This window comes from Streptomyces cellostaticus, from assembly GCF_001513965.1.
GTDB classification, from domain to species: domain Bacteria; phylum Actinomycetota; class Actinomycetes; order Streptomycetales; family Streptomycetaceae; genus Streptomyces; species Streptomyces cellostaticus.
Genome location: NZ_KQ948027.1, coordinates 53,709 through 109,600, shown reverse-complemented (window position 1 = coordinate 109,600; position 55,892 = coordinate 53,709). Strand labels below are relative to the sequence as shown.

The 55,892-nt window shown below is 70.2% G+C and carries 49 protein-coding genes and 1 pseudogene (1 of these 50 only partly in view); 22 read left to right on the top strand and 28 right to left on the bottom strand.

All coding sequences use genetic code 11. The features are described 5' to 3' along the window. From AQI88_RS47090 to AQI88_RS24125, 3 genes and pseudogenes are all read right to left on the bottom strand, one after another. A pseudogene (locus AQI88_RS47090) lies at positions 1 to 815 on the bottom strand (hypothetical protein); the annotation flags it as partial. Positions 816 to 975: 160 nt separating this feature from the next. Next, positions 976 to 1,308, bottom strand: coding sequence for a response regulator transcription factor (locus tag AQI88_RS49105; protein WP_425264577.1), 333 nt, complete (start codon positions 1,306 to 1,308; stop codon positions 976 to 978). 1,173 nt (positions 1,309 to 2,481) lie between these two features. After that, on the bottom strand, positions 2,482 to 3,210 hold the full coding sequence (locus AQI88_RS24125) for a hypothetical protein (protein ID WP_067002951.1): 729 nt from the start codon (positions 3,208 to 3,210) through the stop codon (positions 2,482 to 2,484). 423 nt (positions 3,211 to 3,633) lie between these two features. On the opposite strand from AQI88_RS24125, the gene AQI88_RS46040 reads away from it, so the two are divergent. After that, positions 3,634 to 4,065, top strand: coding sequence for a hypothetical protein (locus AQI88_RS46040; RefSeq protein WP_159050385.1), 432 nt, complete (start codon positions 3,634 to 3,636; stop codon positions 4,063 to 4,065). Between the two features lie 946 nt (positions 4,066 to 5,011). Here the strand turns inward: AQI88_RS46040 and AQI88_RS24120 are convergent. The 3 genes from AQI88_RS24120 to ku all read right to left on the bottom strand — a co-directional run bounded on the left by AQI88_RS24120 (position 5,012) and on the right by ku (position 8,263). Beyond that, positions 5,012 to 5,497, bottom strand: a complete 486-nt coding sequence (locus AQI88_RS24120; protein WP_067002949.1) for a hypothetical protein — start codon at positions 5,495 to 5,497, stop codon at positions 5,012 to 5,014. Between the two features lie 478 nt (positions 5,498 to 5,975). Further along, complete coding sequence (locus AQI88_RS24115; protein ID WP_067002947.1) at positions 5,976 to 7,049, bottom strand: hypothetical protein; 1,074 nt, start codon at positions 7,047 to 7,049, stop codon at positions 5,976 to 5,978. Between the two features lie 167 nt (positions 7,050 to 7,216). Continuing rightward, a complete protein-coding gene (gene ku / locus AQI88_RS24110; RefSeq protein ID WP_067002945.1) occupies positions 7,217 to 8,263 on the bottom strand; it encodes a non-homologous end joining protein Ku in 1,047 nt (348 codons plus the stop codon). Positions 8,264 to 8,325: 62 nt separating this feature from the next. Here ku and ligD point away from each other — a divergent pair, with 62 nt between their 5' ends. Then, on the top strand, positions 8,326 to 9,207 hold the full coding sequence (gene ligD / locus AQI88_RS24105; RefSeq protein ID WP_067002943.1) for a non-homologous end-joining DNA ligase: 882 nt from the start codon (positions 8,326 to 8,328) through the stop codon (positions 9,205 to 9,207). 351 nt (positions 9,208 to 9,558) lie between these two features. Here the strand turns inward: ligD and AQI88_RS24100 are convergent, their stop codons facing one another. After that, positions 9,559 to 10,362: a nuclease-related domain-containing protein gene (locus AQI88_RS24100; protein WP_067002942.1), complete on the bottom strand. Its 804-nt coding sequence runs from the start codon at positions 10,360 to 10,362 to the stop codon at positions 9,559 to 9,561. Between the two features lie 176 nt (positions 10,363 to 10,538). On the opposite strand from AQI88_RS24100, the gene AQI88_RS24095 reads away from it, so the two are divergent. From AQI88_RS24095 to AQI88_RS47870, 6 genes are all read left to right on the top strand, one after another. After that, the gene (locus AQI88_RS24095; RefSeq protein WP_107118653.1) at positions 10,539 to 10,970 is read left to right on the top strand and encodes a protein-tyrosine phosphatase family protein; all 432 of its coding nucleotides are present in this window, start codon (positions 10,539 to 10,541) and stop codon (positions 10,968 to 10,970) included. Positions 10,971 to 11,064: 94 nt separating this feature from the next. Next, positions 11,065 to 11,823 (top strand): hypothetical protein, encoded by a 759-nt coding sequence (locus AQI88_RS24090; protein ID WP_067002938.1) that lies wholly within the window; start codon positions 11,065 to 11,067, stop codon positions 11,821 to 11,823. Beyond that, positions 11,820 to 13,070 carry a sensor histidine kinase gene (locus tag AQI88_RS24085; RefSeq protein ID WP_067002936.1) on the top strand — a complete coding sequence of 417 codons (1,251 nt, stop codon included), beginning with the start codon at positions 11,820 to 11,822 and terminating at the stop codon, positions 13,068 to 13,070. The genes AQI88_RS24090 and AQI88_RS24085 overlap by 4 nt, the downstream gene beginning before the upstream one ends. Positions 13,071 to 13,225: 155 nt before the next feature. Further along, positions 13,226 to 14,587, top strand: a complete 1,362-nt coding sequence (locus AQI88_RS24080) for an FtsW/RodA/SpoVE family cell cycle protein (RefSeq protein ID WP_067002934.1) — start codon at positions 13,226 to 13,228, stop codon at positions 14,585 to 14,587. A 23-nt stretch (positions 14,588 to 14,610) separates the two neighbouring features. Next, on the top strand, positions 14,611 to 16,068 hold the full coding sequence (locus AQI88_RS24075) for a penicillin-binding transpeptidase domain-containing protein (protein ID WP_107118652.1): 1,458 nt from the start codon (positions 14,611 to 14,613) through the stop codon (positions 16,066 to 16,068). Further along, positions 16,065 to 16,178, top strand: a complete 114-nt coding sequence (locus AQI88_RS47870; protein ID WP_244184285.1) for a DUF3291 domain-containing protein — start codon at positions 16,065 to 16,067, stop codon at positions 16,176 to 16,178. Before AQI88_RS24075 ends, AQI88_RS47870 begins: the two co-directional genes overlap by 4 nt. On the opposite strand, the gene AQI88_RS24070 is transcribed toward AQI88_RS47870, so the two are convergent. Then, on the bottom strand, positions 16,162 to 16,962 hold the full coding sequence (locus tag AQI88_RS24070) for a hypothetical protein (RefSeq protein ID WP_317936537.1): 801 nt from the start codon (positions 16,960 to 16,962) through the stop codon (positions 16,162 to 16,164). The genes AQI88_RS47870 and AQI88_RS24070 overlap by 17 nt on opposite strands. Positions 16,963 to 17,021: 59 nt before the next feature. Next, complete coding sequence (locus AQI88_RS24065) at positions 17,022 to 18,131, bottom strand: ferritin-like domain-containing protein (protein ID WP_067002928.1); 1,110 nt, start codon at positions 18,129 to 18,131, stop codon at positions 17,022 to 17,024. Positions 18,132 to 18,254: 123 nt separating this feature from the next. Here AQI88_RS24065 and AQI88_RS24060 point away from each other — a divergent pair, with 123 nt between their 5' ends. After that, positions 18,255 to 19,193: an AurF N-oxygenase family protein gene (locus AQI88_RS24060; protein ID WP_067002926.1), complete on the top strand. Its 939-nt coding sequence runs from the start codon at positions 18,255 to 18,257 to the stop codon at positions 19,191 to 19,193. A 52-nt stretch (positions 19,194 to 19,245) separates the two neighbouring features. Here AQI88_RS24060 and AQI88_RS43475 read toward each other — a convergent pair whose 3' ends face one another. Both AQI88_RS43475 and AQI88_RS24050 read right to left on the bottom strand, forming a co-directional pair. Beyond that, positions 19,246 to 19,761: a peptidase inhibitor family I36 protein gene (locus AQI88_RS43475; protein WP_425264576.1), complete on the bottom strand. Its 516-nt coding sequence runs from the start codon at positions 19,759 to 19,761 to the stop codon at positions 19,246 to 19,248. 575 nt (positions 19,762 to 20,336) lie between these two features. After that, positions 20,337 to 20,816 carry a hypothetical protein gene (locus AQI88_RS24050; protein ID WP_067002922.1) on the bottom strand — a complete coding sequence of 160 codons (480 nt, stop codon included), beginning with the start codon at positions 20,814 to 20,816 and terminating at the stop codon, positions 20,337 to 20,339. Positions 20,817 to 21,089: 273 nt separating this feature from the next. Here AQI88_RS24050 and AQI88_RS24045 point away from each other — a divergent pair, with 273 nt between their 5' ends. The 3 genes from AQI88_RS24045 to AQI88_RS24035 all read left to right on the top strand — a co-directional run bounded on the left by AQI88_RS24045 (position 21,090) and on the right by AQI88_RS24035 (position 23,296). Then, on the top strand, positions 21,090 to 21,746 hold the full coding sequence (locus AQI88_RS24045; RefSeq protein WP_067002920.1) for a TetR/AcrR family transcriptional regulator: 657 nt from the start codon (positions 21,090 to 21,092) through the stop codon (positions 21,744 to 21,746). Between the two features lie 4 nt (positions 21,747 to 21,750). Further along, positions 21,751 to 22,056: a hypothetical protein gene (locus tag AQI88_RS24040; RefSeq protein WP_067002918.1), complete on the top strand. Its 306-nt coding sequence runs from the start codon at positions 21,751 to 21,753 to the stop codon at positions 22,054 to 22,056. Positions 22,057 to 22,168: 112 nt separating this feature from the next. Further along, complete coding sequence (locus tag AQI88_RS24035; RefSeq protein ID WP_079057760.1) at positions 22,169 to 23,296, top strand: C40 family peptidase; 1,128 nt, start codon at positions 22,169 to 22,171, stop codon at positions 23,294 to 23,296. Here the strand turns inward: AQI88_RS24035 and AQI88_RS24030 are convergent. The 5 genes from AQI88_RS24030 to AQI88_RS24010 are packed head-to-tail and all read right to left on the bottom strand — an operon-like array spanning position 23,275 to position 29,004. Then, positions 23,275 to 24,522, bottom strand: a complete 1,248-nt coding sequence (locus tag AQI88_RS24030) for a styrene monooxygenase/indole monooxygenase family protein (protein ID WP_067002916.1) — start codon at positions 24,520 to 24,522, stop codon at positions 23,275 to 23,277. The two genes, AQI88_RS24035 and AQI88_RS24030, sit on opposite strands and share 22 nt — an antisense overlap. Before the next feature lie 13 nt (positions 24,523 to 24,535). After that, positions 24,536 to 25,198: a GTP-binding protein gene (locus AQI88_RS24025; protein ID WP_067002915.1), complete on the bottom strand. Its 663-nt coding sequence runs from the start codon at positions 25,196 to 25,198 to the stop codon at positions 24,536 to 24,538. Then, complete coding sequence (locus AQI88_RS24020) at positions 25,179 to 25,595, bottom strand: DUF742 domain-containing protein (RefSeq protein WP_067002913.1); 417 nt, start codon at positions 25,593 to 25,595, stop codon at positions 25,179 to 25,181. Before AQI88_RS24020 ends, AQI88_RS24025 begins: the two co-directional genes overlap by 20 nt. Continuing rightward, a complete protein-coding gene (locus AQI88_RS24015; protein WP_067002911.1) occupies positions 25,592 to 26,089 on the bottom strand; it encodes a roadblock/LC7 domain-containing protein in 498 nt (165 codons plus the stop codon). Before AQI88_RS24015 ends, AQI88_RS24020 begins: the two co-directional genes overlap by 4 nt. Next, on the bottom strand, positions 26,086 to 29,004 hold the full coding sequence (locus AQI88_RS24010) for a sensor histidine kinase (RefSeq protein ID WP_244184283.1): 2,919 nt from the start codon (positions 29,002 to 29,004) through the stop codon (positions 26,086 to 26,088). Before AQI88_RS24010 ends, AQI88_RS24015 begins: the two co-directional genes overlap by 4 nt. Positions 29,005 to 29,407: 403 nt before the next feature. On the opposite strand from AQI88_RS24010, the gene AQI88_RS24005 reads away from it, so the two are divergent. Further along, positions 29,408 to 30,196 (top strand): protein phosphatase 2C domain-containing protein, encoded by a 789-nt coding sequence (locus AQI88_RS24005; RefSeq protein WP_067002909.1) that lies wholly within the window; start codon positions 29,408 to 29,410, stop codon positions 30,194 to 30,196. Positions 30,197 to 30,215: 19 nt separating this feature from the next. On the opposite strand, the gene AQI88_RS24000 is transcribed toward AQI88_RS24005, so the two are convergent. Continuing rightward, positions 30,216 to 30,707, bottom strand: a complete 492-nt coding sequence (locus tag AQI88_RS24000) for a MarR family winged helix-turn-helix transcriptional regulator (protein ID WP_067002908.1) — start codon at positions 30,705 to 30,707, stop codon at positions 30,216 to 30,218. Positions 30,708 to 30,935: 228 nt separating this feature from the next. Between AQI88_RS24000 and AQI88_RS23995 the strand changes: the two genes are divergently transcribed. Both AQI88_RS23995 and AQI88_RS23990 read left to right on the top strand, forming a co-directional pair. Next, positions 30,936 to 31,760 carry a lysozyme gene (locus AQI88_RS23995; protein ID WP_067002905.1) on the top strand — a complete coding sequence of 275 codons (825 nt, stop codon included), beginning with the start codon at positions 30,936 to 30,938 and terminating at the stop codon, positions 31,758 to 31,760. A gap of 375 nt (positions 31,761 to 32,135) precedes the next feature. Then, positions 32,136 to 34,541, top strand: a complete 2,406-nt coding sequence (locus AQI88_RS23990) for a SpoIIE family protein phosphatase (RefSeq protein ID WP_244184282.1) — start codon at positions 32,136 to 32,138, stop codon at positions 34,539 to 34,541. A 1-nt stretch (position 34,542) separates the two neighbouring features. Here AQI88_RS23990 and AQI88_RS46035 read toward each other — a convergent pair whose 3' ends face one another. The 6 genes from AQI88_RS46035 to AQI88_RS23960 all read right to left on the bottom strand — a co-directional run bounded on the left by AQI88_RS46035 (position 34,543) and on the right by AQI88_RS23960 (position 41,514). Then, on the bottom strand, positions 34,543 to 35,124 hold the full coding sequence (locus AQI88_RS46035) for a hypothetical protein (protein WP_159050383.1): 582 nt from the start codon (positions 35,122 to 35,124) through the stop codon (positions 34,543 to 34,545). 94 nt (positions 35,125 to 35,218) lie between these two features. After that, entirely contained in the window at positions 35,219 to 35,713 is a 495-nt protein-coding gene (locus AQI88_RS45165; RefSeq protein ID WP_244184281.1) for a hypothetical protein, read from the bottom strand. Positions 35,714 to 35,829: 116 nt separating this feature from the next. Further along, the gene (locus AQI88_RS46030) at positions 35,830 to 36,567 is read right to left on the bottom strand and encodes a hypothetical protein (protein WP_208615882.1); all 738 of its coding nucleotides are present in this window, start codon (positions 36,565 to 36,567) and stop codon (positions 35,830 to 35,832) included. A 223-nt stretch (positions 36,568 to 36,790) separates the two neighbouring features. Continuing rightward, on the bottom strand, positions 36,791 to 37,741 hold the full coding sequence (locus AQI88_RS23970) for a serine/threonine-protein kinase (protein WP_067002896.1): 951 nt from the start codon (positions 37,739 to 37,741) through the stop codon (positions 36,791 to 36,793). A gap of 104 nt (positions 37,742 to 37,845) precedes the next feature. Beyond that, a complete protein-coding gene (gene lon / locus AQI88_RS23965; protein WP_067002894.1) occupies positions 37,846 to 40,266 on the bottom strand; it encodes an endopeptidase La in 2,421 nt (806 codons plus the stop codon). A gap of 414 nt (positions 40,267 to 40,680) precedes the next feature. Continuing rightward, positions 40,681 to 41,514, bottom strand: a complete 834-nt coding sequence (locus AQI88_RS23960; RefSeq protein WP_067002892.1) for a rhomboid-like protein — start codon at positions 41,512 to 41,514, stop codon at positions 40,681 to 40,683. Between the two features lie 208 nt (positions 41,515 to 41,722). On the opposite strand from AQI88_RS23960, the gene AQI88_RS23955 reads away from it, so the two are divergent. From AQI88_RS23955 to AQI88_RS23940, 4 genes are all read left to right on the top strand, one after another. Continuing rightward, positions 41,723 to 42,400, top strand: a complete 678-nt coding sequence (locus AQI88_RS23955) for a spermine/spermidine synthase domain-containing protein (protein ID WP_067002891.1) — start codon at positions 41,723 to 41,725, stop codon at positions 42,398 to 42,400. Between the two features lie 112 nt (positions 42,401 to 42,512). After that, positions 42,513 to 43,253: a response regulator transcription factor gene (locus AQI88_RS23950; RefSeq protein WP_067002889.1), complete on the top strand. Its 741-nt coding sequence runs from the start codon at positions 42,513 to 42,515 to the stop codon at positions 43,251 to 43,253. Beyond that, positions 43,250 to 44,371: a HAMP domain-containing sensor histidine kinase gene (locus AQI88_RS23945; protein WP_067002887.1), complete on the top strand. Its 1,122-nt coding sequence runs from the start codon at positions 43,250 to 43,252 to the stop codon at positions 44,369 to 44,371. Before AQI88_RS23950 ends, AQI88_RS23945 begins: the two co-directional genes overlap by 4 nt. Before the next feature lie 302 nt (positions 44,372 to 44,673). Continuing rightward, positions 44,674 to 48,459 (top strand): multifunctional oxoglutarate decarboxylase/oxoglutarate dehydrogenase thiamine pyrophosphate-binding subunit/dihydrolipoyllysine-residue succinyltransferase subunit, encoded by a 3,786-nt coding sequence (locus AQI88_RS23940; protein WP_067002886.1) that lies wholly within the window; start codon positions 44,674 to 44,676, stop codon positions 48,457 to 48,459. Positions 48,460 to 48,549: 90 nt separating this feature from the next. Here AQI88_RS23940 and AQI88_RS23935 read toward each other — a convergent pair whose 3' ends face one another. Then, entirely contained in the window at positions 48,550 to 48,732 is a 183-nt protein-coding gene (locus AQI88_RS23935; RefSeq protein WP_005312030.1) for a DUF6104 family protein, read from the bottom strand. 232 nt (positions 48,733 to 48,964) lie between these two features. Here AQI88_RS23935 and AQI88_RS23930 point away from each other — a divergent pair, with 232 nt between their 5' ends. Together AQI88_RS23930 and AQI88_RS23925 are read left to right on the top strand one after the other, a co-directional pair. Continuing rightward, positions 48,965 to 49,909 carry a DUF4097 family beta strand repeat-containing protein gene (locus AQI88_RS23930; RefSeq protein ID WP_067002884.1) on the top strand — a complete coding sequence of 315 codons (945 nt, stop codon included), beginning with the start codon at positions 48,965 to 48,967 and terminating at the stop codon, positions 49,907 to 49,909. A gap of 1 nt (position 49,910) precedes the next feature. Beyond that, positions 49,911 to 50,987, top strand: a complete 1,077-nt coding sequence (locus AQI88_RS23925; RefSeq protein ID WP_067002882.1) for a PadR family transcriptional regulator — start codon at positions 49,911 to 49,913, stop codon at positions 50,985 to 50,987. 96 nt (positions 50,988 to 51,083) lie between these two features. On the opposite strand, the gene AQI88_RS23920 is transcribed toward AQI88_RS23925, so the two are convergent. The 4 genes from AQI88_RS23920 to AQI88_RS23905 form a co-directional block, all read right to left on the bottom strand. Further along, positions 51,084 to 51,647, bottom strand: coding sequence for a Clp protease N-terminal domain-containing protein (locus tag AQI88_RS23920; protein WP_067002881.1), 564 nt, complete (start codon positions 51,645 to 51,647; stop codon positions 51,084 to 51,086). Next, positions 51,647 to 51,856: a helix-turn-helix domain-containing protein gene (locus AQI88_RS23915; RefSeq protein WP_067002878.1), complete on the bottom strand. Its 210-nt coding sequence runs from the start codon at positions 51,854 to 51,856 to the stop codon at positions 51,647 to 51,649. The genes AQI88_RS23920 and AQI88_RS23915 overlap by 1 nt, the downstream gene beginning before the upstream one ends. 110 nt (positions 51,857 to 51,966) lie before the next feature. After that, entirely contained in the window at positions 51,967 to 52,932 is a 966-nt protein-coding gene (locus tag AQI88_RS23910) for a zinc-binding dehydrogenase (RefSeq protein ID WP_067002871.1), read from the bottom strand. Positions 52,933 to 53,128: 196 nt separating this feature from the next. Next, positions 53,129 to 54,352, bottom strand: coding sequence for an NAD(P)-dependent malic enzyme (locus tag AQI88_RS23905; protein ID WP_067002869.1), 1,224 nt, complete (start codon positions 54,350 to 54,352; stop codon positions 53,129 to 53,131). 596 nt (positions 54,353 to 54,948) lie between these two features. On the opposite strand from AQI88_RS23905, the gene AQI88_RS23900 reads away from it, so the two are divergent. After that, a protein-coding gene (locus tag AQI88_RS23900) for an ABC transporter substrate-binding protein (RefSeq protein WP_067002867.1) crosses the window boundary here: on the top strand, positions 54,949 to 55,892 show its 5' portion. The gene runs 16 nt beyond the window's last position; only the first 944 of its 960 coding nucleotides appear in the window; it begins with the start codon at positions 54,949 to 54,951; its stop codon lies off the right edge, out of view.

The window sequence follows — 55,892 nt, the reverse complement described above, 5'->3', positions numbered from 1 at the left end:
GTCTGCGTCGTACCCGTGGTGCTGGTCGGTGGCGTCTGCGTCGTGCTGGTCGGCGGTGTGCCCCCAAGTTGCACGAACGGAACACCGCTAGGTGACGTCGTGGTCGTACCCAACGGTGCAGCGGTGGTGCCGGTCGGCGGCGTCTGCGTCGTGCCAATCGTCGTACCCGTGGTGCTGGTCGGCGGAGTCTGCGTCGTACCCGCCGGCGTCTGCGCGGTACCCGTTGGCGGCGTCTGCGTCGTACCCGTGGTGCCCGTTCCAGCATTGTGCAACAAGAGGCCAAGGAGACCACTCTCCTTGTGACTCTTGTTGCGCATCTTGTGGTATGCAGGCGCAGGGAAGCATTTGGCCTTTACGATGATAGCCCCAACCGTTACCGGCACCCACCCGCCAACAATTGCAGCCCCAGTTGCGATGGTGAAGATTACGACGTCTTCTTTTGTGGGCGCAAGGGATTGAACCAGGTTTTTGTCGCTGAGCAACTGCCTGAGGATTTGCTCTCCGGCTTTCTTGCCGACAGCCTCTGGGATGCGCCTCGTCGTTTCATTAACCGCGACCCGCGTTGAGATCAGCTTAACGAACTTGAACCCTGACCCTATCCCCTTTCCCGCAGCAATAGTCTCACTCGCCGTGGCCGCTACGCATGAAGCCACATCTGCGGGTATGTCGTAGCTCGCACGAGGAGCTAGTTTGGCCACTACTTTCACAGGCGCGGCGGGCGCTGCACTCGCCTGGCTTGCGACGAAGCCACAAACACCAGTCATCATGCATGACGCCGTACCTACACTGATGCCGTGCACTACGCTCTTTTTCATGATCATCCCCTGCGGGTGTCGCTGAGGTCCGCCCCCTCGAAACGGAGCCCACCCCATCGGCCACAAACACGTCATGCCGATCAACCTCAGTCTGCTCTGATGCCCTAGGAGGAGAAAGGGGAAGAGCTACCCACGCTACAGGTGGAACTACCCACACGATTCACTTCGGCATCCCATGTTTCAGCGCGAGGCGAGTTAGATCCGCCCGTCGCCTCAGTCCAGTCTTCGCTCGCAGTCGATCTAAATGCGAATGCACCGTATGCTCACTTATTTGCAGCTTTCTTGCAATCTCTCGATCCGTATATCCGGCTGCAAGAAGTTCCAGAATCTGTCTTTCCCGTCCGGTGATGCTCGCGTTAACGCCGAGGAGTTGCGTGACGTTCGCGGAAATGTAGGTTCGATCGCATGCAACTGTTCGGATTGCCGTGAGCAATTCCGACTCTTCGACATCATGGTCTAGATACCCGCGCGCTCCCGCGTGAATTGCCGTCATTGCATCACACTGTATCGTCGAGGAAGACAGAACGATCACTCTGCATCCGCGGTGACACAGATGAGAAATTCCTTCATGGATAACATCGAAAGCCGACGGAACAAGGATCACAACGTCCGGCAATTCAGACTCACTTTTGCTTTTTAGTGCCGTTTCACCTCCTCTTGATGAGAAGATCTCAAGTTGCAGATCGGCTGCCGCACTCAGAGCATACTGAATTCCCCGTCGCAGAAGTGGGACATCGCAGAGAATGGCAACACGCTGCAACCTGTGATTCATTGGCATTCCAAGGGCGCTATGTGGCCGTAAGGATTAGACACCTTCCAGTCTGGATTATTAGGGGTCGTACGGCATCCCTACCTGGGCCAACCGTGGGCGCGACTGACAGCACCGCTGCTGAACCGGAGTACAGCAACCACACCAACCTGCCCGGTGAGCATGGCACGACGGCTTTCAAACTGCACGCCACGGCCCGAGGTGTGCGGGCGATCAGTCACCGGTGAAGACGGGGACGATCACTGCTGCGATCGCGGAGAGCAGGCCGGCTACGGCCAAGAAGGCGTTGAACTTCTCCTTCGCGGTCGGGAAAACGGCACGACTCACGTCCCCGACTTTGCTCCGCAACACGATCATCTTAAGCTTCTGCCAACGATGCTGGCGGTTTCGGCACCCCATCAGTACGCCGTAAGCGTTGTTCCGGCAGTAGGTCCGACCGTCCCGATTGACCGCCCCACACCAGACCGGCACCTGGAAGGAAGCGTAGGCGAAGACCGCAACGGACAAGGCGGCGATGATCGGGAGGGCCCATCGCTGGGTCCACGCGACGACGAGTGCCCCAACCGCGACATATCCCCAGTACAGGCGCATAGCTTTCCCCATAGGAGCGCAGCGTAATGGTATACGCGCAGCTCAAGCAGCAGCACGAATCAGACAGAATCGCCGCTATGGCGCGTGCGCCCCTCTTGACTGCCGATGCCTCTGACGTAGCGGTCCGGGCCGTCCCTGGGCCGTGCGGGGGTGCTCACCGACCACCAACGCTGACAGACGACAACGGCTCCGCCGCTGGTCAGAACGCCGACCAATGACGGAGCCGCAGATCGCAGGCGTGCGATATCAGAACTTCGGCTACTGATCGCATCCAGACGTGCTCACCCACAAGCCCACTCCTGCGCACTACTCTCCCGGGGAAACCGCCTGGAGCAGCGAAAGGCAATCTCTTCCGAAGTTCGTGAGGATCCACATCTCGGTTGGATCGTCATCGCTCATAGCAACTCTGCCTATGCCGTCATCTTTGATGATTCCCTCCGCGGCGAGACGAGCGATCGAGGCGTCCAGCACCTTGGCGAACCCAGGGAGTTCGGTGAGGATCTCCGGGTGCCTCCACCCGGGGAAACGCTCTTGATACCAACCTTCTGGCGTCGGGTGTGTCTCCTTAGCGAGGACTTCGAGTAGCTTGACCTCAGGGGCCTCAATTCCTGCGAGGCCCCGCACGCGGAGGCGCTCCGCGTCGACTGAGGCCTCGTCGCGCACACCGCGCCCCAGGCACCTGCCGAGCGCAACGATCTTCTCTGCAAGGGGTGTCTCCATAGCGGCCTGGACGGTCTCCGACATCAAGGCCAGCAGATCTGGGCTGGTCTCGACTGTCTGAACAAGGCGGTTCAGAGACCGCTGGGCCTCCTCTGAGCCTGCTTGGAGTGCTCGTGCCGCTCGCTCTTCGCGACGCGCACGTTCTCTCTCGATGAGTCCCAGGACCGGGGCGTCGAGGTACTCCTTCAGGGCCCCAAGGGCGATGCCGGCTACTGGATTGAACATCCCGACTGTCGCGACGATTACGCCGGTTGTCGCCTTGACGCCAGCCTCGGCCGACGATCCTGATTTGATCTCATGCGCTTCGTGGCCCATGCGGGCAATGCTAGTGAGCAGTGGCTTCCACGTAGACAGTCCAGGAACGTCAGTTGCTGTACAGCAGCGCAGTACCGCAACCGCACCCGTCCAGTAGTGTCCCTCCCGAGCCCCGCAGCGGCCGGAATAGTCACTCCTGGCCGATCCGGCTAGAGCTATGGATCAGGTGCCTCTCTACCGACTGCACGGCGCCAGCACATAGCGGCAGTGAGTGTCTAACTGCGTGACAACCGCGACGAACAGCCCGGACAAGCGCGGACGCCTGCGGACCAGCAGCGCAGGTGGCGGGCGAGCCAGCCCAGAACCTCAGGGATCACTGCAAAGTGTGGGGGCCGTGGCCCGCCACCGGCAGCAGTGTTCACCTGCGCGGCAAGCTTCGGAGCCGCTACTCTACGGCTCCTTTGTCAGGCCGGGAGGGGACTCGTGCGTGGACTTCTGCGCTGTTGTGCGGTGATCAGCGCTGCGCTGATAGTCGGCTGTAGCAACTCTACCGACGTCCGGCCCGCTCCAGCGGCGAAGGTCAAGATCGGAATAGATTCCTACTACGCCGATCAAGAAAAGACACAACGTGAACTGAACGATCCCATAGGATTCCGTGTGCGTACGGCGATCGACGAGATATCTCTTGATCGGATCGACGACTACGTATGGTGCTACTCCTACCATCGGGAGCGAACGGTCCTTGTCGGCGACGCAGGTTGGGAACCGTGGGCAAGTGGTCGTGAGTGCATGTGGGTGGACGACCCCGGCGACGGATCGGGAGAGTTTGAGGGCCTGCGTGTCGAGATGCTGACCGATACGCAGGTCGCTCACTTGAAGGAAGAGGGGAAGTGGCCTTCCGACGTCCCGCGCTGAAAGTAAGATCCGCCAAGCGGACGTCTTCGGGGCATTCAGTGCCCTCCACAGCGAGCCGTGGCACCCAGGGTGAAGTCGGCCGTCTATGGGCCGTACGAGGCCGCGCGACGCCAACCGACAACGACGGCCGCGGGAGGTCTGCCCGGCGCCAGAACTGTTCCGCTGACATCCAACGGTGACATCAACGAGGGCGGACAGCCGCGACGGCCGACAGCCACGTCCGACACCTGTGCGCGCGGTGGACCGCAGCTGCGCCCGAGCGGGATCGAACTCCTAATGCGGGGCTCACAAGAGCTGCTGCCGACGGCAGCGCTGACGGCGGCGGCGCTCGACAGCCCAGCGCGGTACGGGCAAAGTGACGGCGTCCCAGCCCACCAAGGCCTGCCCGCATCTTCTAAGCCCTTGGCCGCAGGTTCGAGGCCTGCGGGCGGTAGGCGCCCGACACACCTCCGACACAGTCTGTGCCGCTGGCACCAGCTGGCGGACTCCGCCGCAGGTCAGAGAGCTATGCGGGGCGATCGGCACAATCACTCCGGAGCCGTGTGCGCAGGTTCGAATCCTGCCGGGGGCACCCGATCATGAGGTGCCCAAAGACCCCGTCACCAGCGGAAACGCTGAGGCCGGGGTCTTCGCGTTTGTGCAGGCGTATGCGGCCCGGAGCCGCCGTATGTCGGGGTCTGGGACGAGGCGTGGACGGGATCTTGGAGCATCGTCGCAGGTGACGTCCGGGATAGGCGAGGGCTCGCACCAGCGCCGGGCGACCCCGCCCACTACGAGTCGTCAGAGCGCGGGGGGGGCACGCACGGGCGCCTGCGAGGAGAGCCGGCTCCTACTGAGGGGCACCGGCACAGCCGCCTGCCTCCGGCCGCCCTCGGGTTGTCCTGATGCCGGGCCCGGAAGCCGCCTGCCGCCCGCCTGACCGTCGGCGAGGGCGAGGGGGCGCCTCCTACTTGTCGAGGGCGTCGAGTTGGCGATGGAGGAGCTTCTGCGCCCCGCTGCGGTCGGGGGTCGCGGCGGTGAAGTAGTGGATGTAGACGAACAGGTTGTTGCGGACGCTGATCAGTTTGACACCGGCGTTGCCGAGGCTGTCGAGGGTGCTGAGGACGGAACCGGTGGCGTGGTCCGCGGGGTCCGCGAAGGTCTGCCGGTGCGGCGTGCTGCTGGTCTGCCAGGTGTGTGCCATGGACTTGTACATGCTCTCGGCGCCGGTGGGCGCGGCGAACCGAACGAGGAAGATGTCGGCCTGGCTTCCATCCGTACCGATCCAGCCCTGCCGCGCGGCCGCGGCGAAGCGTCGGCGCACGAGCACGGCCTTCTCCCGCGAGACGGCGTGCGCGGCGAAGAGTCCGTGGGCGAAGCCGTCCAGGTCCAGCGCGCCGTTGCGGTCGGTCCAGGCATGCGCGCCTGCCGGTACCGGCAGGATGGTGGCCATGAGCTGTGCTCCCACCCCAGACGCAGGTGCACCCGAGGTCGAGGAGGGGGTTGCAGGGGCCGACGGAGATGAAGCCGCCGAGCCCATGGCCGCCGGCGAAGGCTGGGAGCGTGGCGTTGAACAGCCGGCCAGCACTGCCGCCAGAAAGGTTGCGGCGAGGACCTCGGCATATCGTCTCGGTATGTGCACGCCGGGATCATGGCCGACCCCACGATCTTGCGTCCAGTGTCTTTCCGGGTGCTGCCGGACTACTGGGTGAGGTCTGCTGGGACAGCGGTTCCCCAGCCTGCGGACCAGGCCGCCAACCGCACATCGTGTAAGTGCGGCACGGCCCCGCCGTCAGCGAGTTCGCTGAGTGCGGGGTCCTGTTGTTTGCCCGCCGAGCACGCCAGGTCCAGCTCGTCGTCGCCTCTGTGCGGTCAACTCCCGGTGTGGAGCGGGGAGTTCGCCGCTCTGTGGGACTCCTCTTGTGCTGGGGCTACTCCGCCAGTCCCTGTAGGGTCTCCTCCTCGTCGTTCGCGGCGTAGGGATGGACGGATCGTTCGTCGTCGAGGGGGGTGAACCAGTCCCCCGCTCGGGTGGGTACGACGTCCAGGCGGTCGAGGGCCGCGTTCTCGTGCACGCCGTCCGCGAAGGTTTCCAGGGCGGTGGTGACCTCCTCGGTGAGGAGGCCGTACATGTCGGCCATCACCTCGGCCTGGGTGAGGAGGAGGCCCAGCAGGAGTTCCTCGGCCACGCAGTTCACCTGGCCGAACTGCGGCTGGGTGAGGCGGCCCGTCAGGGACACCGCCGTGACCACCAGACGGCGGACGAACAGGACCGTGTACTCGACGGCGTACTGCGGGGGCAGGTCGTCCAGGATCATGAAGGCGGTGTCGCTCTCCGCGACCGTCGGGCCGTCCTCCTCCAGGGCGGCCAGGTCCGTGAACAGTTCGTCGATCAGCAGGTCGATGGCGTAGATGACGGCGCCGGCCGCGACCTCCGCGGCCTCTCGGCCGACGGTCCGCTCCTCGGGGGCCGAGCAGTAGCCGAAGACGTCCAGGGGGAAGGCCTTCAGGCCCGGGGCCAGCGCGCGGAGGGTGGCGCGCATGGCCTTCGCTTCGGCCGCGTCCGGGCCGCCCGGTGTCGCGGGGGGCGCCGCTGCCGCATGGCGCCGGGCGCGTTCCGCCGGGTCGGCCGGCGGGGCGTCGGGGCCGTCGGCCGCGTCCAGGCTCTCCTGGAGCAGTTCGGAGTTCAGTTCCACTGCGCAGCGGGTGATCTGCCAGTCGGCGAGCGGTTCGGTTCGTTCCAGGAGTTCTGCCACGACCTCACGGGCGGCGCCCTCCGCGAATTCCAGTGCCGGTGCGTCCACGAAGAGTTTCAGCAGGACTCCTCCGGGATGGGCGGCGATGACGTCGTCCATCAACTCGATCTCCATCCCGTCGGGTCCCTCGATCGCCTCGAGCGAGTCGAACCCCTTCCGCAACAGGAAGATGACGCCCTCCCGCTGCAGCACGTCGAGTTCCAGAGCGCCCTTGGGAGGGGCCATGGCCACGGTCACCACGTATGTCACCCCCTCATCGTGCCCGAATCACCGCACTTCAGGGGTAGGAATTCCGGTCCGTTCCCCCCGGGGGGCCGTCCTCGGGGGTCGTCGTCGGGGGTCAGTCCTCGGGGGTCAGTCCTCGGGGGTCCGTCCTGGGGGGTCCGTCCTGGGGGGGCGTGATGCTCCCCCCCCGGTCACGCCGAGCGCTTGCGTGCTGTCGTCTTCTTTGCCGGCGTCTTCTTCGGACCGGTCTTCTTCGCCGTCGCCGTCGTCTTGGCTGTCGTCTTGGCCGTCGTCTTCTGCGTCGTCTGCTTGGCGGTCGTCGACTTCTTCGGGGCCGTGGTCTTCTTGGCGGCGGCCTTCTTCGTCGCCGCCGACGTCGACTTCTTGCCGCCCGTCTCCTTGGGGGTGGTGGTCCGGCGCCGGGCCAGGGGGCTGACCTCGGCCTCCTTGGCCGGTTCCGCACCCCGGGACTCGCGGGCCGCGCGCACGCTGTTCTCCAGGGCCGCCATCAGGTCGAGCACCTTGCCGCCGGCGGCGGGCTCGGGGGCCTCGGGCGGGGACTCACCGGCCGCCTTCGCGGCGATGACCTCCCCCAGCGCCTCGCGGTACTCGTCGTGCAGGTCGTCCAGGTCGACCTCGCCGAGGGTGTCCATCAGGGCGTCCGCGAGATCCAGTTCCTTGTCGCGGACGGTGACGTCCGTGTCCGGCGCCACGCCTTCGGGGGCGCGTACCTCGTCCGGCCAGAGCAGGCCGTGCATGGCGATGGCGTCGCCGACCACGCGCAGCATGCCCAGGCGTTCCCGGCCGCGCAGTGCGTACTTGGCGATGGCGATCTTGTTGCTGCGTTTGAGGGCCTCGCGCAGCAGGGTGTACGGCTTGGCGGCGGGGGCTCCGCTGGCGGCAAGGTAATAGGCGGCGTCCATCTGGAGCGGGTCGATCCGGTCGCCCGGCACGAAGGCGACGATCTCGATCGTGCGGGCGGTCGGGATCGGGAGGTGGGCGAGGTCGTCATCGGTGATCGGGATGATCGAGCCGTCCGCGTCCTCGTATCCCTTGCCGATCTCCGCCTGGCTGACCTCGCGGTCCTCCAGCTCGCACACCTTGCGGTAGCGGATGCGGCCGTTGTCCTCGGTGTGGATCTGGCGGAACGAGATCGAGTGGCTCTCGGTGGCGTTCACCAGCTTGATCGGGATGCTGACGAGACCGAAGGAGATGGCGCCGTTCCATATGGATCGCACGTGCAGCAGCCTTCCTTTCGGTTTCTGGTGTTACGTGGCCAAATGTCTGGGAGTGTCATCCTATGACGCCTATCACAGAGGTGGAGGGACGGCGGGTCGCGCTCAGCAACCTGGAGAAGGTGCTGTATCCGGAGAGCGGCTTCACCAAGGGGGAGCTGCTGCACTACTACGCGACCACCGCCGAGGTGGTGCTGCCGCATCTGCGGGACCGCGCCGTGTCCTTCCTGCGCTATCCGGACGGGCCGGACGGACAGGTGTTCTTCACCAAGAACGTGCCGCCGGGCACGCCCGAGTGGGTGACGACGGCCGAGGTGCCGCGGTCCGAGGGGCCGGCCCGGATGGTCGTCGTACAGGACCTGGCGAGTCTGGTCTGGGCGGCGAATCTGGTGACCGAGTTCCACACGCACCAGTGGCTGGTCCAGGCGCCGGACGAGGCGGACCGGTTGGTCTTCGACCTCGATCCCGGCGCGCCCGCGACGATCGTCCACTGCTGCGAGGTCGCCCTGTGGCTGCGGGAGCGGCTCGCGGCGGACGGGATCGAGGCGTACGCGAAGACGGCCGGGTCGAAGGGGCTGCATCTGCTGGCGGCCGTGCGCGGGAGTTCGTCCGAGCGGACGAGTGAGTACGCGAAGGCGCTCGCGGTGGAGGCCGAGCGGGCGATGCCGCGGCTGGTGGTGCACCGGATGACGAGGAGTCTGCGGCCGGGGAAGGTGTTTGTCGACTGGAGCCAGAACGCTGCGCGCAAGACGACGGCGGCGCCCTACACGCTGCGGGCGCGGCGGGTTCCGCTGGTGTCGGCGCCGGTGAGGTGGGAGGAGGTCGCGGACTGCCGGGTGCCTGCGCAGCTGGAGTTTGTGGCCGATGACATTGCGCCGCGTGTGCAGGATCATGGGGATCTGCTGGCCGGGTTGCTGGATCCGCGGCGGTCGGTGTCGCTGCCCTGAGGAGGGTTCTCGCCCCCGCCGCCCCTACCCGTCCCGACCAGGGGACTCCGTCCCCTGCCACCCCTGCTGGGGGCTACCGCCCCCAGACCCCCGCTCCGGCCCTGAACGGGCCTTGTCCTCAAACGCCGGACGGGCTGGATGTCGGGCCTCCACCCCAGACACCAAACGGGCCGAGTGCCAGGCCTCCTCCCCATACACCGGACGGGCTGGGTGTCCGGCATACTCCCCAGACGCCAAACGGACCGGATGTCCGGCCTCCACCCCATACGCCAAACGAGCCGAGTGTCGGGCCTCCTCCCTCGAACGCCGGGCCGGCTGATGTGCGCGAGCCCGCCTGCACCGTGACCCCGCCTACACCCTCCCCCACGTGTTCCGGTCCCTCGCCATCGCGTGCAGTGCCTCCACGTCCGCCGGCTTCAGGACCCCGCCCGGTGCGGCGAGAGTCGGCAGCTCGGGGACCTGGAGGATGCGGACGCCGCGGGGCGGGGCCGTGATCCTCAGGTCGGCCGGGCCCGCCAGGGCCAGGGCCGGGCGGACCTCGGCGGTCAGGGCGTAGGAGGCGCGGTCGGCGTCGGCGCGGAGGTGGCGGAGCAGGGGCTCGGGCTCGCGGCGGCCCACCGTGACCATCGGGTCGGCCACCAGGACCCGCTGTTTGCGGGCGTACAGGGCGTGCACGGCGAAGAGGCCGCCGGGGCCGATGAGCAGGTGGTGGATGCGGTTGCCGCCGGGGAGCGGGATGGAGTGCAGGGCGTGCCAGCCCGCCTCCTCCATCCGGTCCAGTGCCTCGCCGACCGTCTGCTCGGCGGTCAGGGCGCGCCGGCGCAGGTCGGGGCGGATCCTGCGGGCGGGGCCCGGGTCGCGGTCCAGGGCGATGAGCAGGGCCTCACCGGGGCGGTTGGGTGCCAGGTCGTCGTCCGGGTGCAGGGTCAGCCGGGCCAGTTCCGCGGGGGTCGGGACCGGGGGCGGGCCCACGGTCACCGGGCCGGTCAGGAACGGCTTCAGGGCTTCGAGTACGTCCTCCCGGTGTTCCTCGCCGATCAGGTTGACCCGGCCCGTCTCACGGTCGTACCAGGCGACACTGCTTCCGTCCGGGCCGCAGACGTACAGCCGTTCTCGGCCGTGCCGCCAGGTCGGCACCACGCGCAGTCCGCTCATGCGCCATCACCCCTCGACCATGGGAACAGGAGGGGTGCTCATGGGGCAAGAACCCCGTTACTTTGGAGGGTGGCCCTGTGAGGGGAGTTGGGGAGGCAGCGTTGCGGACCCACGAACAGCAGCACCGCGTACCGGCTCCGGACCGCCCGTGGAGCGAGATCGAGCCCGGCCTGTGGATGGGCGGGCACAAGTTCCTGGGCCGGTCGGGACGGCTGGAGTTCGCCTTCGTACGGGACGAGTTCGATGTGGTGCAGACGCTGTTGGAGCTGCCCGGGTACGGGCCCGGTCCGAGGGCCGAGCATCACGTCTGGGCGATTCCGGACGGCCCGCTGGACGGGACCCAGCTCGCGGGGGTGATGCGGCTGGCGCGGGCGGCGAACGAGGCGCTGGACTGCGGCCGCTCGGTCCTGGTGCGCTGCTACCACGGGTACAACCGTTCGGGTCTGGTCGTCGCGCACGCCCTGGTCCGGCGGGGCCGCACCCCCGAGGAGGCGATCGCCCTGATCCGGGCCAGGCGCTCCCCGTGGGCGCTGCACAACGAGCTGTTCGTCGACTACCTGCGCGCGGGACTGACCACCGCCCGCCTCCTGGAGGAACTGGCCGAGTAGCCTCTGCTCCAGCACCTCCTTTGGTGCGCAAAAAGGACTTCCCTACGAATAAGGTGTACGGGGCCACGATCGTCCCCGAAGCCCCAGGAGCACCGTGTCAGCCCGTCGCCCCGTGCGCACCGCCCTCGTCGCGGCCGCCGTCGCCCTGCTCTGGGTGACGGCGGCGGCCTGCGGGGACGCGGGCGGCCTGGAGGGGGCCGGGACGACCCCGACCGCGATCAGCCCGGCGAAGCTCTGGCCGGACCTCAGACCGGCGTCCAGCCCGGCCTACCCCTACGACGAGGCGGCCAGGGAGACCGTCAAGGGCATCGCCGTGCCCGGCGACGACATCCGCAAGGTCGATCCGGTGGACGTCGTCCAGGCCGAGATCGCGGCGCATCCGGCCGACTACGGGTCGAAGGGGGCGTACCACGCGACCGTGGACCGGATGAAGGAGTGCGCCCCCGGCGGGGACCGGGCGCGCTGTCCGCTGCTGAAGGCGTACTACCGGGATCTGAACGGGGACGGCCGGGACGACATGACCGTCGGCTTCCGGCTGTATCCGACCAACCAGACGGCGGTACGGGTCTACACGGTCGAGCACCACAAGCTGGTGCAGGTGCTGGCCGACAACGACGCGATCATCGGGGTCGAACTGGCCGGGCGGGCGGTGATCGTCCGCTCCCCGGCAGGGATCTCCGGGTACGAGTACCGCACCACCTGGGCCTGGGACCCGGACCAGCGGGCGATGGTGTTCTCCCGGGACGAGTTCCTGCGCACCGGCAAGGGCCGGCACAGCCACACGCCCGCCCCCTCCGCCAGCACCTCCGCCAGCATCTCTCCCGACGTCTCCCCGCCGGCGGGCACGCCGTGAGGCTGGCGGTGCCCCGGTGGACGGGGACGCTCGCGGTGAAGGCGGCCACGTTCATCACGGTGATGTGCTGCGCGCTGGCCGCGCTGCTCGGTGTCCTGGTGCATGTGTCGGTGACCAACCAGACCGTCGGCCAGGCCCGTGACCTGGCGCTGTCCCGGCTGCAGGACGCCACCGAGGCGTACGAGGCCGGGGACGCGCTGCTGCCGGGTGCGGCGGTCGACCCCGAGGGGCTGCCCACGCCGCTGCGGACGCTCGCGCTGGCCGGGGACCGCGGCACGATGGTCTCCTCGCACCGGGGGCGGCCCACCATGTGGGCGGCCGGTCCGGCCGAGGACCATCACGCGCTCGCGGTGGAGGTCGACTACTCGCAGCAGTCCGGCACGATCGCCGGGCTCGACAAGTCGATCCTGGGGTCGTCGGCGCTGGCGATCGGGGCGACGGTACTGGTCGGCGCGTTCGCGGTGACCCGGGTGACGCGCCGGCTGCACGGCACCGCGCGGGTGGCCCGGCGGATCACCGCGGGCGATCTGGACGCCCGCGTGGACGATCCCCGTACGAAGGACCCGACCCGCCCCCAGGACGAGGTGGCCGTGGTGGCGGCCGCGCTGGACACCATGGCCTCGTCGCTGCAGAGCAAGCTGCTGAGCGAGCAGCGGTTCACCGCGGACGTGGCGCATGAGCTGCGCACCCCGCTGACCGGGCTGCACGCGGCGGCCGAGCTGCTGCCGCCGGGCCGGCCGACCGAGCTGGTGCGGGACCGGGTGGCGGCGCTGCGCACGCTCACCGAGGACCTGCTCGAGATCTCCCGTCTGGACACCGGCCGGGAGAAGCTGGAGGTGGACACCGAGGAGCTGGGTGCACTGGCCCGGCGGGTGGTGCGGGCCTCGGGTACGGACACCGAGGTGCGGATCGTGCGGGACGCCCGGGTGGAGACCGATCGGCGGCGCCTGGAGCGGGTGCTGGGGAATCTGGTGGCCAACGCGCACAAGCACGGGGGCCCTCCGGTGGTTTTGACGGTCGACGGGCCCGTGGTGACCGTGCGCGACCACGGAGGCGGGTATCCGGAGTACCTGGTGGCGCACGGGCCGCAGCGGTTCCGTACCGAGGGCGGGGCGAAGGGGCATGGGCTGGGGCTGACCATTGCGCTGGGGCAGGCGGAGGTACTGGGCGCTGCGCTGGCCTTTGCCAATGCCGTGGATGGAGGGGCGGTTGCGACGCTGAGGCTGCCTTGGGCGGAGGGCCGGTAGGGACTCGGGGCTGCGGGTGATCTGCGGGGTGCGGGTTGTGTGTGGCTGGTCGCGCCCACGCGGCGGAGCCGCACATGGATACAGCCCCGCGCCCCTTTGGGGCGCGAAACCCGAGGTTGGCCTCACAACACCCCCTATGTGGGTAAGTTCCGGACATGACCAAGGCCGGAACCACCCTGGCGGCGACGCAGGCATCAGCCCCCGCCGTACGCCTCCCCCGGCGCCGTGGCATCGAACTCGCCCTGATCGTGCTGGCCGTTCTGCTGTCGGTGTACGGCTACTGCGCCGTGGGGGTGGCGAGGACCGGCGCCGTCCCGCCCGGTGCCGTCGGCTACGGCGCCGGGCTCGGCGTGCTGGCTCTGTTCGCGCATCTCGCGGTCCGCATCCGGGCGCCCTACGCCGACCCGCTCCCCCTCCCCATCGGCGTGCTGCTCAACGGCCTCGGCCTGGTGCTGATCTACCGGCTGGACCTGGAGACGCCGGGCGATCGGGCGGCCCCCGCCCAACTGGTGTGGTCCACGCTCGGGATGGGCCTGTTCACTCTCGTCATCCTGGTGCTGCGCGACCACCGGGTCCTCCAGCGCTACTCCTACGTCTGTGTGGTCGCGGCCCTCGGCCTCCTCCTGCTGCCGATCCTGTTCCCGGCGGTCAACGGCGCCCGCATCTGGATCCGGATCGCCGGATTCTCCATCCAGCCGAGCGAGTTCGCGAAGGTGCTGCTCGCGGTGTTCTTCGCCGCCTACCTGGCCGCCAACCGCAGCGCGCTCGCCTACACGGGCCGCCGGCTGTGGCGGATGCAGTTCCCGACCGGACGGGTGCTCGGCCCGATCGTGACGATCTGGCTGCTGAGCGTCGGCGTCCTGGTCCTGGAACGGGATCTCGGCACCTCACTGCTGTTCTTCGGCCTGTTCGTGGTCCTGCTGTACGTCGCCACCGGCCGCACCGGCTGGATCGCGGTCGGCCTGGTGCTCGCGGTGCTCGGCGCGTTCGCCGTCGGCCGCCTCGAGCCGCACGTGGGCGGCCGGATCGAGGACTGGCTGCACCCCTTCGCGACGATCGAGGCCGGGCTCGGCCCCAACCAGCTCTCCCAGTCCCTGTTCGCCTTCGCGGCGGGCGGTGTCCTCGGCACCGGGCTGGGGCTCGGCCACTCCATCCTCATCGGCTTCGCCGCCAAGTCGGACTTCATCCTGGCGACGGCGGGCGAGGAGCTGGGCCTCGCCGGTCTTGCGGCGGTCTTCCTGCTCTACGCCCTGCTCGTGGAGCGCGGCTACCGCGCGGGCCTCGCCCTGCGCGAGCCCTTCGGCCGGCTCCTCGCGGTCGGGCTCGCCTCGATCGTCGCGCTCCAGGTGTTCGTGATCGCGGGCGGGGTCACCGGCCTGATCCCGCTGACCGGCATGGCGATGCCGTTCCTCGCCCAGGGCGGCTCCTCGGTCGTCACCAACTGGGCGATCGTGGCCCTGCTGATCCGGGTGAGCGACTCGGCCCGCCGCCAGTACGACGGGCGGGAGGCCCCGTGAGCGAGTACGCGAACGGCCGGCCGATGGCCAGGTACATCCGGCACGCCTGGGCGTTCTGCGCCCTGCTGCTGGTGGCCCTCCTCGTCAACGCCGCCCGTGTTCAGGTCGTCCAGGCCGGCTCCTACGGCACCAACCCGGCCAACCGCCGCCCCACGATCGCCCGTTACCACCAGCCGCGCGGCGACATCCTGGTCGGCGGCGAGCCGGTCACCGGGTCCACGGACACCGGCGAGCAGTTGCGCTACGAACGTACCTACCGGGACGGCCCGTTGTACGCGCCGGTCACCGGCTTCGCCTCACAGCTGTACGGCACCACGCTCCTGGAGGGCGCGGAGGACGCAGTGCTCTCCGGCAGCGACCCGATGCTCTCGCCCTTCCCGCTGTGGAACGACATGACGCGGGGGCCCAGCCCCGGCGGGGACGTGGTCACCACCCTGGACCAGGGCGCGCAGCGGGCGGCGTACCGGAAACTGGCCGGACGCAAGGGCGCGGTGGCCGCGATCGATCCGGTCACGGGTCGCATCCTGGCGCTGGTGTCGACGCCGTCGTACGACCCGGCCGCGCTGTCCGGCAACAGCGAGGCGACGGCCTCGGCGTGGGAGCGGCTCAACCACGACCCGGAAAGGCCGATGCTCAACCGGGCGGTACGGCAGACCTATCCGCCGGGTTCGACCTTCAAGGTGGTCACCGCGGCGGCGGCGCTGGACGCGGGTGTGGTCACGGACCTGGACGCGAAGACCGACTCCCCCGACCCCTACCGGCTGCCCGGTACCACCACCAGGCTGACCAACGAGGGCGACGGCTGCACCGACGCACCGGTGCGGGAGGCCTTCGAGTGGTCGTGCAACACGGTGTTCGCGAAGCTGGGCGTGGACGTCGGAGCGGCGAACATGTCGGCCACGGCCCAGGCGTTCGGCTTCAACGACACCCGGCTGCGGATCCCCTTCTCCGTCTCCCCCAGCACCTTCGACACCCATGTGGACAAGGCGCAGCTGGCCCTGTCCTCGATCGGGCAGTACAACACGCGGGCGACCCCGCTGCAGATGGCGATGGTCGCGGCGGCCGTGGCCAACGGCGGCCGGCTGCGGGCGCCGTACCTGGTGGAGCGGACCACCCGCAGGGGCGGCGAGACGATCGCGGGCGGCGGGGTACGGCCCGACCGTCAGGTGATGCGCCCGTCGACGGCCGTACGGCTGCGGGAGCTGATGACCGACGTGGTCCGCGAGGGCACCGGCGCCAACGCGGCCATCCCCGGCGCCACGGTCGGCGGCAAGACCGGCACCGCCCAGCACGGCGTCGGCAACTCCGGTGTGCCGTACGCCTGGTTCGTCTCCTGGGCGCAGGCCGACGCCGACCTGGAACCGAAGGTGGCGGTAGCGGTGGTGGTCGAGGACGCCTCGGCGGACCGGGGCGAGATCAGCGGGGGCGGGGACGCGGCGCCGATCGCGAAGGAGGTGATGCGGGCCGTTCTTCGGTCATGACGCAGACGACCGCCGCTCGCGAACTCGCCGAGTGGGTCGAGCGGGTCGCCGAGGCGATGACCGTGCTGTGGTGGGTGCAGGACGCGGTGACGGTCAGCCGATCGGCTTGAGCATCTCCGCGCGGACCTTGGCGGTGTCCCGGGCGGCGGCTTCGAGGTCCACGTCCGCGGAGGAGGCCGTCAGGGCGCTCGTGTCGACCTGGACCACCACGGCGGCCGTGTTGCCGTCCGCCCAGGCACAGACCGGGTAGGTCAGCGTCGCACTGGACCGCTTCTGGACCACGACCTCGCAGCTGATGGTGGTGTCCGTGCCGGACGGAGTGAGATCCCTCCTGGGCTCTGCCACCGTCACGCCGTCGGCCTCGCCGACCCCCTTGAGCATGTTGTTGCGGCCCTTGGTCGTGTTCTGGAACCGCCCGTAGAGACCGGACACCACGAGGGTGCCCTTGGTGTCGTCGCCGCCCGGGCTGTAACGGCCCACCACGGAGTCGGTGACCTTGGCGTCCCAGGAGCCGTCGACCTCGTTCTTGATCTTCCGGCCCTCGCTGTCGGAGAGGTCGTCGGCGAGGTCGTACTTCTGGTCGAGCAGGGTCTTGGGCAGCGTGAGCTTGTTCTTCGCCTCGGGGAAGCCGGCCTCGATCTTCATCCCGATCACGCCCAGGGCCACCAGGCCCCCGACGAGCAGGAGGAGGACCCCGCCCACGATCCCGAGCACCAGCCCGACCCGGCGCTTCTTCGGCGGCGGGCCCATGGGCGGCATGCCCCACCCGGGGTACGGCTGCTGCGGGTACGGCTGTTGCTGGGGGTACGGGGAGCCGTACGGACCCGGAGGCGGCGGGGCCTGCGGGGGCTGCTGACCGTACGGGTACTGCGGCTGCTGCGGCGGCGGAGGCATGGACACGCCAGCACGCTACTGCACCCGGGTGAACCGGCCGGAACCGCACCCGGCGGCGGTCAGGCCTCGGCAGCCCCCGACTCGATCGCCTCCCGCACCTCCGCCACCCGCTCCTGCTCCTCCGCGGCGAAGCGTTCGGCGTCGAGCTGCTCGGCGATCTCCTCGTCCTGGGCCATCAGCAGGTCCAGGCTGGAGTCGCCCATCTCGAAGACGCCCATGTCGACATAGGCCTGCTGGAGCCGTTTGCCCCACAGGCCGATGTCCTTGACGCAGGGCACGATGCGGCTGAAGAGAAGGCGCCGGAAGAGCTGGAGGAACTCGGAGTTCTCGCTGAACTGCTCCGCCTCGGCCCGGGGGATGCCGAAGTTCTCCAGGACCTCGACGCCGCGCAGCCGGTCGCGCATCAGGTAGCAGCCCTCGATGACGAACTCCTCGCGCTCACGCAGTTCGGCGTCGGTGAGCTGCTGGTAGTAGTCGCGCAGCGCCATGCGGCCGAAGGCCACGTGCCGGGCCTCGTCCTGCATCACGTAGGCGAGGATCTGCTTGGGCAGCGGCTTGGTGGTGGTGTCGCGGATCATGCCGAACGCGGCGAGGGCCAGGCCCTCGATGAGGACCTGCATGCCGAGGTAGGGCATGTCCCAGCGGCTGTCGCGGAGCGTGTCGCCGAGGAGGGACTGGAGGTTGTCGTTGATCGGGTAGAGCATCCCGATCTTCTCGTGCAGGAAGCGGGCATAGATCTCGGCGTGCCGGGCCTCGTCCATCGTCTGGGTCGCCGAGTAGAACTTGGCGTCCATGTCGGGCACCGACTCCACGATCCTGGCCGCGCAGATCATCGCGCCCTGCTCGCCGTGCAGGAACTGGCTGAACTGCCAGGAGGCGTAGTGCCGGCGCAGGTCGCCCTTGTCCTTGTCGGAGAGCTTGGCCCAGTACGGGGTGCCGTAGAGCGACATCGACTCGTCGGGGGTGCCCAGCGGGTCGTACGGGTCGACCTCCAGGTCCCAGTCGATGCGCGTCCGTCCGTCCCACTGCTTGTCCTTGCCCTTCTGGTACAGGGCGAGCAGGCGGTCCCGGCCCTCGTCGTATTCCCAGCTGAACCGGGCCGCGCCGGTCGCGGGCACCTGCCAGGGGGAGTCTCCGGGCTCGCTGGCGTACAGGTCGTAGGTCGGCATACCTCGCAGGCTCACACGTAGACGCCGAGTCAACAAGTCATGTGCAAGGGATTGACGGTCTTGCTGACAAGCAGTCTCATAAGAGGCGGACGACGTACCCCCGGGTAACGAGGTGAGGGAGCCATGACGACCCTGACGGACGCGGACGCGCTGGACGGACTGCGCGACGCGCTCGGCCTGCTCAAGGACCGCGAACAGGTGGCCGAGCGGCTGCTCGTCTCTTCCGCCAAGCACTCCTTCGACCCGGACAAGGAGCTGGACTGGGACGCGCCCTTCGAGGAGGGCAAGTGGTTCTGGCCGCCGGAGCTGGTCTCGCTCTACGACACCCCGCTGTGGCGGCGGATGAGCGAGGAGCAGCGGATCCTGCTCTCCCAGCACGAGGCCGCGGCGCTGGCCTCGCTCGGGATCTGGTTCGAGCTCATCCTGATGCAGCTGCTCGTCCGGCACATCTACGACAAGGCGGCGACGAGCGCGCATGTGCGGTACGCCCTCACCGAGATCGAGGACGAGTGCCGGCACTCGAAGATGTTCGCGCGGCTGATCGCGCGGGGCGATGCCCCCTGGTACCCGGTGAGCCGGGCCCACCTGAACCTCGGCCGCCTGTTCAAGACGATCTCGACGACGCCCGGCTCCTTCACGGCGACGCTGCTCGGCGAGGAGGTGCTGGACTGGATGCAGCGGCTGACCTTCCCGGACGAGCGGGTGCAGCCGCTGATCCGCGGCGTCACCCGCATCCACGTGGTCGAGGAGGCCCGGCACGTCCGCTACGCCCGCGAGGAGCTGCGCCGCCAGATGCTGACGGCACCGAAGTGGTCCCAGGAGTTCACCCGGGTCACGTCCGGCGAGTTCGCCCGCATCTTCTCGGTGGCCTTCGTCAACCCCGAGGTGTACACCAACGTCGGCCTCGACAAGCGGGAGGCCATGGCCCAGGTGAAGGCCAGCGGACACCGCCGGGAGGTCATGCAGACCGGCGCGAAGCGGCTGACCGACTTCCTGGACGACATCGGTGTGCTCAGGGGTGCGGGGCGACGGCTGTGGAGGTCGTCGGGGCTGCTGGCGTAGCCGCAGCCCCCGACCTCGTCAGCGTGGCACGGTCAGGCTGCTCGCCCGCACGTCACCGCTTGACCTCGAAGACGTCGACCTTGTCGTTCCAGTCGCCGCCGCCGGGGTAGTCCATGTTCTTGAAGTTCGCCCAGCCGTGCGGGGGAACGAGGTCACGCTGCCGGTCGTGCAGCGGCCACGAACGGGAGTCCCAGATCGTCGCGTATCCGTAGTTGAGCGGCCAGCGAGCCACCCAGTAGAAGGCCGAGCTGACCTGGTCGCGGAATCCGTAGTCGGCGAGGTTCTTCTTGCCGTCGCTGGAGAACTGCAGACGCCTGCCCTTGTAGTTGGGGTCCGCATACAGACACCAGTAGTCGGAGGTGCAGGTGTCGTGGGGGTCGGAAGCAGCCGCGAGCTTGGCGGCCTTGAGGCTGTCCTTGCGGACCTTGGCAGGGAGAGCAGGGTCCGCCAGGGACTCCGCGTCCGTGTCGTAGCAGTGGAACTCCCCGCCGGGAAGTTCCGTGCAGATGTTGGCGCCTTCCCAGGACTTGGCGAGGTTGACCTTCCGCCCGTCGTATTCGGCGATCACCGGCTTCACCGGATCCGCCGTCGACGAGCCTGCCGTCGGCTCTGCGGTGGGTTCCTGGGTGGTCGTGGCCGACGGCTCCGGAGTGGGTCCCTCCGCGTGTGCCACCGGACCCGCGCCCAGCAGAAGGGCCCCGGCAGAGGCTGTGGCCAGGAGGGCTGAGGCGAGAGATCTGCGCATCAAGAGGTTTTCTCCACAGTGGTGTCGTAGTGGTGCAACGTGGTCCCGCCAGGGCCGTACACGTTCAGCACACAGCCCTGAGCGAGGCTGACGCCCTGTCTGGCGAGGAGGGGGGTCACTGTCCTGGCGAAGCCGTCGAAGCCGCCGCGCAGCCGGACCTCGGCGTGTCAACGGCTCCTGGAGCACGACGACAAAAAGACACGCACACATGAGCGGCATCGCGGCATGACGATGTATCTCTCCCCCGTGGCGACACTGTTCCCCCGGTCGCCTGCTGACTGGCGTGCACGGCGATGGATTGGTCAAGATCCGTCGCGTGCAGGGTCACCTTAGTTCGCTCTTCACTCCCGCTGGCGCAAAACATTCGCTACCGACCGCAGTTGACCGAAATCAGGCCCCTACCGGTACACAACGACGAAGGAGCCGAGGAGCAGCGCGGCCGCGGCGGACAGTCCCAGGATCCGGTAGGGACGCCATACCGTCAGCGCCAGCGCGGCGGCCCACACCGCTCCCGCGACGGTGGCCGGCCACAGACCGGCCACCGACTCCGCGGCGTCCAGCGGGAACGGCGCCAGCAGGAGCGTCGGCGGGATCACCGCCAGCCGGGGGCGGATGCCCAGAAGCCGATACGCCACGACCAGCCCGACGAGCGCGATGGCGAACGCGACGGGGAGCGAGACGGCCGGCCACACCGTCATGCAGAAGTCCGGTGCGTTGGCGCAGGTGCGGCTGTCGTAGCGGTTCGCCGAGTCCACCAGCCCGAGCGACAGGCAGGTGAGAGCGGCACCGGTTCCGGCAGCACCCAGGACGCGCGTGGCCAGTCCTCCACCGGAAGGCGCAGCACGCTCGTCGTGGCGCTGCGCAGAAGGAGTGTTCATGACAGCATCGTTTCTCTTCACGGCGGCCGGGGCCTGAGTACGCGTACTCAAGCCCCGGTCTTCTACTGCAGCGCCTTTTCCAGCATGTTCACGTAGAGGCGGGCTCCCACGATCTTGCGGCACGCAACCGGCGCAACCCGCGCGGGGCGACGCGCGCAGCATGGCTTGTTTTCGATGACCAAGATCGCCTGTTGTGGGCATCCGGTGCGCCTTCGACCTGGGCCTACGGGCGCCTGCACCCCCCGCGCCCTCACGCCGATTAGGCTGCCGGTCATGACCCCGGCCCCCACCCCCGCCTACCGCCGACTGAGTGTCGAGGAGCGACGAAGCCAGCTGCTCACCGCCGCCCTGACCCTCTTTGCACACCGCGCCCCCGAGGACGTGTCGCTGGACGACGTGGCGGAGGCGGCCGGGGTCTCCCGTCCGCTGGTGTACCGGTACTTCCCGGGCGGCAAGCAGCAGCTGTACGAGGCCGCGCTGCGCTCCGCCGCCGAGGAGCTGCAGCACTGCTTCGACGAGCCCCTCGAAGGCGCCCTGCTGCCCCGCCTGTCCCGCGCCCTGGACCGCTATCTGAGCTTCGTCGACGGGCACGACACCGGCTTCAGCGCGCTGCTCCAGGGCGGCAGCGTGGTGGAGACCTCGCGGACCACGGCCATCGTGGACGGGGTCCGCCGGGCCGCCGCCGAGCACATCTACCGCCACCTCGGTGTCACCGACCCCGGCCCGCGGCTGCGCATGACCGTACGGACCTGGATCACGGCCGTCGAGGCGGCCTCCCTGATCTGGCTGGACGAGGACAAGCAGCCCCCGGTGCAGGAGCTGCGCGACTGGCTGGTCGAGCAGTTCGTGGCCGTCCTCACCGTCACCGCCGCCCGCGACCCGCAGACGGCCGCCGTCGTCGGCGCGCTCGCCGACGATGGCCGAGACTGAAGCGGTGAAGAGTCAGGACACCCCCTTCGAGGGCGGCCCCATGGACGGGCGCGTACTGCCGGTCATGGTCGGCCCCACCGGGCACCCCCCGAAGACGTACCGCATTCCCGTCCCGGACCCCGACGGCGGCCCGCCCACGGTGCTCGTCTACCACCGGGTGCCGCGCGGACACAGCAAGCGGCTGGGTCTGATCCAGGGGTGGAAGTACCAGTACGAGCCCGCCGGCGACCAGGGCGGCAGCCGCGTCAGGTGGCCCTGGTCCAAGCCGGACAATACGACATCCGGCAAGCCGGGTGACCCGACCGGGTGAGATGGCTGCGCCGAACGGCGCACAGATGCTCCGTGCACCGCGCGAACACGTCTGATTATCACGGTGCGGAAGCGGGCGGAAGGCCCGCCCGCTCCGCACCGGAGGTGATGACGTGTCAGGAGTATTTCTGCGCCTGGCGTGCACGGCCACGGCGGCGGCCCAGGCCGTCCTCGCGCCCGTACCCGCAGCGGCCGCGCCCGACCCGCAGCGGTCCGTCGCCCAGCTGCTGACGGACCTTCAGCAGCTGTACCGGCAGGCCGAGCAGGCCACCGAGACCTACAACGCCACCGCGGAGAAGCTCAAGCTCCAGCAGGCCGCGGTGGCCCGCGTCGACGCCGAACTGGCCCAAGCCCGGCTCGCCCTGCAAGGCAGCCGGATCAACGCCGGGCGCCTGGCCCGGCAGCAGTATCAGAACAGCACCGACTTCTCCCCCTACCTCCGGCTGCTCCTCGCCCGCGACCCGCAGCACGCGCTGGACGAGAGCCATGTCATCGGACAGCTGGCCCGCGAGCGCGTCCGGACGGTGACCCGGCTGACCGGCGCGGAGAAGAAGAAGGACGCGCTGGCCAGAGCGGCCCGCAAGGCCCTGGACACCCAGCTCGGCCTCGCCGACCGGCAGAAGCAGGAGCGCGACGACGTGACGGCCAAGCTCACCGACGTCGAACGGCTCCTCGCCGGCCTCACTCCGCAGCAGCTGAGCGCGGTGGCCGGGCTGGAGCAGCAGGGGGTCGCCGACGCCCAGCAGAAGCTCACGGCCTCGGGCACCCTCGGCGACGAGGCCCGGCCTCCGTCCGCCGAGGGGAACGAGGCGGTCCGCTACGCCCTGGACCAGATCGGCAAGCCGTACCAGTGGGGAGCGCAGGGCCCCGCTTCCTACGACTGCTCGGGCCTGACCTCCCAGGCCTGGGACCACGCGGGCACCCGGATCCCCCGCACCAGCCAGGAACAGTGGTCCCGGCTGAAGAGGATCCCGCTGGCGGAGCTCCGCCCCGGCGACCTGGTCGTCTACTTCCCCGAGGCGACCCACGTGGCGATGTACGTAGGGGACGGAGAGGTCGTACAAGCACCCAGACCGGGCGAGAAGGTGAAGCTCTCGCCGGTGGCTTCCTATCCGGTACTTGGCGCAGTACGCCCGGACGACCCCCTGGGGGCGCGGGGAACTGCGCGACAAGCCACAACGGACCAGCAGCCGCCGGAAACCCCCCGCCCCAACGGCGATCAGGCCATGGAAGCCAAGTAAGCCTGAGTCTTCTCGGGGTCGTAGAAGAAGTTCTCGAAGTCGGCCGGGTCGTTGAACCCGTTGGCGAAACGATCAGCCACAGCCGGCAACTGCCCCGCCGCACCGATGAGGTTCAGGATGTGCTCCGGCGGCGGCGCCAGCATCGCATTCGTCCACTTGGTGACATGCTGCGCCGTAGCCCAGTAGCGGTCGAACGTACTGCGCATCCACTCCTCGTCGAACGGCTTGTCCTCCCGCTCGATGATCGACGCGAGGTACGCCGCCGCGCACTTGGACGCGGAGTTGGAGCCCTGCCCGGTGATCGGGTCGTTGGCCACGACCACATCGGCCACTCCGAGCACCAGACCACCACCCGGAAGTCGCCCGACAGGGTTCCGCACGGTCGGGGCGTAACGGCCGGCCAAGGTGCCACCGGCGTCCGTCAGTTCGACCTTCGTGGCCCGCTCGTACTCCCAGGGAGTGAACTTCTCCATGAGTTCCAGGGTCAGGGAGAGGTGCTCCGCCGGGTCCTTGACGCCGTTGAAGACGTCGAGCGGGCCGCCGGGTATGCCCTCCCAGAAGAGGATGTCGGCGGGGCCGGAGGTGGTGAGGGTCGGCATGATGAACAGCTCGCCGACGCCCGGCACCAGGTTGCAGCGCACCGCGTGGAAGTCCGGGTGCTCTGCGCGCGGGCCGAGTCCGTGCACGTAGGCCACCGCGAGGGCGCGCTGCGGCTCGGCGTACGGGGAGCGCTCCGGGTCGCGGGCGAACATCGACACCAGCTCGCCCTTGCCCGCCGCGACCAGGACGAGGTCGTAGGTGCGGGAGAAGTAGTCGAGGTCGCCGACCGCCGCGCCGTGGACGACCAGCTGGCCGCCGCGCTGGGCGAAGGTCTCCATCCAGCCGGCCATCTTCACCCGCTGGTCGACCGACTGCGCGTACCCGTCGAGCCTGCCCACCCAGTCGATCGCACGCTGGGAGGGGCCCGGGTCGAAGGAGCCGGGGGCGGCGACCGAGACGCCGAGTCCTTCGATCTTCGGGGCCTGGGACTCCCAGAAGTTCAGCTGGAGATCGCGCTCGTGCTGCAGTGCCGTGTCGAACATGCACTGCGTCGACATGACCCGGCCGGAGCGGATCTCGTCCGCGGTCCGGTTCGACATCAGGGTGACCTCGTAGCCGTGCGACTGCAGGCCGAGGGCGAGCTGGAGTCCGGACTGGCCGGCTCCGACGACGAGTATCTTCCGCATGCGGGTGGTTCTCCTACGGGGCTGGGGACTGCTCGGGGGTTTCGTCCAGCGCGTGACCCACCAGGGCCAGGAGGGTCTCGATCACCGAGATCCGGCGCCGCGCGTCCATGATCATGACTGGAATGTGCGGGGGGATGGTCAGCGCCTCGCGCACGTCCTCCGGCTCGAACAGCTCGCTGTCGTCGAAGTGGTTGACCGCGACGACGTACGGCAGCCCGCAGCTCTCGAAGTAGTCCAGTGCGGGGAAACAGTCCTTCAGACGGCGGGTGTCGGCCAGGACGACGGCGCCGATCGCGCCACGCACCAGGTCGTCCCACATGAACCAGAACCGCTGCTGGCCCGGCGTGCCGAACAGATAGAGCACCAGGTCGTCGTCGAGCGTGATGCGGCCGTAGTCCATGGCCACCGTGGTGGTCAGTTTGCCCGGCGTGGCGGAGAGGTCGTCGGTGCCCTCGCTCGCCTCGGTCATCAGCGCCTCGGTCTGCAGTGGCGTGATCTCCGAGACGGTCGTGACCAGGGTGGTCTTGCCGACGCCGAACCCGCCCGCGACCACGATCTTGGTGGCGACGGGGGCCCGGTCGCGCTCCCTCTGCCAGGCCTTCAGGTCCTCGTCGGGCTCTGCGAAACCGGCAACGAGGGGGGTGACGCCGGTGGCGTCAGAGACGGTGGAGTCCACTCAGCACCCTTTCCAGCAGAGCGCGGTCCGGGCGGCCGGTGCCGTGACCGGTTCCGGTGCCGTACACACGGATCTTTCCCTGGTCCGCGAGGTCGCTCAGCAGGACGCGGACCACCCCGAGCGGCATCCTCAGCAGCGCGGCTATCTCGGCCACCGTGCGCATACGGCGGCACAGTTCGACTATGGCCCGCACCTCCGGCATGACCCGGGTGGTGAGGGAACCTTTCGGCAGTTCCTTGCGCTGCTCGGGGGCGTCAAGGGCGGCCACGAAGGTTTCCACCAGCAGGACATGGCCGAAGCGGGTACGGCCGCCGGTGAGCGAGTAGGGGCGGACGCGGGCGGGCTTGCGGTCGCCGCCGCGGACGGGGAGCTGCTGCTTCTTGGCCGTGCCGCTCATCGGGCGCTCCCGGTCGACTCGGCCTCCAGGGATTTCCGTAGCTCACTGCGGAGTTCCGGGGTCAGGACGTGGCCGGCGCGGCCGACGAAGAGTGCCATGTGGTAGGCCACCACGCTCATGTCGCACTCCGCGGAGCCGTGTACGCCGAGCAGTGAGCCGTCGCTGATCGACATCACGAAGAGGCTGCCCTCGTCCATCGCGATCATCGTGTGCTTGACCCCGCCGAACTCCAGCAGTCTGGCGGCGCCGACGGTGAGGCTGCCGATGCCGGAGACGATGGTGGCCAGGTCGGCGGAGGAGCCTCGGGGGCCCTTCGGCCGGCGCCTGGTGCGGGATTCGGCGGTGCGCCGGGGGTCGGAGGAGAGCAGGAGCAGGCCGTCGGAGGAGACGACTGCGACGGACTGGATGCCGGGTACTTCCTCGACCAGGTTGGTCAGCAACCAGTGCAGATTGCGGGCTTCGCTGCTCAGGCCGTAGGTACTGGGCGCGGTCAACTGCTTGCCTCCTCGGCTGTTCCCCCCGTGGCTTGTTGGGTGCGTGCTGTGATCTCTGCCTCTACCTCCCGGTAGCCGGCCTGGGCTCCTTGGCGGAAGCCGCCCAGCCTGCGGCGGAGGGCTTCGGCGTCCACGCTTGCGCTGCGCTGGCGGGGCGGAGATGCAGGCGCGGTGATCTTGGGTGTGCGCTTGGGGAGGCCCTTGCTGGTGACCGCCTCGGCTTCGCCTTCGGCGTCTTCGTTCCCACCCGCACGACCCGTACCACTCTCGTCGTCGAGTGCGGGTGGCCCCTGTGGGAGCTCCTCGCCGTCGGCGGCCGCGAGGTCCGGGAGCAGCAGCTCCATCGTCATCTCGGCGAAGGTCTCCACCGGCTCCTTCACCCGAGCCGACGACTCCACCACGCCCAGCTCCGCCGACTCCGCCCGTACGTGCGTCTCGGCATTCCCGGACTCCGACTCGCCCGCACTCGCCTCGGCGCCTTCGAGCTCCAGCCCGGCGGCGTCCACCTCTGCCTGTGTCCCGGCACTCCCGGACTCCTGGGCGACGACGCCTGCCTCGGCGCGCGGCGCGGCGCTCGCGGGCTCCAGCCCAGACACACCCGCCCCAGCCTGCGGCGCGACAGTCCCGGGCTCAGGGACGGCCTGCTCCGCCTCGTGGGCCGTGCTCTCCGCCTCGCGGGCCGTCTGTTCTGCCAGGGCCACCAGGGGGTCCTGGTGCTTCGGGCGGGGGTGGAGGACGTTGGAGTTGGCCTCGGCGTCGGCGCCGGGGAAGGAGATGGTCTGGGTGGTGTCGGAGAGGGGGGTGGCAGGTGCGGTGTCGGTGAGGAGGGGCTGGGGGAGGACGACGACCGCCGCCACCCCGCCCTGCTTCTGTTCGCGCAGTTGGACGCGGACGCCGTGGCGGTGGGCCAGGCGGGCCACGACGTACAGGCCGAGGCCCAGGCCGGACTCGCCCTCCTGGTCGTACGGCGATTCCGGATCGAATGCGGTCAGGCGGGCGTTGAGGCGGTCGAGGCGGTCCGCCGCCATGCCGATGCCCTCGTCCTGGACCGACAGCATCACCTCGCCGCTCTCCAGCAGCCAGCCGGAGACCTCCACCGGCAGGTCCGGCGGGGAGAAGGAGGTGGCGTTCTCCATGAGTTCGGCGAGGAGGTGGGAGAGGTCGTCTGCCGCGAAGCCCGCCACGTGCGCGTGCGGGGGAAGCGCGGCGATGCGGACACGCTCGTAGCGTTCGATCTCGCTGACCGCCGCGCGGACCACGTCGACCAGCGGGACCGGGCCGTGGTGCTGCTGGACGTGCTCGGTGCCGGCGAGGACCAGGAGGTTCTCGCTGTGGCGGCGCATGACCGTGGCGAAGTGGTCCAGTTTGAAGAGAGTGGCGAGGCGCTCGGGGTCCTGCTCGCGCTCCTCCAGGCCCTCGATGACGGCCAGTTGGCGCTCGACCAGGCCCAGGGTGCGCAGCGCGAGGTTGACGAACGTACCGCCGATGCTGGTGCGCAGCCGCTCCAGCTGGGCGGCCGACTCGGTGAGTTCGGCGCGCAGTTCCTCGCGGGCGTCGGCCATCTTCTGCCGCTGGCCGACCAGGTGCTTGCGGTCGGTCTCCAGGGTGGTGACCCGCTCGTGCGCGGCGACGGTCTGCTCGCGCAGGGCGACCGCGTGCGTGTGCAGGGCGTTGACCGAGCGGACGACCTGGGCGAACTCGTCGTTGCGGCCGGTGAAGGCGATCGGTTCCTGGGTCGTCGGGTCCTCGGAGTCCGCCAGGCGGGCCGAGCCGCGGCGCAGGACCGACAGGGGGCGGGTGAGGGTGCGGGCCATGGCGGTGGCGATGCCCACGGCGACCAGCATCAGGGCGCCGAGGACGGCGATCCGGATCTCCAGGGCGGTGACGTCGTCGTCCCGGAGCTTCGCGAGGTCCTTGGTGCGGTGGTCGTAGAGGGCCGCCTCCGCGCCCCGCATGAGGTCCACGCGGGCGGACAGGGCCGCGTCCAGCTTCTTGGTGCCGGTGGCCGGCTCGCTGCCGGTGAACGTCGGCTGGGCGGTGAGGGTGGCCAGGTACTTCTCGGCGGAGTTGACCTCGGGGCCGGTGACCGTGGAGTCGTACGAGTCCACCGCCGCCTTGGGGGCCGTGTCCCGGAAGCCGGCCAGGGCCGCGTCGGCGCGCAGACGGGCCTGCTGGGCGGCGGCGGTGAGCGCGTCGCGCTGTTTGCGGTCCGCCTCGGTCGTGGTGGTGGTCGTGCCGGACAGACCGGTGGCCGGGTTGATCACGGTCTGGGTGGTGGACGGGATGTTGAGCGCGGCCAGCAGCAGGCCGCGGGCGGCGGCGGACTGCTGGACGGCGGAGTCCAGTTCGGCGAGCGCGTAGGCGCCGGAGCCGGCCCGCGGGGGCAGCTGCTCGGCCAGGTCGTCGGCGAGCCGGTGCAGCTCGGTGATGGTGGCGGAGTAGGCCTGGTGGGCCTGGAGCGCGTTCGCCTTGCCGGTGAGGGCGGCGCGGCGGACGGCCGCGATCCCGTCGAGGTCGGCGCGCAGCGAGGCCGGGGTGTCGGTGTCGGCGCGCAGGTCCTCGACCTGGCGGTCGACGCGGGCGCCGCGGTCCTCGGAGGGCGCCTTGGACTTGGGGCGGCCCGCGGCGATGTAGGAGGTGACCTCGTCGCGTTCGTCGGCCAGCGAGTGGGCGAGCGCGAGGGCGTCCTGGGTGCGGGCGGCCAGCGTCACCAGGTCCTGGGAGTCGTTGAGATCCTGGGAGGCGGTGAGCAGCGCGGGTGCCCCCGCTCCGGCGATGGCGGCGGCCACCACGGCCACGGCGACGATCAGCCGGGTGCGCACATGGGTGGGGCGGCCGGTGCCCACGGGGGTCTGCTCGGCGGCCCCCTCGGGGGTCGTCTGCCTGCCTGTGCGCCGAGGCCGCTTCTTCTGCACCGGTGCTCGCATTCCTGACTCGTCTACCCAAGGGCCCGGGGGGCGCCCCGTGGTCTTGGTGCCAACCCGTGGTCTTGGTGCCAAGGGGTGCGTACACCCGTGTTCGTACGGTTCCCGACCCTCCCAGCGCCGGTGGGCAGTGGTCGTGCATCACCCGACCCGCCACCCGAAGGAGTGAACATCGGAGGGGAGTTGACGGGCAAGTTCCTCCGGCGCGTGCGGTGCTCCTGTACGGCGGGCCGGTTGGACGTGCGCGGCAGGCTTTGACAGTATTCGCCGCCACGCCTTCCCGGAGTGTGCCATTTGCTGCCAAACCAGGCGCCTGACCTGGGAGAGCGTGCCAATTCGGCGGCGCTTGCCAGCCTTTGGCGGAGCCTGTGAAGGGGTCGTGCAGACTGGCTCGATGCGCACTGATCTCGTTTCGGAACCCGGCGACGCGACCCGCCCCAACGAGGACTTCGCCGGTGTCGGACTACCCGCCTCCGGTCAGGGAGGTTGCGTGATCTTGCTGGACGGGGTGACACCGCCGCGGGACGGGACGGGGTGTCTGCATTCCGTCCCCTGGTTCACCGCGCGACTCGGCGGCGCGCTGACCGAACTGACCGTTTCCGGGCGAGATCTGACGCTCCCGGAGATTCTTTCGCGTGCGATCGGCCGAACCGCCGACGCCCATGCCCAGACCTGTGAGCTTTCTCACCCGCGAACTCCCCAGGCAACCGTCGTCCTGACCCGCTGGTCGGCCGACACCCTGGAGTACCTGGTCCTGTCCGACTCCGCACTGCTGCTGCGGTCCCCCGACGGCACGGTCACCCCGGTCCTGGACGACCGCCTCGCCCGCCTGCCCCGCTCCGCCCTCGCCACCGACGCCCTGATCGACGCCCACCTGCGCAACAAGGAGGGCGGGTTCTTCACGGCCGCCGCCGACCCCGCGGTCGCCTCCCGCGCGGTGACCGGCACCGTCCCCCGCCGCGAGGTGCATGCCCTGGCCGCGCTGACGGACGGTGCGACCCGCTGGACGGAGAAGTTCCACGAGGGTGACTGGACGGCCCTGTTCGACCTGGTCGCCAAGGACGGCGCCCGCTGTCTGGTCGACCGGGTACGGGAGCTGGAGACGGCGGACCGCGAGGAGCGGGCGTTCCTGGGCCGCAGCAAGACGCACGACGACGCGACGGCGGTGTACGTGGAGCTGTGAGGCTGCCGGGAGGCTTCGCCTACTTCTCCATGACCCGGTTCAACTGGTGCAGCAGTCGGGCCAGTTCCGCCACCTCGCGGCGGTCCCAGTGGGCGAGCTGGCTGACGTAGCGGGCGCGGCGGGCCTCGCGGACCTTGCCGACGCGGCCGCGGCCCTCGTCGGTCAGGGTCACCAGCCAGGCGCGGCCGTCGGCCGGGTCGGGCTCGCGGGCGATGAGGCCCAGCTCCTCCAGCGCGCGCAGCTGGCGGGACATGGTGGCCTTGCCGACGCCGATGTAGCCGGCGAGTTCGGTGGCGCGCTGGCCGCCGAGTTCGTCGAGGCGGATGAGCAGGCCGTACGCGGCGGACTCCAGGTCGGGGTGGACCTCGCGGGCCATCTCGCCCTGGTTGGCCCGGGCGCGCCTGAGCAGCACGGTCAACTCGCGCTCCAGCGCCAGGAATTCCTGGTCTGCACCACTCGGTGTCACCTGACCGGCGACGCGATGTCCGTCGCCGTTCTCGTCCTCGTGCACGTCAGCACCCCTGATCGGTTTCGCTGTCCTGAAAGTTTCTGTCAAAGGCCGTCATCGCCGCAGCTCCGTAAGTATTTCGCAGGCTTAGACCAACGGCAGCCCCCGGACCCCCTTCCCACGCCGTCATCTACGTGCGTAGCTTCTTTATCAGGCAAGGAATGGCATGCCCACGCCCAGTGGGTCAGCGGCACTTTACGGTCCTCCCACCTCACTCCCCGGAGGCACGTCATGCCCGTGCACAGACCCGGTTCCCTCCGCCCGCGCCCCCTCGCCGTCCTCGTCACGGCCCTGCTCGCGGCACTCTCCCTCGCCCTCCCCCTCACCACGGCCCACGCCGCGCCCACCCCCGGGCGCGGCTCCGCCCACATGGGCATGGGCGTCCTCGCCCACGACGGCCGGAGCGGCACCCCCAGCACCGCTGCCGTCACCCAGACCGAGGGCGTCGACGTCGCCGGCTACCAGGGCAACGTCGCCTGGAGCACCCTGTGGAGCAGCGGCGTGCGCTGGGCCTACACGAAGGCCACGGAAGGCACGTACTACACGAACCCGTACTTCGCCCAGCAGTACAACGGCTCCTACAACGTCGGCATGATCCGCGGCGCGTACCACTTCGCGACCCCGGACACCACGAGCGGCGCGACCCAGGCCGACTACTTCGTGGACCACGGCGGCGGCTGGTCCAGGGACGGCAGGACACTGCCCGGCGCGCTCGACATCGAGTGGAACCCCTACGGCGCCGCCTGCTACGGCAAGTCCGCCGGTGCGATGGTCAGCTGGATCGCCGACTTCCTGAACACCTACAAGGCGCGTACGGGCCGGGACGCCGTGATCTACACGGCCACCAGCTGGTGGACCCAGTGCACCGGCGGCTACGGCGGTTTCGCCGCGAACAACCCGCTGTGGATCGCCCGCTACGCCTCGGACCCCGGGACACTGCCGGCAGGATGGTCGTACTACACGATGTGGCAGTACACGTCCTCCGGCCCGACCGTCGGGGACCACGACAAGTTCAACGGGGCACTGGACCGGGTGCAGGCGCTGGCAGACGGGTAGCTCAACACCCTCCCGGCCGGGGGCCCGGGGATTGGCCCCCGGACAAGCACCGCAACGGGGCACTGGACCGAGTGCAGGCGCTGGCAAACGGGTAGCTCAACACCCTCCCGGCCGAGGGCCCGGGGATTGACCCCCGGACAAGCACCGCAACGGGGCACTGGACCGAGTGCAGGCGCCGGCGAACGGGTAGCTCAACACCCTCCCGGCCGGGCGCCCGGGGATTGACCCCCGGACAAGCACCGCAACGGGGCACTGGACCGGGTGCAGGCGCTGGCGAACGGCTGACCCCGACCGCGCGTGGCGGTGGCCGTCCGCTGCGGGCGGCCGCCGTTCGTGTGCAGATGCCCGGGCTGGTGCTCGGCGGCGCCCAGGATCATGCTGGTCAGGGAGAGCCTGCCGAGCAAGGGCGAGATGGCGATGGAGCGACACTCGACGTACACGGCCACGGCCACCATCGACGAGCAGGGCATCCTGACCGGCTGGAGCGAGGGAGCCCAGCGGCTGCTCGGCCACGAGGCCTCTCAGGTCGTCGGACGGCCCGCCGCGACGCTGCTCGCCGTCGGCGTCGGGGCGGCACGGCGGGCCCTGGCCGGGCGGGAGAGGTGGAACGGCACGCTGCCGCTGCGGCACCGGGACGGCCGGTGTCTGGAACTGGGACTGCTCGCCCACCGCCGGACGTCGGACACCGGCAACGCCGACTGGCTCGTGGTGACCGCCGTCGCGGACCGGCCGCCGCCGCCCCGAGGCGAACCGCTGGAGGAGTGGGCGTTCATCCAGTCCCCCTTCCCGCTGGCCGTCTTCGACACCGAGCTGCGCCTGATGCGCGCCAACCGCCGCCTGGAACACGCACTGTCCCTGCCCGAGGCGGCGATGCACGGGCTGCGCCTGCCGCACATCGTGCCCGGCCCCGCGAGCGACGAGGCCGACCGGACGATGCGCCGGGTACTGGAGACCGGCGAGCCGCGGGAGGTGCAGGCCGGCCTCGGCCCGGACCTCGGTCCGCCGACCATGCTCACCCCGCTCAGGGACGGCACCGGCACGGTGCGCGCCGTCTGCCTCGCCACGCACCGGCGCGCCCAGGACTCCCCGGCCCCGCAGCACGCCCAAGAGGAAACCGGCCCGGCCTCCGAGCTCGGGCGCGCCGCGCAGGAACTCGCCGACGCCGCGGTCCCCCGGCTCGCCGACTTCGTCGCCGTGGACCTGCTCGACTCCCCGCGGACCACGACCGGCCCGCCCGATCCGTCCTACACCGCGGCGGGCCCGGTCGTCCTGCGCCGCGCCGCGCTACGTGCCGTCCAGGACGACGACGGTCCCGCGGCCGGGGCCCGGGTGGGCGAGGTGACCGCCTACGAGCCGGGTTCGCCGCCGGCCGACTGCCTGGCCTCGGGCCAGTCCGTCCTGTACGACATCACGGACCCCGTGATCGCGGGGTGGGCGGCCGTGGACCCGGCCGCCGCCTGGCTGCACGCGTACGGCACGCACTCGCTGATGGTGGTGCCGGTGCTCGCCGAGGGCAGCACGCTCGGCGTCGCCCTGTTCGGCCGCCACCGGCGCCCGGAGCCGTTCGGCCCGGGGGATCTCCGGCTCGCCGAGGACCTCACGGCCAGGGCGGCCGCCGGCCTGCACAGCGCCCGCCGGTACTCCCGGGCCCGCACCACCACCATGGCCCTGCAGCGCAGCCTGCTCCCGCACAGCCTGCCGGACCAGGACGCGCTGGAGATCGCCACCCGCTATCTGCCCGCGGCCACCCGGGCCGGCGTGGGCGGCGACTGGTTCGATGTGATCCCGTTGTCCGGCGCGCGGGTCGCCCTCGTCGTCGGTGACGTCGTCGGCCACGGCATCCGCGCCTCCGCCACCATGGGCCGGCTGCGCACGGCGGTGCGCACGCTGGCCGACGTCGACCTGCCCGCCGACGAGCTGCTCACCCACCTCGACGACCTCGTCCTCAGGCTGGCCGCCGACGAGGGCAGCGCGGACCCGGCCGCCGAGACCGCCGGCGGCATCGGCACCACCTGCCTGTACGCGGTCTACGACCCGGTCTCGCGCCGGTGCACGCTCGCCCGGGCAGGCCATCCGCCGCCCGCCGTGGTCACCCCGGACGGCGCCGTCCGCTTTCTCGACGTGCCCGCGGGCCCGCCCCTGGGGCTGGGCGGACTGCCCTTCGAGGCCTTCGAGACCGAACTGCCCGAGGGCAGCCTGCTCGCCCTCTACACCGACGGACTGCTCGAAGCCCGCGACCACGACATCGACGAGGCCCTGGACAAGCTGTTCGCCGCGCTCGGCCGCCCCGCGCCGACGCTGGACTCGGTCTGCGACCGGGTGCTCACCGAGCTGCTGAGCCACCGTCCCGACGACGACATCGCCCTGCTCGTCGCCCGCACCCGGGCGCTGCACGCCGACCGGGTCGCCGTGTGGGAGCTGGACAGCGAGCCCACCGTGGTGGCCCGGGCCCGCAAGTACACGGGCGAGCAGCTGACCGCGTGGGGGCTGGACGAGGCCGCGTTCGCCACCGAGCTGATGGTCAGCGAGCTGGTCACCAACGCCATCCGCTACGGCCGCCCGCCCATCCGACTGCGTCTCATCCACCAGGACTCCACTCTGATCTGCGAGGTCTACGACTCCAGCGGCACCACCCCGCACATGCGGCGCGCCCGGATCTTCGACGAGGGGGGCCGGGGCCTGCTGCTGGTCGCCCAGCTCGCCGAACGCTGGGGCACCCGGCACGACCGGATCGGCAAGACCGTGTGGGCCGAGCAGTCGCTCTCGGGGACCGCGAGCTGAGTCAGCCGCTGCCACCGCTGCCACCGTTGCCCCCACGGCCGCCCTGGCCGCCGGTCTCGCAGCCGGCGCCGACACAGGTTCCGCCGTTCCCGCCGCCGCCGCCGTCGCCGCCGTCGCCGCCGGGGACCCCGTTGCCGCCGTTGCCGCCGTTGCCACCGTTGGCACTGCCGTTGCATACCCCGGCGCAGATCCCGCCGTTCCCGCCCTTGGTGCCGTTGCCGCCCGCCGCGCCGTCGGTGCCGTTGCCGCCGTTGGCGCTGCCGTTGCACAGCCCGGCGCAGATGCCACCGTTCGAGCCGTTGGTTCCATTGACGGTCCCGTTGCAGTTGCCCGCGCAGATCTTGTCGCCGATGCGCACGCTGCCGTTGCCCACCTGAATGGTGCCGAGTCCTCCGCCTCCGGGGAGCTGACCGCCTCCCGATCCGCTGCCGCTGCCGAGGGGGAGCTGCTGGGCGGCACTCGCCGTGGCCGGGGACGCCTGGGGCATCGGCGCGGCCGTCGCGGCCGGGGTCATCGCACCCCCTGCAACCACGGCGGCCGAGACCGCGAGACTGAGGCGGAGTTTCCAAGAGCGCATACGCATGGGCTTCTTACTTTCCGAAGATGTCGAGGTGAATTGCGATGGGTTCATAGGGGCACCCCGGCCCGGGCATTCGGGCCGGGGCGCCGGTGGTGTGTCAGGTACTTGAGGGAGAGATGTCTCCCATCTGCCCGGACCAGTCGCCCCGGACAAACTGCTGCTGCCAGGTCTCGATCTCCTTTCCGGAGACCTTGTACTTGTGGGCGACCTCGGCCTTCGTGGCGTCTCCGAAAGCGACGACCAACACGATGTGCGCCTTGTCCGGCACCGTGAGCTCGTCCTTGGACTTGTCCGGCAGGCTGTCGAGCCCGCGACACGCGGACTGGCCGGGCTGTCCGGGCTTGCCCGGCTGTCCAGGCGCCCCGCCCTGGCCGCCCGCCCCGCCCTGGCCGCCTGCACCGCCCTGGCCGCAGTCCGTGCCGCCTGCGAGGACAGCACCGGGTGCGCCTGCCGAGTAGCCGGTGACGGTCGCGGCGCTCGGCAACGCGTGTGCGGCACATGCGGTGCCGGTGGCGAGGCCCACGGCGGATACCGCCAGGATGACGGAACGGCGCCAGTGCATGACGGAACGGCGCCAGCGAATTGTCGACATGAGGATCCTCTGTTCATTCGTGTGGGGGGAGAGGGGGTGGAGGCCCGAGGACCTCCACCCGGGGTGGGCGGTCGCGACCTGCGCCGCGGCCGCCCTGGCCGTGGGCCGGCTGGTGACTACTTGCCGGTGCCTCCGGCGCCACCGGCACCACCGGCACCACCGCCGGCTCCACCGGATCCACCGGCACCGCCGCCGCCACCGGCACCACCGTTGCCGTTGGTGCTGTTGCCGCCGCCACCGCCGGTGCCGCCGTTGCCGCCCTTGCCGGTGTTGCTACCGCCACCGCCACCGCCGAAGCCGCCACCGCCGGCGTTGCCGTTGGTGCTGTTGCCGCCGGTACCACCGGTACCACCGTTGCCGCCGGTGCCGGTGTTGCTACCGCCACCGCCACCGCCACCGCCACCGCCGCCAGCGGCGCCGTTGGTGCTGCTGCCGCCGGTACCACCGGTACCACCGTTGCCGCCGGTGCCGCTGTTGCTGCTACCGCCGCCGCCTCCCGAGCCACCCTGACCGCCGGTGCCGTCAACGCTGGTACCACCGGTACCACCGGTGCCGCCGTCGCCGCCCTTGCCGGTCGTACTGTTACCGCCGGTACCACCGTTACCACCGGGACCAGCGGGTCCGGACTGGCTGCTGCCGCCGGCACCACCGGCACCGCCCGCACCACCGTCGGCGAAGGCAGCGGTCGCCGGAAGGACGACGCCCCCGGTGACCAGTGCGGCCGAGGCGATGAAGGACGCAAGCCTCAGACCTCGACGCTTCGGACGGGCTTCCTCGTTGCTGCGAATCTCACGGGTCATGATTTTCTCCATGCTTCTCAGGAATTTCTGTCGCACCCCGGAATTCGGGGCCAAGGCGAGAGGGAATCCTCTGGGGATTTCCACCCTCTGTTCCGCCTCATTTGCTTTCCGGTGGTTTCCGGTGAGGCCGTGCTTCAAGTAGGCCCGAAGACGAAATCCGGGTCACGTTCCGAGGACTCGGGACTTGACGAGGCCATAGGCGTCGGGTAAAGCCCGCATAAGCAGCACAGGTCAGGGGCCGCCCCCGTCCAGCGGAGGCGGCCCCTTGCGTGTGATGTCAGGTGAGGAACGGCCGGGCCCAGGAAGGCGGCTCCGGAGGCGGACCGTGGACCACCAGGGTCGGCGTACGGCCGCGCGGGACCTCGTCACCCACGGCGGCGCGCAGGGCCGCGACGAACTCCTGGCAGGTGCCGTGACGGTCGTCCGGTGCCTTCGCCAGCGCCTTCTTCAGGACGTCGTCGGCGGCCGCCGGGATCCCGGGCCGCTCCGTGCTCAGCGCGGGCGGTGGGTCGTACTGGTGCGCCCACAGCAGTTCGAGCTCGTCCTCCCGGCGGAAGGGCGGGGCGCCCGCGAGGGTCTCGTAGACGAGGCAGGCCAGGCTGTACAGATCGGACCTGCCGTCCACGGGGCGGCCCGAGACCCGCTCCGGCGCCACGTAGTCGAGGGTGCCGACGAACTCGCCCGCAGTGGTGAACCCGGTCAGCGACAGGGACTTCTTCGCGAGCCCGAAGTCGGTGAGGTAGACGTGCTCGGGGTGGTCGCTGTCGACACCCTTGGCGACCAGGACGTTGCCGGGCTTGACGTCCCGGTGCACCAGATCATGCTCGTGCGCGGCGTCGAGCGCCGACGCCAGCTGGGCGGCGATGCGCAGCGCGGCCGGCACGGGCAGCGGACCCTCCCGGTCGAGCAGGGCGCGCAGGTCCTGCCCAATGACGTAGCACATGGCGATGTACAGGATCCCGTCGGTCTCGCCGGCCTCGAAGACGGGCACGATGTGCGGGTGCTCGATAGCGGCGGCGACCCGGCACTCCTGGGTGAAACGGCGGCGGAAGGCGTCGTTGCGGGTGTACTCGGGGGCGAGCAGTTTGAGGGCGACGGTACGGCCGAGACGCAGGTCCTTCGCGCAGTAGACGACGGCCATGCCGCCGCGGCCCAGCTCACGCTCCACCCGGTAGCCGGCGATCTCCGTCCCGATCAGGGCGGAGGGTTGCCCCACCTGCCCGCTCACGTCCGAATTCTATCCACTTGATCCACCTGTGCACCCACGTAGGGCATGGCGAAGGCCCGGGCCCCCTCACGGGACCCGGGCCCTGCCTCATCCGGCAGCGTCCGTCACGCCGCCACCGGAACCTCCGGCTGCGCACCGTTCATGGCGGGCGCAAGCGCCAGCTCCAGGACCTGACGGACGTCGGTCACGGTGTGGACGTCGAGCTTGTCCAGCACCTCGGCCGGGACGTCGTCCAGGTCGGGCTCGTTGCGCTTGGGGATGATCACGGTGGTCACCCCGGCGCGGTGTGCGGCGAGCAGCTTCTGCTTCACTCCGCCGATGGGCAGGACGCGGCCGGTCAGCGAGACCTCGCCGGTCATCGCCACGTCCGTGCGGACCAGCCGGCCGGAGAGCAGGGACGCGAGGGCCGTGGTCATCGTGATGCCCGCGCTCGGGCCGTCCTTCGGGACCGCGCCCGCCGGGAAGTGGATGTGCGCACCCCGGTCCTTCAGATCGGCCACCGGCAGCTCCAGTTCGGCGCCGTGGCTGCGCAGGAAGCTCAGCGCGATCTGCGCAGACTCCTTCATCACCTCGCCCAGCTGACCGGTCAGGGTCAGGCCGGCCGCGCCCGTCTCCGGGTCGGCGAGGGACGCCTCCACGAAGAGCACGTCGCCGCCGGCTCCGGTGACCGCGAGGCCGGTCGCCACGCCCGGGACGGACGTACGGCGCTCGGCCGGGTCCTGGGCGGACTCGGGCACGTGGTGCGGGCGCCCGATGAGAGCGCGCAGGTCCTCGTCCCGGACGGTGAACGGCAGCTCCCGCTCGCCGAGTTCGTGCTGGGCCGCGACCTTGCGCAGCAGCCGTGCGAGGGACCGCTCCAGGGTGCGCACGCCCGCCTCGCGGGTGTACTCGCCGGCGAGCTTGCGCAGCGCGCCCTCGTCCATCGCGACCTCGTCCTTGGCCAGGCCGGCCCGCTCCAGCTGACGCGGCAGCAGGTGGTCCCGGGCGATGACGACCTTCTCGTCCTCGGTGTAGCCGTCCAGACGGACGATCTCCATACGGTCGGCCAGCGCCTCCGGGATGGCCTCCAGGACGTTGGCGGTGGCGAGGAAGACCACGTCGGACAGGTCCAGCTCCACCTCCAGGTAGTGGTCCCGGAAGGTGTGGTTCTGCGCGGGGTCGAGGACCTCCAGCAGGGCCGCGGCCGGGTCGCCGCGGAAGTCGGACCCCACCTTGTCGATCTCGTCGAGGAGCACGACCGGGTTCATGGAACCGGCCTCCTTGACGGCGCGGACGATCCGGCCGGGCAGCGCGCCGACGTACGTGCGCCGGTGGCCGCGGATCTCGGCCTCGTCCCGGACGCCACCCAGCGCGACCCGGACGAACTTGCGCCCCATGGCGTGCGCGACGCTCTCCCCCAGGCTGGTCTTTCCGACTCCGGGCGGCCCGACCAGAGCCAGCACGGCACCGCCGCGCCGTCCGCCGATGACACCGAGCCCCCGGTCACTGCGCCGCTTGCGCACCGCCAGGTACTCGGTGATGCGCTCCTTGACGTCCTCCAGACCCGCGTGCTCTGCGTCCAGGATCGCCTTGGCGCCCTGGATGTCGTATTCGTCCTCGGTCCGCTCGTTCCACGGCATCTCCAGGACCGTGTCCAGCCAGGTCCTGATCCACGCGCCCTCGGGCGACTGGTCGGAGGCCCGCTCCAGCTTGTCGACCTCCTTGAGCGCCGCCTCGCGGACCTTCTCCGGCAGGTCGGCGGCCTCGACGCGGGCGCGGTAGTCGTCGGACTCCTCGCCGTCCTGCTCTCCGTTCAGCTCGCGCAGTTCCTTGCGGACGGCCTCCAGCTGGCGGCGCAGCAGGAACTCGCGCTGCTGCTTGTCGACGCCCTCCTGGACGTCCTTGGCGATGGTCTCGGCCACGTCCTGCTCGGCGAGGTGGTCGCGCAGCTGCTGCGCGGCGAGCCTGAGGCGGTCCACCGGATCGGCGGTCTCCAGGAGTTCGACCTTCTGCTCGATGGTGAGGAAGGGCGAGTAGCCGGAGTTGTCGGCGAGCGCGGAGACGCCGTCGATGGCCTGGACGCGGTCGACGACCTGCCAGGCGCCGCGCTTCTTCAGCCAGTTGGTGGCGAGGGCCTTGTACTCCTTGACGAGTTCGGCGACCTGGCCGGGCAGCGGTTCCGGCACGGTCTCCTCGACCCGTGCGCCCTCGACCCACAGCGCCGCGCCCGGACCCGTCGTACCGGCGCCGATCCGCACCCGGCCGCGGCCGCGGATCAGGGCCCCCGGGTCGCCGTCGGCCAGCCGGCCGACCTGCTCGACCGTGCCGAGAACTCCGGTCCTGGCGTAGGTGCCGTCGATGCGCGGCACCAGCAGGACCCTGGGCTTGCCGGGCTCCGACCGGGCGGCGGCCTGTGCGGCCTCCACCGCGGCGCGCACCTCGGCGTCGCTCAGGTCCAGCGGAACCACCATCCCGGGCAGCACGACCTCGTCGTCGAGCGGCAGCACGGGCAACACGAGCGTGAACGCCGTGGACTCAGCAGCCATGATCTCCCCTTAGGCAGTCAACTTGAGCTATGCCGACTCAATGCACGGCGCTCCGCTGTTGTTCCCGGGTTGTTGTTCGCTGTGAGCGATCAGGTGGTCACACTGGTGTTTTTGCAGGCCAGCGTGTTGGTGGCGCCTAAGGGGATGGGGTGCGGGTTCGTGCGCGGGTGAGGGTCCGGCGTGGCTGGTCGCGCCCGCGCGGCGGAGCCGCATATCGACGGAACGACTCGAAGCCGGGCGTCTGGTGCATCGTCGTCAGGAGTTGTTCGCACCCGATCGTGCCGTTCAGCAGGGCCGCGAAGATGTGTGACCGGCCGCGTCGTGAACGGCGTGACCGACAGGACGGCCTCCCCCGTCTCTTGGTCGTGACCCCGTGTCACCACCAGGAGCATCGCTACACCGTCGGACCGGTGTTCACACGGAGACCGGGGAAAGCGCCGGAAGGCGCCAGCGTCGCACCAGCGGCCAGCCCGCGATGCCGAGGCCGAGGGCGATCAGGTGGCCCCAGTTGGTCATCGGGTCCTGAAAGGCGATCAGGTCGTTCACGAGCAGGCCTGCGACCAGGGCGAGGAGGGGCCAGCGGGCCCAGGGGGCGAGCAGGCCGGCCAGGGCGCCGACACTGGCGGCGACGCCGAAGCTGATGCCGTAGTCCAGGCGGTGCAGCGAGGTGGCGGGCAGGTGGCCGAACAGGACCGCGAGGCCCACCGGCACCTCGGTCGCGAGGGTGGCCAGGACATGCCCGGTCAGGAACACACAGGCCGCCCGCGCACCTCCTATCCGCCGCTCCAGCGCGGTCAGCACCAGCACGAAGCCGACCGCGTACGGCGATACGACCCCGCCCGCGATCCACAGCGCACTCGCCAGCAGCACCAGCACGGGCGTGCGCACCAGGTGGGCGACGTCGGTGCTGGAGTCCTGGTACAGCATCTGCACGAGGCCGGGGGCGGCGTAGGCGGCGAACAGGGAGGTGCCGGCGAGGACGGCCGCGTAGGCGAAGGTGAACGGCGTGCGGGCGGGGCTGGGCAGCAGGTGCCAGGGCCGGAAGGCGGGGCGGGCCGCGGCGGGGGCCGGCGCCGCGGCCTGGGCCGGGGCCGCGGCCTGGGCCGGGGCCGCGGCCGGGGCGGGCAGTTCGCGCTGCCGTGGGACGCCGTCGAGCAGCCCGGCGACGTCCGGCAGGGCGCTGGCGGGAAAAGGCGTGCCCAGGGGCGGGGACGCGGCCGTCGCAGGGCCGGTCACGATCCGTTCCACGTGAGGCGCTCCTTCCGTCGCGCCCCACCTTTCGTGTTCCGCGGGCCCCTGTCTATGACCGACGCCACGCGAGAGCGGATTCACAGCAACCTCTCACGTCCCGGCTGCGTCCGCACCGGTCGACCCCAGGACTGCGCATGGCCTGATTTCACCGGCTTTCACTTGGCGTTGCCCTGAATACCAAGCCTTGTTCAAGCAGGATGGGGGCATGACTGCCGCGTACGACTCTCCTGTGGTCCTGGACCGTCGCGAAGGCCCGTACGGCGAGGTGGTGCTGCGCAGGCACGGCACGCTGTTGCAGCTCATCGCCAATGGCTGCTTCCTGATGGACACTTCCGACGGCCGCTCGGAGCGGCTGCTGGTCGACGCCGCGTACGACGCCCTGGACGGGCGTTCGACGCCGGACGTGCTGATCGGCGGGCTGGGGGTGGGGTTCTCACTCGCACATGCGGCGCAGGATCGCAGGTGGGGGCGGATCACCGTCGTGGAGCGGGAGCCCGCCGTCGTGGAATGGCACCGGGACGGGGCGCTTTCCGGAATCACCGCCGGCGCACTCGCCGACCCCCGCACCAAGATCGTCCAAGCCGACCTCGTGACTTACGTCAATGAGACATCGGACACGTTCGACGCCCTGTGTCTCGATATCGACAACGGCCCCGGCTGGACCGTCACCGAGGACAACGACGGCCTGTACTCGCCTGCCGGACTCGCCGCCTGCGCAAGGGTGTTGAGGCCGGGCGGGGTGCTCGCGGTATGGTCGGCCGAGCCCTCTCCGGAATTTGAAGGAACCTTGCGGAATGCCGGGTTCCGGCAGGTGCGTACCGAAGAGGTGCCCGTTGCCCGGGGCGTTCCGGACGCCGTGCACCTCGCCGTCCGCCCTGGATAGCGACGGAACGGTCAGTCCCCGTAATGTGCTGCCCTGACGCAGATCATTCAAGCGTCAATCGCAGTCATGGGATCACCCCACTGGTTCCGGAAAGCAACAACAGGGGCGGGCGATGGAGCAGACACACACCTCCCAGACCGGCGCGGCCACGACCACCCCGGGCGCACAGCGCCGGGTGCTGGTCGTCGAGGACGACCCCACGATCGTCGACGCCATCGCGGCCCGGCTCCGCGCCGAGGGATTTCTCGTACAGACCGCCGGAGACGGTCCGGCTGCGGTCGACACGGCCGAGGCCTGGCAGCCCGACCTGCTGATCCTCGACATCATGCTGCCGGGCTTCGACGGACTCGAGGTCTGCCGCCGGGTGCAGGCGCAGCGGCCGGTGCCGGTGCTGATGCTCACCGCCCGGGACGACGAGACCGACATGCTGGTCGGGCTCGGCGTCGGCGCCGACGACTACATGACCAAGCCGTTCTCGATGCGGGAGCTGGCCGCGCGGGTGCACGTCCTGCTGCGGCGCATGGAGCGGGCCGCGCTGGCCGCCACCACCCCCCGCTCCGGCATCCTGCGCCTCGGCGAGCTGGAGATCGACCACGCGCAGCGCCGGGTGCGGGTGAAGTCCGAGGACGTCCACCTCACGCCGACCGAGTTCGACCTGCTGGTGTGCCTGGCGAACACCCCGCGCGCGGTGCTCTCCCGGGAGCAGCTGCTGGCCGAGGTGTGGGACTGGGCGGACGCCTCCGGTACCCGGACCGTCGACAGCCACATCAAGGCGCTGCGCCGGAAGATCGGCGCCGAGCGGATCCGTACTGTGCACGGCGTGGGCTACGCGCTGGAGACGCCGACGCCATGAGCGAGGGGCGGGAGGCCGCACGCAGGAACCCCGGGAGCCCCGGAGAGGAGCCCTGGGGCGGCGTACGCCCGTTCTCGGTCAAGACCAAGCTGGGCGCGCTGGTCGTCATCTCGGTGCTGATCACCACCGGTCTGTCGATGATCGCGGTGCACACCAAGACGGAACTGCGCTTCATCACGGTCTTCTCGATGATCGCCACACTGCTGATAACGCAGTTCGTGGCCCATTCGCTCACCGCGCCGCTGGACGAGATGAACGCGGTGGCCCGCTCCATCTCGCAGGGCGACTACACGCGCCGCGTGCGCGAGAACCGCCGCGACGAGCTGGGCGACCTGGCGCAGACGATCAACGTCATGGCCGACGAGCTGGAAGCGCAGCACCAGCAGCGAAAAGAGCTGGTGGCGAACGTCTCGCACGAGCTGCGCACCCCGATCGCGGGGCTGCGCGCGGTGCTGGAGAACATCGTCGACGGGGTCACCGAGGCCGACCCGGAGACCATGCGGACGGCCCTGAAGCAGACCGAGCGGCTCGGCCGCCTGGTGGAGACCCTGCTGGACCTCTCCCGGCTCGACAACGGCGTCGTACCGCTGAAGCTGCGCCGCTTCGAGGTGTGGCCGTACCTCTCGGGTGTGCTGAAGGAGGCCAACATGGTCGCCTCCGCGCGCGCGGGCATCGCCTCCGGATCCGGCAGCCACACGCGTACGGACGTCCATCTGCACCTCGACGTCTCCCCGCCGGAGCTGACCGCGCACGCCGACCCCGAGCGCATCCACCAGGTCGTCGCCAACCTGATCGACAACGCGGTCAAGCACAGCCCGCCGCACGGGCGCGTGACGGTGAAGGCGCGGCGCGGGCCGCAGCCGCAGTCGCTGGAGCTTGAGGTCCTGGACGAGGGCTCCGGGATCCCGAGGTCGGAGTGGCACCGGGTGTTCGAGCGGTTCAACCGCGGTGCGGTGACCCGGCCGCACGGTCCGGGCAGCGACGGCGGTACGGGTCTCGGCCTGGCGATCGCCCGCTGGGCGGTGGATCTGCACGGCGGCCGGATCGGTGTGGCCGAATCCGACCGGGGCTGCCGGATCATCGTCACTCTCCCGGGACTGACTTCCGTCCCAGGTTGACGTAAAGTCCGAACCGGAGCCACAAGATCCACGGGAGTCCGCGCAGCCGGACACGTGTGATCAGGGACAGGCCCGGGACGCGCATCGGACTCAGCCGCGCCGGGCCTCGCTCGGCGATCCCGCACACCCCCGCCCACATGCGGAACCACGCTTGTTTCCCGCCATATCAAGCCCTGAAACAAGATTTCCGATGTGACTTACGCGACGATGAACCGGCCCGACCTGACCTTCACGCTCTGGGAGGCGTAGCCTTTATTCCCGCTGTCCATCACCTTGTGAAGCGGAAGAGGGCGGTTGCCGCCGTGTCGCCACAGTCCCCCAGTAACTCGAGCATCTCGACCGACGACCAAGCCGGGAAGAACCCCGCTGCTGCGTTCGGTCCCAACGAGTGGCTCGTCGACGAGATCTATCAGCAGTACCTCCAGGACCCGAACTCGGTAGACCGTGCCTGGTGGGACTTCTTCGCCGATTACAAGCCGGGTGCGCCGGCTGCGGCCGCGGGGGCCGCAGAGACCGCCGCCCCGGCCCCGCAGGCCCAGCCTGCGGCTCCGGCAGCCCCGGCCGCTCCGGCCCCGGCTCCGGTGGCTCCGAAGCCCGCCGCCGCTCCCGCCCCGGCGCCCGCGAAGGCCGCCGCCCCTGCCCCGGCCAAGCCGGCGACGCCCGCACAGGCGCCCGCTCAGCCGAAGGCGAAGGCGGCTCCCGCCGCGGCGGCCCCGGAGGGTCCCGAGCTGGTCACGCTGCGCGGCCCGGCCGCCGCCGTGGCGAAGAACATGAACGCCTCCCTGGAGCTGCCGACGGCCACCTCGGTCCGCGCGGTCCCGGTGAAGCTGCTGTTCGACAACCGGATCGTCATCAACAACCACCTGAAGCGCGCCCGGGGCGGGAAGATCTCCTTCACGCACCTGATCGGCTTCGCGATGGTGCAGGCCATCAAGGCCATGCCGGCGATGAACTACGCGTTCGGCGAGAAGGACGGCAAGCCGACCCTCATCAAGCCGGCGCACGTCAACCTCGGCCTGGCCATCGACCTGGTCAAGCCCAACGGCGACCGCCAGCTCGTCGTGGCCGCCATCAAGAAGGCCGAGACGCTGAACTTCTTCGAGTTCTGGCAGGCCTACGAGGACATCGTCCGCCGCGCCCGCGACGGCAAGCTGACGATGGACGACTTCACCGGCGTGACGGTCTCCCTGACCAACCCCGGCGGCCTCGGCACCGTCCACTCCGTGCCACGTCTGATGCCCGGCCAGTCCGTGATCATGGGCGTCGGCTCCATGGACTACCCGGCGGAGTTCCAGGGCACCAGCCAGGACACCCTGAACAAGCTCGGCATCTCGAAGGTCATGACGCTCACGTCGACCTACGACCACCGGGTGATCCAGGGCGCCGCCTCCGGCGAGTTCCTGCGCCAGGTCTCGAACCTGCTGCTGGGCGAGAACGGCTTCTACGACGACATCTTCGAGGCCCTGCGCATCCCCTACGAGCCGGTCCGCTGGCTCAAGGACATCGACGCCTCGCACGACGACGACGTCACCAAGGCCGCCCGCGTCTTCGAGCTGATCCACTCCTACCGGGTCCGCGGCCACGTCATGGCCGACACCGACCCGCTGGAGTACCGCCAGCGCAAGCACCCCGACCTGGACATCGTCGAGCACGGCCTCACCCTGTGGGACCTGGAGCGCGAGTTCGCCGTCGGCGGCTTCGCCGGCAAGTCGATGATGAAGCTGCGCGACATCCTCGGCGTGCTGCGCGACTCGTACTGCCGCACCACCGGCATCGAGTTCATGCACATCCAGGACCCCAAGCAGCGCAAGTGGATCCAGGACCGCGTGGAGCGCGCGCACGCCAAGCCGGAGCGCGAGGAGCAGCTGCGCATCCTGCGCCGCCTGAACGCGGCGGAGGCTTTCGAGACCTTCCTGCAGACGAAGTACGTCGGCCAGAAGCGCTTCTCCCTGGAGGGCGGCGAGTCCGTCATCCCGCTGCTCGACGCGGTCATCGACTCCGCTGCCGAGTCGCGTCTGGACGAGGTCGTCATCGGCATGGCCCACCGCGGCCGCCTGAACGTCCTCGCCAACATCGTCGGCAAGTCGTACGCCCAGATCTTCCGCGAGTTCGAGGGCAACCTCGACCCGAAGTCGATGCACGGCTCCGGCGACGTGAAGTACCACCTGGGCGCCGAGGGCACCTTCACCGGCCTGGACGGCGAGCAGATCAAGGTCTCCCTGGTCGCGAACCCCTCACACCTGGAGGCGGTGGACCCGGTCCTGGAGGGCGTCGCCCGCGCCAAGCAGGACATCATCAACAAGGGCGGCACGGACTTCACGGTCCTGCCGGTGGCGATCCACGGCGACGCGGCCTTCGCGGGCCAGGGCGTGGTGGCCGAGACCCTGAACATGTCGCAGCTGCGCGGCTACCGCACCGGCGGCACGGTCCACATCGTCATCAACAACCAGGTCGGCTTCACCGCGGCCCCCGAGTCCTCGCGCTCGTCGATGTACGCGACGGACGTGGCGAGGATGATCGAGGCCCCGATCTTCCACGTGAACGGCGACGACCCCGAGGCCGTCGTCCGCGTTGCCCGCCTGGCCTTCGAGTTCCGTCAGGCGTTCAACAAGGACGTCGTGATCGACCTCATCTGCTACCGCCGCCGCGGTCACAACGAGTCGGACAACCCGGCCTTCACCCAGCCGCTGATGTACGACCTGATCGACAAGAAGCGCTCGGTGCGCAAGCTCTACACCGAGTCCCTGATCGGTCGCGGCGACATCACCCTGGAAGAGGCCGAGCAGGCCCTTCAGGACTACCAGGGCCAGCTGGAGAAGGTCTTCACGGAGGTCCGCGAGGCTACGTCCCAGCCGGCCGCCGTGGACGCCCAGGAGCCGCAGGACGGCTTCCCGGTCGCGGTCCCGACCGCGGTCTCCACGGAGGTCGTCAAGCGGATCGCCGCGTCCCAGGTCAACATCCCCGACCACATCACCGTCCACCCGCGTCTGCTGCCGCAGCTGCAGCGCCGGGCGGCGATGGTCGAGGACGGCACGATCGACTGGGGCATGGGCGAGACCCTGGCCGTCGGCTCGCTGCTCCTGGAGGGCACCCCGGTCCGCCTCGCGGGCCAGGACTCCCAGCGCGGCACCTTCGGCCAGCGCCACGCGGTGATCATCGACCGCGAGAGCGGCGAAGAGTTCACCCCGCTGATGTACCTCTCCGACGAGCAGGCGCGCCTGAACGTCTACAACTCCCTGCTGTCCGAGTACGCGGCCATGGGCTTCGAGTACGGCTACTCGCTGGCCCGCCCCGAGTCCCTCGTGATGTGGGAGGCCCAGTTCGGCGACTTCGTCAACGGCGCCCAGACGGTCGTGGACGAGTTCATCTCGTCGGCGGAGCAGAAGTGGGGCCAGACGAGCGGTGTGACGCTGCTCCTCCCGCACGGCTACGAGGGCCAGGGCCCGGACCACTCCTCGGCCCGCCCGGAGCGGTTCCTCCAGCTCTGCGCCCAGAACAACATGACGGTCGCGATGCCCACGCTCCCGTCGAACTACTTCCACCTTCTGCGGTGGCAGGTGCACAACCCGCACCACAAGCCGCTGATCGTCTTCACCCCGAAGTCGATGCTGCGCCTGAAGGCGGCGGCCTCGAAGGCGGAGGAGTTCACGAGCGGCCAGTTCCGGCCGGTCATCGGCGACGAGTCGATCACCGACCCGGCGGCCGTGAAGAAGGTCGTCTTCTGCGCCGGCAAGGTCTACTACGACCTGGAGGCCGAGCGTCAGAAGCGCGGTGCCACGGACACGGCGATCATCCGCATCGAGCGCCTGTACCCGCTGCCGGGTGCGGAGCTCCAGGCGGAGGTCAACAAGTACCCGAACGCCGAGAAGTACCTGTGGACCCAGGAGGAGCCGGCGAACCAGGGTGCCTGGCCGTTCATCGCGCTCAACCTGATCGACCACCTGGACCTGGCGGTCGGCGCGGACATCCCGGCCGGCGAGCGGCTGCGGCGCATCTCGCGCCCGCACGGCTCGTCCCCGGCGGTGGGCTCCGCCAAGCGCCACCAGGCCGAGCAGGAGCAGCTGGTGCGTGAGGTGTTCGAGGCGTAAGGCCTCCGGCACGGCATACGAAAGGGCCCGGCCCCGAGTTCGTACGAACTCGGGGCCGGGCCTTTCTCGTCCGGCGTTTGGCGGCCGGGGTTACTCCTCGTCGTCCTCGTCGTCGAGGCGGGCGAGCCAGGTCGCGAGCCGCTCGACGGGCACCTCGAAGTCCGGGTTGAGATCCACGAACGTGCGCAGCTGCTCGGCAAGCCACTCGAAGGTGACCTCTTCCTCGCCGCGCCGCTTCTCCAACTCCTCGATACCGCGGTCGGTGAAGTACATGCGTTGCCTCTCCTGCGTATACGTCCCTGCGGATGATGAATCCAGGAACAGCCTATGCGGAGTCGTACCACCGAGAGACGGGCGGCCGTCCCCCACGGGCCACCTCGGCTGGGCCCCGCCCGGACCCGGCTGGGTGTCTTGACTTTCCGTGTCCACGATATATCGTGTTTGACAGAAGACGCGATATGGCGTGTCGCGGCGTCGCGACCGCGTCCGGTCGAGGAGGTTCCCCATGTCCGAGTGGTCCGTCGCCGAGCCCCTGAAGCTCACCTTCGACACCCCCGTGAGCGACCTGCACGTACGCATCGTCAACGGAACAGTGAACGTCGTGGGCACGGACGAGGGTTCCGCCCGCCTGGAGGTCTCGGACATCGAGGGCCCACCTCTGATCGTCACGCAGCAGGACGGCACCCTCACCGTGGCCTACGAAGACCTGCCCTGGAAGGGCTTCCTCAAGTGGCTCGACCGCAAGGGCTGGCGCCGCAGCGCCGTCGTCTCCCTCGCGGTCCCCGCCGACACGCGCGTCGAGGTGGGCGTGGTCGGCGCCGGCGCGGTCGTCTCCGGGATCAGCGGCCCCTCGGTGATCAAGGGCGTCACCGGAGACACGACGCTCGTCGGCCTCTCCGGCCCGGTCCGGGCCGACACCGTCTCCGGGAACCTGGAGGCCCAGGCGGTCACGGGCGACCTGCGGTTCAACTCGATCTCGGGCGACCTGACCGTGGTCGAGGGCTCCGGCCCCGCCGTCCGCGCCGACTCCGTCAGCGGCTCCATGATCATCGACCTGGACCCGGACGGCCCCACCGACGTCCGGCTGACCAGCGTCTCCGGCGAGATCGCCATCCGCCTGCCGAACCCGGCGGACGCGGACGTGGAGGCGAACACCGCGAGCGGCTCGATCTCCAACGCGTTCGACGGCCTGCGGGTGCACGGCCAGTGGGGCGCCCACAAGATCACCGGCCGGCTCGGCGCGGGCACCGGCAAGCTCAGGGCCACCACGATCTCCGGCTCCATCGCCCTGCTGAGCCGCCCGCCGAGGGAGGACGAGAAGGACACCCCGTGGGAGGACGAGCCCCTCGTCGGCACCGAGGCCGCCCCGGGGGACAATTCCGTCTCCGGCCAGGACGCCGACGCCATCAGCGCCCCGGCCGACGGCACGACCGACAAGAAGGTGCTCTGACATGCCCCCCGTCTTCGCCCACGGCCGCCTCCGCCTGTATCTGCTCAAGCTGCTCGACGAGGCCCCGCGCCACGGCTATGAGGTGATCAGGCTCCTCGAAGAGCGCTTCCAGGGCCTCTACGCCCCCTCGGCGGGCACGGTCTACCCCCGGCTGGCCAAGCTGGAGGCCGAGGGCCTGGTCACGCACACCACCGAGGGCGGCCGCAAGGTGTACGCCATCACGGACGCCGGCCGGGCCGAACTGGCCGACCGCAGCGGCGAACTGGCCGACCTGGAGCTGGAAATCCGCGAGTCCGTCGCCGAGCTCGCCGCCGAGATAAGGGCCGATGTGCGTGGCGCGGCCGGTGATCTGCGGCGCGAGATGCGCGCGGCCGCCTCCGAGGCCCGTAAGGGCGGCAAGGCCGGCGCCGGGGAGGCGGGCCCCTTCGGGGAGTTCGGCGACCTCGGCGACAAGGAGGCCTGGCGGGCCGCCAAGGAGGAGATGCGCCGGGTCAAGCAGGAGTGGAAGGAGCAGGCCCGCCGCGCCAAGGACGAGAGCCGCCGGGCCCGCGAGGAGGCCCAGCGGGCCCGCCGCCAGGCCCAGGAGGCCCAGGCGCGGGCCCGGGCTCAGGCCCAGGAGGAGATGCAGCGCATCGCCCGCCACGTCCAGGAGCGCGTCCAGGACCACTTCACCCGCGGCGACTGGCCGACCGGGGTGCGGGAGGGCCTGACCGAACTCGCCAAGGAGTTCGGCGAGTTCGGCAGGGACCACGGAAAGGAGTTCGGCAAGGACTCGGGCTTCGGCCGGCCCGCCGAAGAGCCGGCCACGGGCCCCCGCAAGTCCGCCCCCGCGCCGGAACCGGACTACTCCACCACCCCGCAGGACTTCCCGGCGGAGTACGAACCGTCCTGGGCCCACGAGGACCCCACCGGCGACCCGGCCCGCGACCTGGACCGCCTCCTCGACCGCTTCCGCGACGACATCCGCGACGCGGCCCGCGACCACGGCGTCACCGCCGACCAGCTCCGCGACGCCCGGCAGCACCTGTCGACGGCGGCGGCCCACATCGGGGCGATATTGCGCCGCCCGAAGGTCTGAGCCGCCCGGCACGGCGGTGCGCCCGACCCGCAGGCGCACCGCCGAAGCGCCCCACGTGAAGCGACCGCCCGAGCCGCCCACCCGAGCTGCCGGCCGTCAGCCGGCCTGGGCCGTGCCCTCGCCGTACAGCACGCGCTGCAGGGATTCGTAGGTCACCCCGTGGTCGGCGAGCACCTCGGCGGGCACTCCGGGCCGCACGGTCAGGGCGAGCAGGATGTGTTCGTCGCCGATGTGCCCGTCGCGGCGGCCGGCGGCGGTACGCAGCGCCCCTTCCAGGATGCCCTTGGCGCCCCGGCTGAAGGAGCGGCGCCCCGACCACCGGCCCTTGTCCTTGTGGTCGCCGGCCATCGCCCCGGCGCCGTGCACCTCCTCGACCCGGGAGACGATCTCCGCGACGTCGATCCCGAGTCCGGCGAGGGCGTCCGCCTCCGCCCGGGACAGACCTGCCCGCCGCCGCGCCTCGCCCAGCGCCTCCCGCACGGACGCCTTGCGCTCCGTGACACCGAGCGCGGCCAGCGCGAAGGAGGCACGGCTCGCCTCGCGGTCGAGGAGGGCGAGCAGCAGATGCTCGGCACCGACGGACTGCGCCCCCTCGCGTTCCCCGTGCTCGGCAGCGCCCCGTACAACGTCGCGCGCGTCCTTGGTGAAGCGTTCGAACATCACTGCCTCCCGTACTTCTTGTGCACGGCCTGCCTGCTGACGCCCAGCTCCGCGGCGATCTCCTGCCACGACCAGCCCTGATTGCGCGCACTGCGCACCTGTACCGCCTCCAGCTGCTCCAGCAGCCTGCGGAGCGCGGCCACGGCCCGCAGCCCGACCCGCGGATCGCGGTCACCGGCACGCTGGGCGAGATCCGTTGCCTCGGTCATGACGTCAACTTACGTTGACACCCGGAATCCTGTCAACCGAAGTTGACATCAGGGATACGGAAAAGGCGGGCCCGGCATCCGGACCCGCCCAGCCACACCCCGAAAGGGCGTCAGGAATGCGTGAGCACGATCTTCCCGAACTGCTCGCCGGACGCGAGCCGTTCGAAGCCCTCGCGGGCCCGGTCCAGGGGCAGCACCTCGTCGATGACGGGCCGTACGCCGGTGGCGGCGCAGAAGGAGAGCAGGTCCTCCAGCTCCTCCTTGGTGCCCATCGTGGAGCCGACGACCTTCAGCTCCAGGAAGAAGATCCGGGTCAGCTCGGCATGCGAGGGACGGTCGCCGCTGGTCGCGCCGGAGATGACGATCGTGCCGCCGGGCCGCAGGGACTTCACCGAGTGCGACCAGGTGGCGGCGCCGACGGTCTCGATGACGGCGTCCACGCGCTGCGGCAGTCGGGCCCCCGGCTCCACCGCCTCGACGGCTCCCAGTTCCAGGGCCCGCTTGCGCTTCGCCTCGTCCCGGCTGGTGGCGAAGACACGCAGGCCTGCCGCCTTGCCCAGCACGATCGCGGCCGTGGCGACACCGCCGCCCGCACCCTGCACGAGGACCGAGTCACCGGGCCGTACCCCGGCGTTGGTGAACAGCATCCGGTACGCCGTCAGCCACGCGGTCGGCAGACAGGCGGCCTCGGCGAAGGACAGTTCCTTGGGCTTGGGCAGGATGTTCCAGGTCGGCACGGCGACCTGCTCGGCGAAGGTGCCCTGGTAGCGCTCGGTCAGGATGGAGCGGGGCTCCTTCGGACCGACGCCGTGGCCGGTCTGGCCGATGACGGAGTGCAGGACGACCTCGTTGCCGTCCTCGTCGATCCCGGCGGCATCGCAGCCGAGGATCATCGGCAGCCGGTCCTCCGGGAGCCCGACGCCCCGCAGGGACCAGAGGTCGTGATGGTTGAGGGAGGCGGCCCGCACGGTGACGGTACTCCAGCCGGGCCGGGCCTCGGGGGCCGGACGCTCCCCCAACTCAAGGCCGGAGAGCGGCTGGTCGCGGTCGATCCTGGCAGCGTAGACAGCGAACATGGGCTCGACAATAGGTGCGCGGTGCAGCCGACGGAACCTGGGGCCCCTGTGACACATGCCCTCTTGCACAACGGCACCCGTGCAGCGCACCCGACACGGACGAGCCTCAAGGGCACCCTCTTCATCACCCGATCGGGCAGGCGGGTGGGCAAATAAAATGGCCCCGCCCAAACGGACGGGGCCATTCAGCGCAACGTCAGCGACGAGCAACGCCCTCGGCACGAGCAGCAGCCGCAACCGCCGCAGTCACCGCGGGAGCGACCCGCTCGTCGAACGGCGACGGAATCACGTAGTCGGCGGCAAGGTCGTCCCCGACGACAGCGGCCAGCGCCTCCGCGGCAGCGATCTTCATCCCCTCCGTGATCCGCGTGGCCCGCACCTGCAGCGCGCCCGCGAAGATCCCGGGGAAGGCCAGCACGTTGTTGATCTGGTTGGGGAAGTCGGAGCGCCCGGTCGCGACGACCGCCGCGTACTTGTGCGCCACCTCCGGGTGCACCTCCGGGTTCGGGTTGGCCATCGCGAACACGAAGGCACCCTCGGCCATGGAGGCGACGGCCTCCTCCGGGACCGTACCGCCGGAGACGCCGATGAAGACGTCGGCGCCCGCGAGGGCCTTCTCCAGCGAGCCGGTGATGCCCGCCTTGTTGGTGAAACCGGCCAGCTCCCGCTTGACCGGCGTCAGGTCCTCCCGGTCCGCCGACACGACGCCCTTGCGGTCCGCCACCGCCACGTCCCCGACGCCGGCCTCGACCAGCATCTTGGCGATGGCGACACCGGCCGCGCCGGCACCCGAGATGACGGCCCGCAGCTGCCCGATCTCGCGCCCGCTGAGCCGCGCCGCGTTCCGCAGCGCCGCGAGCGTCACGACGGCCGTACCGTGCTGGTCGTCGTGGAAGACCGGGATGTCGAGGCGCTCCTGGAGCTGCTTCTCGATCTCGAAGCACCGGGGTGCCGAGATGTCCTCCAGGTTCACTCCGCCGAAGGAGGGAGCGAGCCGGACCACGGTCTCGACGATCTCGTCCACGCCCGTGCAGTCGAGCGCGATCGGCACCGCGTCGACGCCGCCGAACTGCTTGAACAGGATCGCCTTGCCCTCCATCACGGGGAGGGAGGCCTGGGGACCGATGTCCCCGAGTCCGAGCACGGCCGTGCCGTCGGTCACGACGGCGACCACGGAGGACTTCCATGTGTAGTCGTTGACCAGCTCCGGCTGTTCCGCGATCGCGGTGCACACGCGCGCGACGCCGGGCGTGTACGCGAGGGAAAGGTCGTCCTTGTCCCGGACCGGCACGGTGGCCTGCACGGCCATCTTGCCGCCGCGGTGCAGCGCGAACACCGGATCGAAGGAATCGAGGGGCTCGGCCCCGCCGTCCTGATCCGTACTGCTGTCGCTGCGAGGATTGACGATCTCCGCTGCCACTTTGTTTTACCCCTTAGGTATGCATGGTTGAGGGTCGACCACTCCTGGTGAGGGGTGGGCGGGCACCGCGCATGGCCCGATTGCTGATACGTACGAGCACATACGCGACGGGCGCGCCGCACACGCGCCCTGAGCCCCGGATGAGGGGTGTAAAGAACCTTCTTACCGGACGGACGGCGCTCACGACGAGTCCATTAGGTGCAAGGTCACATCTGGAGACCAGAAAGCCACACGCGGATGACGTACGGCTGACACGGGTGCGACACCCGTGCGACACGGCCGTGACCCGGCGGCGACGCGCAGCCGGTCGTCCGGCGCGCGCGGCGATGGACCGCAACGATGGACCACATCGTGAGATGGCCCGAAGATTTTCCGGCCTGAGTGATGGATTTCCGCAGATCTGCGGTCCTGAAGTCCCGTCCTGGCAGGACCTGACGCGGTTCGGGGGTCACCCGTTATCCGATTTTGACATGACGACGCCCCTGAATGGCGTAGCCCGAATGGCAAGATGCGGTAAACCCACGAGGTCGCGACACCCGAAGGTGTGTGTTTCCGTCGACCCATCGGCACCTCTCTCATCCGCCGGAGGAACCACGATGACCGCACGCTCCACCTGCCGTACGACCGCCGCGCACTCCCGGCCAGCTGCGGTCGGTGCGATCGCGGTCGTGGGCGCCCTGCTGCTCACCGGCTGCGGTGACCAGACCAAGGGCAAGAACAACGAATCCGGCAGCGCGTCCAGCGTCAACGCCCCGCTGGCCGACAAGCTCCCCAAGGAGATCCGCGACAAGGGGAAGATCCTGGTCGGTTCGGACATCGCGTACGCCCCGGTGGAGTTCAAGGACTCCTCCGGCACCATCGTGGGTCTCGACCCCGACCTCGCGGCGGCCATGGGCAAGCAGCTCGGCGTGAAGCTGGAGTTCAACAACGGCACCTTCGACGGCCTGCTCACCGGTCTGCGCTCGGGCCGCTACGACATCGCGATGTCGGCGATGACGGACAACAAGAACCGCCAGGAGGGTGTCGACCCGGACACCGGCAACAAGGTCGGCGAGGGCGTCGACTTCGTCGACTACCTGACCGCCGGCGTCTCGATCTACACCCGCAAGGGCGACACCAAGGGCATCACGTCCTGGTCGGACCTGTGCGGCAAGAAGATCGCGGTGGAGCGCGGCACCGTCTCGGAGGACCTGGCCAAGCAGGAGGCCAAGAAGTGTCCGAGCGGCAAGAAGCTTGCCATCGAGGCCTTCGACGACGACCAGCAGTCCCAGACCCGTCTGCGCTCGGGCGGCGTGGACGCGGCCTCGTCCGACTTCCCGGTCGCCGCGTACGCGGTGAAGACCTCGGGCGGCGGCAAGGACTTCGAGATCGTCGGTGACCAGGTCGAGGCGGCCCCGTACGGCATCGCCGTCGCCAAGAACGACACCCAGCTGCGGGACGCGCTCCAGGCCGCGATGAACGCGGTCATCAAGAGCGGTGAGTACCAGAAGATCCTCGAGAAGTGGGGCGCCCAGGACGGCGCCGTCAAGGAGTCAGTGGT

What these genes read in the sequence shown, in the direction of transcription:
- AQI88_RS49105 (WP_425264577.1), bottom strand. Translation starts at nt 1,308, where the DNA reads ATGACGGCAATTCACGCGGGAGCGCGCGGGTATCTAGACCATGATGTC.
- AQI88_RS24125 (WP_067002951.1), bottom strand. Translation starts at nt 3,210, where the DNA reads ATGGGCCACGAAGCGCATGAGATCAAATCAGGATCGTCGGCCGAGGCT.
- AQI88_RS24120 (WP_067002949.1), bottom strand. Translation starts at nt 5,497, where the DNA reads ATGGCCACCATCCTGCCGGTACCGGCAGGCGCGCATGCCTGGACCGAC.
- ligD (WP_067002943.1), top strand. Translation starts at nt 8,326, where the DNA reads ATGACGCCTATCACAGAGGTGGAGGGACGGCGGGTCGCGCTCAGCAAC.
- AQI88_RS24100 (WP_067002942.1), bottom strand. Translation starts at nt 10,362, where the DNA reads ATGAGCGGACTGCGCGTGGTGCCGACCTGGCGGCACGGCCGAGAACGG.
- AQI88_RS24095 (WP_107118653.1), top strand. Translation starts at nt 10,539, where the DNA reads ATGGGCGGGCACAAGTTCCTGGGCCGGTCGGGACGGCTGGAGTTCGCC.
- AQI88_RS24080 (WP_067002934.1), top strand. Translation starts at nt 13,226, where the DNA reads ATGACCAAGGCCGGAACCACCCTGGCGGCGACGCAGGCATCAGCCCCC.
- AQI88_RS24075 (WP_107118652.1), top strand. Translation starts at nt 14,611, where the DNA reads ATGGCCAGGTACATCCGGCACGCCTGGGCGTTCTGCGCCCTGCTGCTG.
- AQI88_RS47870 (WP_244184285.1), top strand. Translation starts at nt 16,065, where the DNA reads ATGACGCAGACGACCGCCGCTCGCGAACTCGCCGAGTGGGTCGAGCGG.
- AQI88_RS24070 (WP_317936537.1), bottom strand. Translation starts at nt 16,962, where the DNA reads ATGCCTCCGCCGCCGCAGCAGCCGCAGTACCCGTACGGTCAGCAGCCC.
- AQI88_RS24065 (WP_067002928.1), bottom strand. Translation starts at nt 18,131, where the DNA reads ATGCCGACCTACGACCTGTACGCCAGCGAGCCCGGAGACTCCCCCTGG.
- AQI88_RS24060 (WP_067002926.1), top strand. Translation starts at nt 18,255, where the DNA reads ATGACGACCCTGACGGACGCGGACGCGCTGGACGGACTGCGCGACGCG.
- AQI88_RS24050 (WP_067002922.1), bottom strand. Translation starts at nt 20,816, where the DNA reads ATGAACACTCCTTCTGCGCAGCGCCACGACGAGCGTGCTGCGCCTTCC.
- AQI88_RS24045 (WP_067002920.1), top strand. Translation starts at nt 21,090, where the DNA reads ATGACCCCGGCCCCCACCCCCGCCTACCGCCGACTGAGTGTCGAGGAG.
- AQI88_RS24030 (WP_067002916.1), bottom strand. Translation starts at nt 24,522, where the DNA reads ATGCGGAAGATACTCGTCGTCGGAGCCGGCCAGTCCGGACTCCAGCTC.
- AQI88_RS24020 (WP_067002913.1), bottom strand. Translation starts at nt 25,595, where the DNA reads ATGAGCGGCACGGCCAAGAAGCAGCAGCTCCCCGTCCGCGGCGGCGAC.
- AQI88_RS24005 (WP_067002909.1), top strand. Translation starts at nt 29,408, where the DNA reads ATGCGCACTGATCTCGTTTCGGAACCCGGCGACGCGACCCGCCCCAAC.
- AQI88_RS23995 (WP_067002905.1), top strand. Translation starts at nt 30,936, where the DNA reads ATGCCCGTGCACAGACCCGGTTCCCTCCGCCCGCGCCCCCTCGCCGTC.
- AQI88_RS23990 (WP_244184282.1), top strand. Translation starts at nt 32,136, where the DNA reads ATGCTGGTCAGGGAGAGCCTGCCGAGCAAGGGCGAGATGGCGATGGAG.
- AQI88_RS46035 (WP_159050383.1), bottom strand. Translation starts at nt 35,124, where the DNA reads ATGCGTATGCGCTCTTGGAAACTCCGCCTCAGTCTCGCGGTCTCGGCC.
- AQI88_RS45165 (WP_244184281.1), bottom strand. Translation starts at nt 35,713, where the DNA reads ATGTCGACAATTCGCTGGCGCCGTTCCGTCATGCACTGGCGCCGTTCC.
- lon (WP_067002894.1), bottom strand. Translation starts at nt 40,266, where the DNA reads ATGGCTGCTGAGTCCACGGCGTTCACGCTCGTGTTGCCCGTGCTGCCG.
- AQI88_RS23955 (WP_067002891.1), top strand. Translation starts at nt 41,723, where the DNA reads ATGACTGCCGCGTACGACTCTCCTGTGGTCCTGGACCGTCGCGAAGGC.
- AQI88_RS23950 (WP_067002889.1), top strand. Translation starts at nt 42,513, where the DNA reads ATGGAGCAGACACACACCTCCCAGACCGGCGCGGCCACGACCACCCCG.
- AQI88_RS23945 (WP_067002887.1), top strand. Translation starts at nt 43,250, where the DNA reads ATGAGCGAGGGGCGGGAGGCCGCACGCAGGAACCCCGGGAGCCCCGGA.
- AQI88_RS23935 (WP_005312030.1), bottom strand. Translation starts at nt 48,732, where the DNA reads ATGTACTTCACCGACCGCGGTATCGAGGAGTTGGAGAAGCGGCGCGGC.
- AQI88_RS23930 (WP_067002884.1), top strand. Translation starts at nt 48,965, where the DNA reads ATGTCCGAGTGGTCCGTCGCCGAGCCCCTGAAGCTCACCTTCGACACC.
- AQI88_RS23925 (WP_067002882.1), top strand. Translation starts at nt 49,911, where the DNA reads ATGCCCCCCGTCTTCGCCCACGGCCGCCTCCGCCTGTATCTGCTCAAG.
- AQI88_RS23920 (WP_067002881.1), bottom strand. Translation starts at nt 51,647, where the DNA reads ATGTTCGAACGCTTCACCAAGGACGCGCGCGACGTTGTACGGGGCGCT.
- AQI88_RS23915 (WP_067002878.1), bottom strand. Translation starts at nt 51,856, where the DNA reads ATGACCGAGGCAACGGATCTCGCCCAGCGTGCCGGTGACCGCGATCCG.
- AQI88_RS23910 (WP_067002871.1), bottom strand. Translation starts at nt 52,932, where the DNA reads ATGTTCGCTGTCTACGCTGCCAGGATCGACCGCGACCAGCCGCTCTCC.